This window comes from Clostridium sp. AWRP, assembly GCF_004006395.2.
Taxonomy (GTDB): domain Bacteria; phylum Bacillota; class Clostridia; order Clostridiales; family Clostridiaceae; genus Clostridium_B.
This window is the reverse complement of the sequence record NZ_CP029758.2, coordinates 403,701-461,371: the sequence shown is the minus strand read 5'-3', so window position 1 is coordinate 461,371 and position 57,671 is coordinate 403,701. Positions and strand designations below refer to the sequence as shown.

The window sequence follows — 57,671 nt, the reverse complement described above, 5'->3', positions numbered from 1 at the left end:
AACAGACAAATTCTTTTCTATCTTCTATTATTTCTGACTTTCCAGCTTCCAATTTTAAAAATCTATCTCTATTTTTTTCGTGAAGGTCATGATAAAAATCTTCTTTTATTTTTTCCATAAACAACCCACCTTTTTTTAATTGAGAATTGAGAGTGAAAAGTGGAGAGTTAATGTGGATTTTTTTCCGTTACACTTCACAAAATCTTTAATTAAATTTTGACAACTCGTTTCGCTAAGGCGAAACATCGCTGGTTCTTATAAATTTAAAGATTTTTTTGCGCTAGCTAAAAATCAACCTTCACTCTCAACTCTCAATTCTCAACTTAGAATTCTTACCTTACTGTTTCAAAATCCTCTTCCGCACATTCTCTTTCTTCTTTATCAAGCATGGCGTTTAACATTGATTCTACTAATTTTATTGCACCGTAATATCCAACTTTTGGAGTGTATTGATGTCCATATCTGTCCATTACAGGGAATCCAAATCTAACAAACGGAATATCTTCTGCCCTGGCAATAAACTTACCATACGTATTTGAAATAAGAAGATCTACTCCTTCATTTTTTATAAGCTGGTGCATTTCAAAGAAATCGCTGTTGGCTTTCACAATTCCTTCTAATCCTGCTTCGCCCATCATAGCTTTAATTTCCTTCTCAAATAATGATCCTGGAGTACCGGTTATTACGTATTTAGGAATCATACCTAAAGTTATGACAAATTGGGTAAGGGAAATAACCTCATCTGGATCGCCAACTATAGCTACTTTTTTACCATTAAAGTACTGGGCACTGTCAATCATCATGTCAAGAAGCTGTCCTCTTTCCTCCTCAAGTTCTGCCGATACTTTCTTACCTGTCATTCTAACTAAATTCATAAGTAAATCATCCATGGCATCTATTCCAATAGGTGTCCTTAAAGTTTTATATGGAACTTTACACTTATTTTCAAGAGATTTTGCCGCAAGTTCTGAAGCATAATTTCCAAAGGCTACAGTAAAATCCGAATTTCCAGCATCAACTATGTCTTCAATTTTTGTTCCACCTTTAGGATACATCTTATACTCCCCTGTATTTGGAGTATCAAACACTCCATTTGTATCAGGAAAAATTATATATGGAATGTCCATAAGTTTAAAAATTCTCTTCATCTCTTTCATATCTGCGGGACCTACAAATCCCGGTATTATATTAAATTTGCCATTTTTATCTCCGCTGTTTTTTGAAAGATACTGAACCATACCATTTACCATATTGGAAAATCCAGTAACATGGGAGCCAACATAACTTGGTGTATTGGCATGAATAACAAGTTTACCTTCAGGTATTTCCATCTCACTTATATAAGTAGTCAAATCATCTCCTATGGTTTCTGATAAACAGGTCGTATGAATAGCTATAATATCTGGATTATACATGGCAAATACATTTTTAACGGCTTTTTTTACATTAGCTCCTCCCCCAAATACACTGGTACCTTCAGTAAATGAGCTTGTAGAAGCCGCAGCAGGTTCTTTGAAATGTCTTGAAAGTACAGTCCTGTGATAAGAGCAACATCCTTGTGACCCATGGCTGTGTGGAAGACAATTATGAATTCCAAGAGCTGCATACATAGCGCCAACAGGCTGACAGGTTTTAGCGGGATTTATTCGCAGTTGTTTTCTTTCTACTAATTCTTTTGGTGTTGCATCTAACATTCCTGTTCACCTCCTACAACTTTTCCTTCCAATAAGGATTCCTTTTTCCAGGGTGGAGTTAAATACTTCCATGCCGGAGTATATATACCCCCTGCAAGTTCCCTTGCAAATATTATTGCACCTTTAAATCCTGCATAAGGCCCTGTATAATCATAAGAATGAAGCTGTCTTGACAAAACTCCCATTTTTTCAATAGTATATTTCTCTTTTATTCCTGTGAGGAACATATCAGGGTGAAGTTCTTTTATGAATTTTTCCATTTCATGTTCGTTCATGTCATCTATTATTACCGTGTTTTCATCCATTTCTTTTTCCATTCCACCATAGTAAGCAAGAGGTACTCCTTCTGCCTTGAGGGCTTCTGCCCTTTCTTTAGGCAAAACCACATGATATTTTCCCTTGTCAGGATGTACAGTTAATTGAGGAATATTTTTGCTATCAGCATCAATCTTTATTGTAGGGATGACCTCCCTGCCTTCATAATCATCACGGTGGGCAAATTCATATCCTGCAAGAATTGTTTTTACCCCAAAATCTTTTAAAAGCACTTGATAAGTATGTGACCTTGATCCACCAACAAATAAACAAGCAAGTCTGCCTTCAAGTTTTTCTCTATAATACTGCATATCTACCTGAATATCTGCAAGTTCTTCTTCGATGACTTCTTCAGTTTTTTTATACAAGTATGGATCATCAAAAACTTTAGCTAAATCTCTTAAAGTATCAACAGTACCCTGTATGCCTATAAAGTTGCATTTAATCCAAGGTATCCCATACTTGGTTTCCATCATCTCTGCTATATAGTTTATGGATCTATGACACTGCACTAAGTTTACATCTGCAGTGTGGGCATTTTGAATACGTTCGTAACTCCCATCACCAGTAAGAGTTGCCACTACGTTATACCCTATTTTGTTTAAAATTCTTTCAATCTCCCATGCATCTCCGCCGATGTTGTATTCACCTAATATATTTATGGAATACTTTTTATGATCACCCTTTCCAGTACCAATGATCTCACTCATAACAGTATTGTTTGCTATATGATGTCCTGCAGATTGGGTTACTCCTTTATATCCCTCACAGCTAAAGGCAAGTACATTAATTCCATAAAGTTTTTTAGCTTCCTGTGCCACTGCATTTATATCATCACCTATAAGGCCAACGGGACATGTAGCATATATACCTATAGCTTTAGGATGAAAAATCTCAACTGCTTCCTTTATTGCCTGCTTAAGCTTTCCAACTCCACCAAAAACTATATCTTTTTCTTCCATATCTGTACCAAAAACATATTCCATAAAATTTTGGTTACCTTCTTCATTTTTAGCTTTATTTCTCCTTCCACCCCAGCTATAAAAAGAACATCCTACAGGTCCGTGGGTTATATGAACCATATCTTTAATGGGTCCCATGACAACACCCTTGCAGCCTGCATAACAGCACCCTCTAGATGTAATTACTCCCGGCACTGTCCTTATATTTGCTTCAATGACCGGGCTTGGATCTTCCTTTGTCTTTACAACTATATGCTTTTTTCGATTCTTATAGGTTTTAGCTGGGTATGGCTCCAAAACTTCATCTACTATTTTATTTAGTTCTTTTCTCATAAAATCACATCCTTCCATAAAGATTAAACAGCTTCATCTCCAGTTTCTTCTGTCCTTATTCTCACAACATCAGTTACATTTATTACAAATATTTTCCCATCTCCAGGGTTTCCTGTTCTATTTATCTCTATTAAAGTATCAACAACCTTTTTTACTTCTTCATCCTTAGCCAGTACAATAATTAACCTTTTTGAAATTAATCTGTGCACTTCAGATATCTGCTCTGCAACTTTTTTATCTGAAAAGTCAACTATATCGCTTCCAGATATATAATCTTCAATTATAGAAAAATCCACCTTTTTCTTACCACGTCCAACAACTTTTTTGCATGTAATAGATGGAAATCCAGCTGCAGCAAGGGCATCTTTTGTCTTGCCCACCATATCCATTCTAATAATAGCCATAACTTCTTTCACCTTACATGCCTCCTTATAATTCATTTGTGCCGGAACTTATTGTATATACTTCCTCCACAGGAGTTACAAATATTTTTCCGTCTCCAAAAGCTCCTTTATTACCGGTTTTTGCACTTTTAGTAATGATTTTTATAATATCATCCTTATCTTCATCTTTTACTACTATGAGCAGCATTTGTTTTGGTATTTCGTCGTAAAATATTTCTCCTACTTTCACTCCTCTTTGTTTACCTCTACCTACTACATCAAATTTAGTAACTGCCGGAAATCCCGCATCGCATAATTCTGATAGAACTTCTGATGCTTTTTCAGGTCTTATAATAGCTTTTATCAATAACATATTGAATACCCTCCCCTTTTGTGTTACACTATAAAAAGTTAGAATTTGACCGATTCTGACTTATTTTTTGGGTATATCTCTTGGCGTTTCCATTCACAAACTAAGAGGTATACTCTAGTGTTTTTTGCTTTATTTTTAATATTCATTTTAATCCATCAACCCATGTTCCATAAGTATAGCTTCCAAATCATCTTGTGCCATTGGCTTTGGTATTACAAACATATCATTTCCATCTATAGCTTTTGCAAGCGCCCTATATTCATCTGCTTGTTCAACTTCAGGACTAAACTCTATAACAGTCTTCTTATTTATTTCTGCTTTTTGAACATCGTGACTTCTTGGTACAAAATAGATAAGTTGAGTTCCAAGCTTTTTTGCAAAAGCTTCAAGTAATTCCCTCTCATTTTCAACTTTTCTACTGTTGCATATAATACCTCCTAATCTAACTCCACCACTGTTTGCAAATTTACTTATGCCTTTTGATATGTTATTTGCCGCATACATGGCCATCATCTCACCACTAGCTACTATATATATTTCCTGTGCCTTGCCTTCACGTATTGGCATTGCAAAACCACCACATACAACATCACCTAGTACATCATAAAAAACATAATCCAAATCATCATCATAAGCGCCGAGTTGTTCAAGCATGTTAATTGAAGTTATAATACCTCTGCCAGCACATCCAACACCAGGTTCAGGTCCACCTGATTCAACACATTTTATTCCACCATATCCTTTTTTTAATATTTCATCTAAGTCTACATCTTCTCCTTCTTCTCTCAAAGTATCAAGGACTGTCTTTTGTGCAAGCCCTCCTAGAAGTAATCTAGTTGAATCTGCTTTAGGGTCACATCCTACTACCATTATTTTTTTTCCGATTTCTGCTAATCCTGCAGTTAAGTTTTGTGTAGTAGTAGATTTTCCAATACCACCTTTTCCATAAATAGCTACTTGTCTCATTTTACACTCACTCCTCACTTATAGTTTTTTTATGACAATTATTGTTTAATAATTTATAAAAAATATATCATACCTTTTTAGAAAAATCAACATTTAAATTATTAATTTATTAAAAAATATGTGCTATAACTGATGTGATTTTAAAATATAGACGCAAAAATTGTTATTTTAATAATTGCCCACTGATTATTGTTAATAACTTATCATTTATGCTATATTGGTTTATACTATGTTATATAACTTCTACTAATTAATTTTACTTCTTTAATATGTAGTTATATTATATAATGTTTGTATAAGGTGACAGGCACCAAATAGGGGCAAAAATATCCCACTACGGTGACAGGCACCATTGAAAGGAAGGATAATTTATGTTAGAAAATACAACATTAACTCCCCAGGAAGTTGCCGATATGCTAAAAATAGCTAAAAATACAGTATATGAATTGATTAAAAGAGGAGAATTGAACGGCTATAAAGTTGGCAAGAAAATTAGAGTTGATTTAAAAGATGTAGAAAATTATAAAAATAAGACAAAACACACTACACAAAATGAATCCATTGATGTTAAAGAAAATGATCTATCTTCTCCTGATATTTTTTATCCTACAAGAGATAATAATAATGGAGGCTTTATAATATGCGGACAGGATGTACTTCTCGATATTTTATCCAGATACATAGAGATTCGCTGCCCTGGTACTAGAACTTTCCGTTCCTACGTAGGAAGCTACAGTGGACTTTTATCACTTTACATGGGAAAAATACAGGTAGCCACAGCTCATCTCTGGGATGGTGATTCAAATGAATATAACATACCATTTGTAAGAAGATTACTTCCTGGAATTCCAACTGTAATAATTCATCTTGCCTGCAGGATGCAGGGTTTTTATGTAGCTAAAGGTAATCCTAAAAAAATTAAAGGTTTTGAGGATTTAAAAAGACCTGATATTACCATGATAAATAGGGAAAAAGGCTGCGGTACAAGAATCCTCTTAGATGAACATCTTAGATTATTAAATATAAGTGGTAGTGATATAAAAGGCTATACAAAAGAACATTTTTCTCACCTAGAAATAGCTAGTACTGTGGCTAGAGGTGATGCTGATGTAGGACTTGGAAATGAAAAAACAGCCCTTCAAGTTAATAATGTGGATTTTATTCCTATTCAAAAAGAAAGATATGATTTGGTCATGAAGAAGGAGGACATAAATAAACCTCCCTTTAACTCAATACTTGAAATACTCCGTTCAAATCAATTTAAATCAGAACTCCTAGGAATAGGCGGATATGATCTTACTGAAATGGGAAATATAATAGCAGAACTTTAAAGTTTACCGGCTGCAAGTTATGCTTGTTCCCCTTAATTTTAAAATGGCACTGCTTCATTTGTTCATTATAATTGTGAACAAATTATAAATAATTTATAAAATTAATAAATTTTCATTAAAAGAATATATAATAGCATTAACACTATAGGAAATAACTGGTGAATGATCTATAGCGCAGACATAAACAGAATTCTTGGCATCAGATGGAGCTTTGTTCCAACTAATGCTTAGAAATCGTTATCCAGGGACATAGCTGCTCGCAACGTAAACTTGGAAAAGTTGGAGTATTAGAGCAAGTAGTCATCGGATAAAAATAAATAGGGGGACATATATAATGAAAATATCTTTGAAAAAAGCAACGACTGTTATTGTAGCATTTTTCATGCTGTTTTCTTCTTGTAATGTGGCATTTTCTAATGAAACTGCCTATGCAGCAGATACAAATGTTACAAGCTGTAACGAGATTGGAAAGACCTATTATGGATTCCAACTTACTTCAGTGAAGGATATACCAAAAGTTAATTCTACTGTTATGCAATTTACTCATGTAAAAACAGGTGCAAAACTAATGTATCTTAAAAACGATGATACTCAGAGAGTTTTTGATATCAGTTTTCGCACCCCTACTTCAGACAACAGTGGTGTAAATCATATTATTGAACACTCAGTTCTTGATGGTTCCAAGAATTATCCTGTAAAATCTCCATTTCAGCAAATGCTTAAGAGCTCCCTGGGTTCTTTCATCAATGCTATGACAGGTGCTGATTATACTACATTTCCTGCAGCAAGTACAAATGAGCAGGATCTTAAAAACCTTATGGGAGTATATTTGGATGCAGTGTTTTTCCCAAATGTTATTACTGACCCTAATATATTTAAGCAGGAAGGTTGGCGCTATGATCTAACATCTAAGGATTCACCTCTTTCAGTTAACGGTGTTGTGTACAATGAAATGAAGGGCGACTATTCAAATCCTCAGTGGCTTTTACGTAATGCAGTAAATCAATCACTGTTTCCTGATACTTCTTATAAATGGGATTCAGGTGGAAATCCAGAGAATATTCCTTCTCTTACAAGAGATCAGTTAATTTCAACTTACAAGAAAAACTATACACCGTCAAACAGCTACATATATTTATATGGTAAATTAGATATAGGACAATATCTTCAATATATTGATCAAAATTACTTAAGCAAATTTGACAAAGTTAATGTAGATACTTCCGTTAAAACCCAAAAATCACTGTCTAATATACCTGATAAAATAGCTTCTTATCCTGTTCCTAAGGATGGAGACACAAAAAAGAAGACTTATCTTTCTTTAAATTTTGTTACGGGTAATATAGGCGATAAGGAAACAAATGCAGCATTAACGTTTTTGAATTATTTACTTATGGGAACAGACAATGCTCCTCTTAAAAAAGCACTTACAGAAAAGGGTATTGCAGAAAATGTAAGTTCTTCATTTAGTATGAATGGTATTCAGCCAGTATTTTCAATTAGTGCAGCTAATTCTGATGAATCTTCAAAAGAAATTTTTGAAAAAACTATTTTTGATACTCTAAAGAATATTTCAAAAAATGGATTTGATAAAGATTTTCTTAAATCTGCCCTTGAGTCCTATGACATAAGCGATCGATCTGAAAAGCTTGTAACACCTATGCTTGGTGGAAACGGTCTTGTATTATCCCAAACTGCATTGTCCACATGGGTATATGATAAAGATCCTACCATGTATTTTGATACAAGTGACATAATGGAAAAGATAAAGAAATCAGATTCCAATAAATATTTTACAAATTTAATTGACAAATACCTGATTTCAAACAACTATCACTCAATGGTTGTATTAAAACCTGAAGCCGGTCTTGAAAGTAAGAATGCTGAAGCTACAGCTAAAAAACTTGCAGATTATAAAAATCAAATAGGAGAAGCAGGTGTTAATTCACTTTTAAAAGCTACTGAGGATTTTAATACATGGCAAAAAAGTGGAGATTCAAAGGAAGCACTGGAAACTTTACCAAAGCTTTCACTTAAGGATATCAAACCTGAATTACCAAATTTAAGCTATAAGGTGGAAAGTCAATCAGGTATGAAAGTTCTTACCCATAATGCAGATTTAAATGGGCTTTCAAATATAAGTCTTTACTTTGATACATCAAAGGTTCCACAGGATAAATTACATTATTTAAGCCTGCTTTCGTCTTTGCTTGGAAATGTAGATACTAAGGAACATAATTATGATCAGATTTCAAATGAAATGCTGCAGTATGTAGGAAGTACTGTTGGTTTTACACCTTCGGCAGTAGCAAGCAATAAAGATCCTAATACCTATAAGCCTAAATTAACAGTATCACTTTTAGCACCTGACGAAAATATCTCAAAGTCTCTTAATTTAACTGAAGAAATTATAAATGACAGCCAGTTTACAAATAAGCAGAGAATAAAACAAATTATTGAGCAAAATAAATCAGCCCTACAGGCAGCTTTAACTTCAGGATCAGGCGCGGCTGCAATTATGCGAATGAGTTCCTACATGAGTGAAAGTGGGAGATACAGTGAAGAGCTTACAGGACTTTCCTATTATAAGTTCTTACAGGACCTGGACAGCAACTTTGATTCAAAATGGGATGAGATTTCTAAAAATTTAAATGATATACGCAAACTTGCATTTAACAGAAATGACCTTATAGCAACTTACAGCGGAAATAAAACTACTTCTGAAACCTTCAAAAAAGAATTAAACCGTATAAGCCCTAAGATCAACTCTCAGGTACTTCCACAGCAAAAATATACTTTTGCACAACCTGATAAAAATACAGCTTTTTCTTCCACAGCAAAAGTACAAACAATAATACAGGTTGGAGATTTTAAAAAAGCTGGTTATACCTATAGTGGAAAGATGATGGTACTGCAAAACGTATTGGACAACGGATATCTTTGGAATAAGGTAAGGACAACCGGAGGTGCCTATGGAGTCCAATCTGCATTATCACCTAATGGTGAAGTTATACTTGCATCAATGAGAGATCCAAACCTTAAAGAAACCTTAGATGCCTTTCAAGGTACGGTAAACTACCTTAAAAACTTTCAGGCAACAGACAGCGAAATGACAAATTACATTATAGGAGCTATTAAAAGTTTTGTAAATTTAAAATCCAGTGGACCTCTCGAGGAAAGTTCGCTTTGTGATTCAATGTATCTTACAAATTCTTCTGTAAATGATCTTTTGAACTATGAGAAAGATGCACTTTCAACTACACCAGATGATATAAGAAATTATGGAAATATGCTGGATCAAGTTCTAAAACAAAATATATACTTTGCAGAGGGTTCCGCAGATAAGATTGAGCAAAACAAACAATTATTTAATGAGATTATAAATATGCAGAAATAAACTAAGGTGCCTGTCACCGAATGGGATTGTAAATATCCCACTCGGTGACAGGCACCAATTCTATTCTATTCCAGTTTTTATATTTTCTATACAGGCTTTGTGTATGCCTTTTTCCTCCATGGCCTTTACTGTTTTTTCATAGTCATAGGTAAATTCTACAATATTACTTTTTACATCTTCGCCCGATTCCATTATAAGATAAGTTCCATTAGGTCTGCCTATTTTAGGTTTTCCAATACTTCCATCATTTAAGAGAATTTTATCACCGTATTTCTTTCTATAAGGAATATGAGTGTGAGCACATATTAGAACATCTTCTTTTAGCACATCCATTGCTTCTTCCGCTTCTTTTGAATTTTCCTTTAAGTATTCATTTATGGATCTATTGCTTCCATGTACAAAATGAAATTTCTTATTTTTAAAATTAAGTACTATTTCTCCAGGAAGGGACTTTAAGTAATCCCTGTTTTCCTCTGATAGTTCTTCTGCTGCCCAAGGCATACAAAATTTATTGATTTCATTGTCTCTTATGTAATTAAATTTTTCCTCAAGCACTGCTGCATCGTAGTTGCCAAGTATATTTAATATGTGCTTTTCTCTTACAAGCTGAATTACTTCATTAGGATAAGGTCCATATCCTACCAAATCCCCAAGACATATGATAGTGTCAATGCTTTTCTTTTCTATATGGCAAAGTGCTGCTTTAAGTGCTTCCAAATTTCCGTGTATATCGGAAATAACTGCTATCTTCATAGTTTATCGTTCCTTTCTCTTTGGTGCCTATCACCAAATGGGGTTGTAAATGTCCCACTCGGTGACAGGCACCTGGTGGGATAAATTTTTATATGTGTCACAAAATATACTGAGGTGATTTAATTGAAAAAAAGTTTTTTATCAAGCTTTATATTATGTCTTGTATTGTCTACAGGCGCAGTTCACGCACAATCTTCAACTTATACGGTAGTGTCTGGAGATACCATGTGGAAAATTGCAGTAAAAAATCAAGTGGGAATAAGTGAACTTATAGCTTCCAATCCCCAGATTGCAAATCCTGCAATGATAATGCCAGGACAAAAGATATCTATTCCAAATATAGATGTAAAAACAATGGAAAATCAAGTTATAAGTCTGGTAAATAAAGCAAGAGTAAATTCAGGATTACAACCATTTAAAGCAAATTGGGAACTATCAAGAGTGGCCAGATACAAATCTCAAGATATGGCTAGCAAAGGATATTTTAATCATACATCTCCTACCTACGGTTCACCTTTTACCATGATGCAAAACTTCGGCATAAAATTTACTGCTGCTGGTGAAAATATTGCCATGGGACAAAGAACCGCACAGGGGGTAATGAATTCATGGATGAACTCTCCAGGACATAGAGCCAACATTTTAAATACAAGTTTCAATCAAATAGGAGTTGGTCTCGCTAAAAATTCTAATGGAACATGCTATTGGACCCAGCAATTTATCCGATGACTACCTGCTCTAATATTCCCACACACTCCGTGAAAGCGACTATACCACTATTGGGATATCTTGCTTTTCTCCAATCTCCAAGTGAGAGTAAAGAGCAGCTCCGTCTCTGGATAACGATTTCTAAACATCAGATGGAGTTTAAAACTCTATCTGATGCCAAGAACTCTGTTTATAAAGTCCTATTAAGCAATAGATGTCTGTCACCACATTGAAATTTTTTTATCCCGCTTGGTGGCAGGCACTTATTCCTAAATCACTTATTAAATTATAAAGAGCTTCAGATTTATGTTTATTTAAACCTAATTGTTTCGATAAAGTATCTACTATATCCTGTTTTCTAGCTGGATCAAGTAATTCTTTAGGATCTATATGTAAGTACTTCAATACAGCAGCCATTAAATGTTTCCCAATTCCAAAGAAACCTGCCAATCTTTCAACGGCATCATCAACTCTCTTATCTAAATCGCCATTTAAACTTTCATTTAATTCTTCAACAGAGCAAACATTAGATGAGCAAGTAGTATTACACTTAATAGCTTTGTTAAAAATATTAGCAAAAGATTCTCCATTTGATTTTGACACAGTGCCAAATACCTTACTTTTGCTAATTTTATTATTTAAAGATAAAATATCAATGCAATTTTTCATATATCAAAGCCTTCTTTTTTCAAAATAAACATCTAATAATATATATCTAATATCTATTATATCATATATGTTATCAGGAATTGTTATACTATTCCATATAATCGCTTAAATTTATACAGCCATCTTTGGCTTATTCCTGTCACTGTATTGAAGTATTTATGTTTAACTATAGTGACAGACACCAAAACATACAAAAAAGGAGGCTACACCCTCCTAAATTCACATGATCATTTAATTGATCTTCTATTTTCAATTAGTTCTCCAACTCCATTAACTGTCCCTTCTATGTGTGCTACTTTGTGAGTCAAATTATCTATCTCAGCTTTTCTTACATTATTGCTGTGTTCTATTGCTTTTACTACATTATATATCTCATCCTGTCTTTTTTCCACGTTGTCAAATCTTTTTTCTACGTTGTCAAATCTTTTTTCAATGTTATCCAATTTTTGCAAAGCAAGTTGAAATATCTGATTTGTTTCCTTATCCAAATTTTTCACCACCAATAAAGATACTGTTTTTACATTATAGCATCTATAATTTTATATTTCAATCTCTAAAATATGGCAGTTTGTGCAGCCATCTCTGACAGGTGCCTGTCATCCCAGTGGGATATTTATAGTCCATCAAAGTGCCTGTCACCTTATTGCATCTTCCACGTACATTCTATATAGTTCTCTCTTTCTGCTCTGAATGAAATAAGAAAGTATTCTATCCGAATTAATTAGTTTTTCTTTTCTTTTACCTATTAACATAGGATAACTGCTCCATTTATAATCTTCTGGTTTTTTAACTATGTTAGCCCTCACTGGATTTAAACTTATGTATCTGCTTGCTTCTAAAATATAGCTATCGCTGTCTATTATTTGAGAACCATACCGTCCCTGAAAAAGGTGCCCATGATAATCATATTTATTATTAAAATACTTAGCGTAAAAAGTATTTATTTTTCCCATTAATTTTTTTATATGAACACTTTTTGTTTCAATTTGAAGATGAATGTGATTAGTCATCAGACAATAACTTAATATTTCAAATTGGTTGTTATAAAATTTTATAGCATGCTGTAAATTTCTAAGATAAACATAATAGTCTTCTTTACTTTTAAATATATCTTCCTTTCGGTTTCCTCTAACTGTAATATGCAAAATTGAACCTTCACGCCATAATCTATTTTTTCTTGACATTTTTATACCTCACAGATGGATTATTTTTCTGTGATTATAACCAAATAATTGCATTTTTAAACGACAGGTGCCTGTCACTTAGTGGGATATTTATTGTCCCATTAAGTGACAGACACCATATTGGAACATTTTTATCCCACTCGGTGACAGGCACCAAAATAAGAAAAAAGAGAATATCCTCAAAGGATACCCTCCATATTGATTTGATTGTTTAATTTTTTCAGCCAGAGTAGGACCCAGCAATTTTTATGACTTAAAGATATTTTAAGATATGATAATACAATTTCATCCGTTCATGTTTAAATGAAAGAAGGAAAGTATAACTTTCCTTCCTCCTTATTTCAGATTTCATATTTTAACAAACATCTATCATTCTAATATAAATATACTATTTAACTGCACCCACTGTACCTATTGTAATTGTTCTAGGAGCTGTATCATCACTAGATGCTTTATAATAAGCATTTGTATTGTCTGCATCTTTAGGTGTTTTAATTGATGCTGTAGATTTAATTCTAACTTTAACTATTCCCTTAAAGCTACTAATTGGAGTATTAAATTTGAATCTAACAGTATTACCTTCATTACCAACTCCTGTACCATCAGAAATTGATGCTGAAGTAGGTGTTAATGTATTTCCATTTCCATCATTAAATACAAAGTCATCTACATTAATTCCATTGCTATCAATTGGAGTATCAAATACTACATCAACATATGAGTTAGAAGCATCAATAGCTCCTGCATTCCATTCATCAGCTATAGTCTTTGGTGCTGAGCTATAATCATAAGCTTTAATATTGTCACTTGCTTTTATTTCAGTTATTTTACTACCAGATACATCAGTTGTGTGTATATCAGCTTGAGGTACAGTAGTAATTAATGCAGCTTTACCATCAAACTTAACTGCTTCTGCTTTAGTTGGATTATATTTTGCGCTCTGACCTTTAAATCCTGAAGCTAAAACTTCCAATGTTGCAGGTGTTGCAGGTGTTACAGTGTTATTTGCAACTACTCCCAGAGCAGCATCGCCATCATTAAATTTCAATGTAACAACATCTCCATTAAGAGATCCTGTACTTGGCTCTACTCCATTTACTCTAAAATCAGTAAAATCTAAACTGTCTATTGGATTCTTAAACTTAAATTGAACACTTAAATCATCTGTTAAATTACCACTTGCATCTACATAAGTAAATCTAACTGAATTAGGATCAATTACTGCAAGATTTGGATTAGTATTTCCTATAGTTCCTGAATAAGCAACCCCTAAAGTTTTTCCATTAACATCCTTAACGCCAATTACATCTAGGGCTGTAACTAAATTATCGCCTGTTTTTGAAGATACACTTGTACCATAACTAGATGGGAATTTTACTACTGCACTCTTATTGTCATTACTTGGTGTAATAGTAGTTCCACTTGGAAGTTGATTATAATCTCCACTAGCATTTGTAAATTTATAATTTGAAACATCACTAAGAGAACTTGAATCCATTTCCTTATTAAAGTATACAATAACTTTTTGTTGGTAATCTTCTACATTGGATGATAATACATAAGTTCCTGTTACTGTTGGTGTAACATCATTGGAACCATCAAAAGGCATATCTACATCATCCATGGTATTTGGAGTCTTTGCTGTATCTATTATATTTTTAATTGTCAAAGTGTATTTAGCATCAGTCAATTTTTTATTTACATGTAAATCAACTACATCTGTTGAATCTCCATCATTAGGCTTTTTTGATTTACCTGGAATAGTAATAGCCTGATTATCCTGATAACTAGAACTAGCTGGATTTTTTGCTACTATTTCATCGGTTATAACAGTTCCACTATTATCTCTCAACTTATAATTAGATACATTTGTGGCATAAACTGCATCTACATCTTTGCTAAATCTAACACGAATAGTAGTGTCATCAAGGGCACTAACTGAACTTACTGTTGGCTTAGTAGTGTCTTCATCCAAATTAAAAGGCTTTCTTGTATCGTCAGCTACTTTATTTCCATAAGCATCCTTTACATCATTTTTTATATAAATTGTATTTGAATTTTTATTAAGTTTTCCAGATACATTACTTATCTTAACTTGAGTATCACCTTTTTTAAGATCTATATCTCCAGCTGCTGGATGATTGTCATCTCCATTTATTCCATAATAAGTTGCAGTTTTAGCAGTCTTAGTATCCATTGGTCTGTCAAAATTAACATATATCTTTCCATTATCTTCAGCTGATATACCTGTTATCTGTGGAGCACCTGTCATTGTTGATACATCAAAAGTTTGAGAAGTTTCCTTAAATGGAAATTGTCCTGCACTTGATAATTTTCCAGCTGAACCATTAGATTGAGTTTCATCACCATCTGTTATCTTTAAAGTATTGTTTCCATTTGGAAGCTGCGTATTAAAATAGAACTCAATCTTATTTGACCAAACTTCAGGATTAGAAGGAGTATTGTTATTTCCTATAACATAGTCATCAACTGCTGAATAAGAACCTGTATCAAGTCCAAAGCTTGTTATATTCTTATCATTTATTTTAAACTTACTTGCTATGTTACTTACTGTTGTTCCAGCTAAGTTAAGAGGTTCGGAAAATTTAACTGTTAGTTTATTATTTCCTCTAGCTTCTACTGACTGGATTGTAGGTGCTGTAGTATCATTAAAGCTTACAGCTTGAGTTAACTCTGGAACAGTTTGTGATTTATCTGAAGACAATATACCTTTTTTTACTGTTACATCTACACTATCAGACTGTTTTCTTGCCTTTGAAAGAGTAATTAAAACTGTTTTATTATCATCCTGAAGTACTGCTTTAGCACTATTTCCATCTGGAGCAGTTACATTATCTTTAGTACCATTATCATTTAATGTTGTTCCATCAACTTTATAATTAGATATTGTTTCAGCTGTATCTTCATCTACTTCTCCATTAAATACAACTTTGATTTGATTTAATCCATTAGAACTTATTGAGCTAACTGCAGCATCAGTAGGAGTAGGAGTCTTACCTGTAATCTCCTCAATTATTGAATCAGGAACAACTGCTGTTCCACCTATTACTTCTATATCCTTTGCATTTTCGCCCTTAATATAAGTTACAGCGTTATCTGTTGCAGTTGTCTTATCTTTGTCAACTAATACTAATGGTGCAGTATATTTTCCTGCTAATGCGGAAGCAACTAATGCATCTGCATAAAGGTTGTCTGGTGTAGCTGAACTTGCATTTGCTACATATAAGTGGTCAGTCTTTAAATCACTCTTGAATTGATTTAATACAGCAAGGTTAGTTGCAAATCTATCTGTTCCACCATTTACTCTAGTTGCATCTGAACCCAAAGCACCCTTTATTGCATCGCTTATAACACCTGTAGTTCCAACAATTGTAACTTTGGAACTATTGTCTTTTACAAAATTAATTACTGATTGGATTGAATCCTTATTGTTGTTTGCCAATAATAGAATTTGTCCTTTTGCTGCTGCTACTGGTGCTACGGAAAGTGCATCTGAATATCCTTCTCCACCGACTACCATAACATTGCTAGCACTAACTCCTAAACTAACTAATTCTTTAGCTACTGCTACATTAGTTTCATATCTGTTTTGTCCACCTAACTCTTTTAAAGTATATTTGGATTTAAGACCATCTCTTATGCTCTGTGAAATTGAAGCATTTCCTCCAACAACATATACAGTCTTTGGTTTTAATGTGTTCAATGCAGTTTCTGCCTCTGAGCTAAGTGAATTTGATGTAGTTAAAAGTATAGGTGCATTTAATTTCTTAGCTAATGCTGAAGCGCTTACTGCATCTGCATATCCTTCACCTGATACTAAAACGACATTGTCTGAAGTTGTCCAGTTTTTTGTAGCAACTGTTGCAGCTGTTGCATATCTGTCACCGCCACCTACTCTTGTTACTGGTCCTTGTGCTGCTTTAACAGGACCTGCTGATAAAGCTGTTGTTAATACCAAGGACATAAGTGTAGCACTTGCAAGTGCCTTTGTACTTTTCTTACTCATATTGTAATACCCTCCTCGATTAAGTGAATTTTAATTAAAATTCTTTATATATATATATATATTTTAAATATATACTTTCCTAAAATGTATTTCCATGCGGTTAAGTGCTATTTAAGTAATTTTTACAATTATGTATGCATTCTTTTTCAATTCCATCCCTTTACACTTATACTGCTTGGTCAACATTTATGAAACAGACCTTATTATACCACATATAAACTACACATTCTACTAATTTTGTGCAATCTTACGTGATTTTTCATAAAATTTTAATACTTATATAACAATAGTAACAAATTCATCCTCTATTATATCATAATAAATCCATAATTTCTACGGTTTACACATTATGATAAAGGATTTATGAATTACTATTAATAAGATATGATTCAATTATACAACATCATTTCTAGTTTTTCCATACTTTATGTCGTAGTAATTTACGGTTATATGGGAAATATATTCCTAATATATATATGGAAATTAATAATCTCGTTTAATTATACTTCTAGCACTTATATATTATTCTACACAATCTATAAAAATCCTTTTTTTCAATTCACAGTTCACAATTTCCTTATTGGAGCAAAGCTTGTAAAAAAGTTCAAATATAAATAAACATAGTCATTTACTATACAAATGACTATGTTTATAAAGGAATGACTATATTAAAGATTTTTTGTAGTGTAACGAAAAAAATCCACATTAACTATTAATTCTTTATTCTTAACTATTAATTAAAAAAAGAGCCCAAAGGCTCTTTTTTACTCTATTCCTATGATTTGCAAATCATCAGTGCTTTGAAGGGTACTTTGTATATCCTGGGAAACAGATGATGTTCCACCAATTATTACTACATTTGAGTTATCTTTAGCATTTGCAAATATATAACTGTTGGCATTTATTACCTGCTCCTGTCCTGCTCCTGATCCTGTCAGAACAAGTGGTGAACCAGTTTTTGCTGCTGCAGCGGATGCTACAAGAGCATCTGCAAATTGATCTTGTGCTGCCCCACCTGCTGCTACATATATAGTACTGAAATCCAAACCACCATTATTTTTAAAATAATTTAAAACTGCTAAATTTGTAGCAAATCTATTGGCACAATCTGCATCACTTGTAACTTTAGTTCCATTTACAGAAGTTACTACATCTTGTGGCAAGACTCCACTTCCGCCTACTGCTTGTATAGTTAACCCTTTGGAAGTTATTACATCTTTAACTATAGGTGCTACTTGAGTTTTAGATGCAAATAATACAGGATATCCTTTTTGAGCTGCAATTGAAGCTACTGAAAGTGAATCTGCATATCCATCCTGTCCATTTACCAGTATTGCGTTTTTCTGATTGCTCATACTAAGAACTTTTTTGGCAACTTCTGCATTGGTTCCCATTCTAGTGTTGTCCGTAACGCCAGCTATACGTTCTACATCATATTTATCTTTTAAAGTGTTCTCTACATCTGTAGATACAACTCCTGTACCTCCAACTATATATACTTTTGTTGCCCCCAAACTGCTTATAGTTGAAGCAACTTCAGATTCCAAAGTATCTCCATGAGTTAAAAGTATTGGGGCATTAAGCTGCTTTGCCAAAGGCGTAGCACTTACTGCATCTGCATATCCGTATCCATTTACCAATATTACATTTTGAGATTTACTAAACAAATCTAAAGCTACTTGATTGGCTGTGCCTATTCTCCCTCCGGCCCCGCCATCTGTTCTCTTTACTGTAGCAGCTTGTACATTTGCAGCGCCTAAAGTGACTGATAGTACAAGGGCAGTCAATATAGGGCTTAAAAACCTTCTCTTTTTCAACATTAGTTTACCTCTCCTTCAATTAATTATTAACATATATAAATTAATTATATAACAATAACAGCTTTTTTTATAGACAATATAAAATTTTTTGGTAGATATATTACTATTTCTAAATACTGGTTGTAACTTTTTACTACCTTTTTAAATACACTAATATTGTAAGCAAAATATACGAGGTGAAATCATGGCATTTTCATATAGAGAGCTGCTGGCCAGGATTATAAAATGTGAGGCAGGCGGTGAAGGGGAAAATGGCATGAAAGCAGTAGCAACTACCATTATGAATAGAGTTAGAGTACCCTATGGCGAATATCAGAGACTAGGTCAAGGCGACCTTAGGAAAGTACTTTATCAGAAAGGGCAGTTTGACTGTATGCGTACTGAACTAGGGGGCGTTCCCAATCCTCAAAATATCTGGTCAGTTGTTCCTGAACAAATACACTATGACATAGCAGATTGGGCACTTGCAGGCAACCGGTTATTTACTGTAGGATACTCTCTCTGGTACTTCAATCCCTTTGCCCCATGTCCGTGGCTTTTTCCCTACACTGGCACAGGAAGTTTCCAAGTAAAAGTAGCAAAGCACTGCTTTTACAATCCAACAGAACTATATGCTAAAACTTGATTATTAATAAATATGGAGGTATTTTAATGATTTCAAATTATCCCAATTACTTTAGGACTATGCCCATGACTCCTGAACCTGAACCTGAAATGCCTGAATTTGACTCCAGTGATGAAATCCGACAAACGCCAATGCCATCTCCTCCACCAACACCATCCCCTAATCCTTTTGAAATGGCTCCAGGTTCTCCAGTACAACAAGACACGAATTATACTCAAGGTTACTTAAGAACCCAAATAGGTAAAAAAGTAAGAGTAACTTTCCTTTTGGGTACAGGAACACTCCAGGACCGTACCGGAATATTGGACAGTGTGGGAATTAGCTATATAATAATAAAAAACACAGAAACAAATACAAGAGAACTAGCAGACATATATTCTGTAAAATTTGTGACCATTTTTGACTAAATTTATTCAATGCACAGTTCACAGTTCACAATTAGTGTAAAAAATAAAGAGTTCCTTTTCATAGGATCTCTTTATTTTTCATCGTGAATTTCTTCTATTTCAAATTTATCAAATTCAAATTCATCTATAAAATTATCGGAATTAAAAGATGTCTTACTTCTCCTGTTATATTCTTCTAAATTAATAGGAAGCCAATAGGGTTTTTCAATGTCAAATTTTCTGCATAATTCTAGAATACAACTTTTCAAATTTTCCTGATAATTTTCTCCGCCCTCTAATACAACTACTTCATCTTTTACTATTTTATTTTGCTTAACTAATTTTCCCCATATTTTCAGCATTTGACACACCCTTTATCAATTCACAATTCACAATGCACGGTTCACAATTGACAACTTTTTCAATGCACAGTTCACAATTTATTAAATTTTGGTTTTTCAATTATTAACTATTTCTTTCATAAGACTCTATAAATGAATGCTTTTCTCCATCCTTTTCCCAGCCTAATATAGAATCCATATTTACATTTTCAACCGCGTGGAAAATTAATTTATCTATATCCTTATTAAAATTCTTCTTCAACTTCTTTATCATGTCCTTAATTTCATAACGCTTGTTCCCTATTCTTTTTGCTGCAACCATACAGGCGCAGTTGAGAGGCCATATGCCACTTGATTGTATGAAACGCTCAATGTAAGATTCTTCTACATAATAAAGAGGTCTTATAAGTTCTATTCCTTCATAATTTTGAGACCTTAATTTTGGCATCATGGTTTTAAAGCTTCCCGAATAAAATATATTTAAAAGAGTTGTTTCTATAACGTCATTAAAGTGATGCCCAAGTGCAAGCTTATTGCAGCCAAGTTCTTTTGCTTTAGAATACAGTGCACCTCTGCGCATTTTTGCACACATATAACAAGGATAATCCTTTGCAATATTATCTACCACATTAAATATACCGGACTCAAAAATGTGCACTGGAATGTTTAAATATTCACAATTACTGACTAAAAGTTTTTTTATATCTTCATGATATCCCGGGTCCATAGCAATAAATTCCAATTCAAAATTTACTTTCCAATGCTTTTGAAGTTCCTGAAACAATTTGGCCATAGTCAAGCTGTCTTTTCCACCAGACACTGCTACCGCAACTTTATCTCCTTCTTCTACCAGTTTAAACTCACTTATTGCCCTTACAAATTTAGACCATATATGCTTTCTATATCTTTTTGTAATACTATGTTCTATGTCTTTTAAGGGTTTTCTTTCATTAAAAGGGACTAATATATCACATCCAGTTCCCGCAATTTCATCCATACTATCACCGCCTTTTTTACCACAACAATTATAACATTTATAATTTGTAAAATAAACGTAGTATGGACATTAATTTTTAGGACATATATCCGAAAATTCTATATTGAGCTGTTCATCCACATCATCACTGTAAATTATATCATTTAATTTTTCTTCTACAACTTTAACAGGAAGCTTTACAGTAAATGTACTTCCCTGTCCTAAAATACTCTTTACGCTAACTTTGCCTCCATGCATTTCAGTAAAACATTTTACAAGATAAAGTCCTATGCCGTTTCCAATTTTCCCATTTATAGGTGATTTATCACACTGCTTGAATTTCTCAAATACAAATTTAAACTTATCCTTAGGTATTCCTACACCTGTATCTTTTACACTTATATATACATTATCGTCTTCGTCTTCAACCCCTATGCATATAGTACCTTTTTCAGGCGTAAATTTAATTGCATTTGAAAGTAAATTTAAAATAATTCTCTCTATCTTATTATAATCTAAAGCCATAATCTTCTCTTCTACATTGGTATCAAAAATCAAATTTATACCTTTGCCTTTAGCATAAGGAATTAAAGATAAAGTAATATCTTCAACAAAACTTACAATATTTCTGTTGTGCAACTCCAATTTGGCAAATCCTGAATCCAATTTACTTAAATCCTGTAAGTTATTTATAAGACGCATAAGTCTATAACAATTTTGCTTTATTATTTTAAGATACTGACTCTGTTTCTCTAAAGTTCCTCCATTTTCATATTCCGTACATAATGACATTACCTGTACTGCAGAAAAGATAACATTTAAAGGTGTCTTAAGTTCATGAAATAAGCCATATATAAACTGCAAAATTTTTTTATTGAGTTCCTGGCTTTCATTTAATTTCTCACTATTTTTTTCGGCATCATTTTTAAGTTTCTCTATTTCTCTTTCCAGACTTAGAGTATAATTCATCATAATTAAATTTTTTAGCTTATTTTCATTAATTTCATCGTCTTCATTAAAATTCTTCATAAATTTCCACCCATTTCCATATCATTAATAATTACATTTTACTACACTAACTTTGTTAAATGTATATATAAATTATATTAACAATTATTGTACTATATGAACGTTTATGAGAAACTATTCTTAATTATAGTAGAAAAAATACCATTTATGCTAATTATATCACCTATAAAATTAAAAGGAAATATCTTAAGTGGAAATTTTATGTAATCTATTAATTTTTATTTATTAATTTTACATAAAAATTAATAAATCCACAATGCACAACTCACCATTAGAAACGATTTTCTGATGTCACATAAAATCTAAGAATTTAGATTATTTAACAACAAAAATAAGTCAGTTCTACTTTTTTCTAAGTAAAACTGACTTTCTTTTACATTTAAATTTTAAATTTCTGAACTAATTCGTTTAAGTTCTGAGCTATCTCTGCTTGATTTTGTGCTGTAATAGCTATCTGATTTACAGCTTTTACATTTTCCTCAATACTCTGCTGTATTGAATTTGAACTTTCTGAAGATTTTTGTGCACTAGATGCTACACTTTGGGTTGTTTCATTTACCTGCCCTATAATAGCAGTAAGTTGCTCTGACATAGCAGCTATTTCTTCCGACATTTTACTTACAAATTCTGAATCATCATAATATTGCTTTCCCATGTCACCAAATGCTTTAAATTCTGGATTCACTTTTTCATTGATAAATGTCAATACATGCTGGCCACTTGCAGAAAGATTTTTAAATGCATCCTGTACTTTTACAATAGTCTCTTGAATTCCTGCAACTGATTCCGCAGATTGTTCTGCAAGTTCTCTTACTTCTTCTGCCACTACTGCAAAACCTTTACCATGCTCACCTGCGCTGGCTGCCTCTATAGCTGCATTAAGTGCAAGTAAATTGGTTTGATCTGCTATTCCTGCAATAGTTTCTGCCATTTCTCTTATTTCTTCTACTACTTTTCCGTCCTCAATAGCTTTTACCATGTTCTCTCTTTTTTGCTCATATAATTCCTGTGTTTTTTCTATAGCTGTTTTTCCTTTACTTTGTACAGCAACAGCATTTTTTTTGGATTCATTGGCTTTACTATTTCCATCTACAGCTTTTGCAGACAATTCATTTACACTGGAATCCACTTCTTCTACAGATGCAGTTATTTCTTCAAATGCTGCACTTGTTTCCTGTATATTACCCACCACAACTTTTACTGAATTATCCATATCTTCAGACTTTGCTGAAAGTTCTTCTGCCGTTGCAGATAATTCTTCACTAGAACTGCTCATTTCGTCAGAGCTTGCCATAATCGTTCTAATTAAGTCAGTTACATTCTTTTGTCCTTTGTTAAGTTCTAAAGCAACTTCTCCCAATTCATCTTTTCTGCCCATTTCTATAGGTGAAGAAAAATCAAATTCAGCAAATTCATTTGCAAATTTTCTAATTTTTAAAATTGGACCGTTAATATCTCTTGCAACAATAAATCCAAGTAAAACAGAACAAACTATACTTATAATCATTCCAATAACTACCATAATAAAGGAAGACTTATACTGACTTATGCTGTCTTTATAATCAGCTTGGGCCAATCCCATATTTAAATTTATATCCTTATCAAGCACTGTAAACATTTTTACTCTATAGCCTTCCGACTTAAGAAATTGTACCTTTGCAGCTTCATAATTTCCCTGCTGAGCCAAACTAATAGCATTTTTACGAGAAGTTCTCCAATCCACTAAGTATTGCTCAAATTCACCAAACAGCTGCTTATCTTCTGCAGTTACAATTGTAGATTTATAATCCGATTGAAGTTTAGCATCTTGGTTTGTAATATTATTAATTTCGCTTATTACATTTTTTAAATTATCCCTACTTGCAGGATCAATAACAATAAGCATATCTCCTCTAACTGCCATTAAATTTGCCTTTAATTCCTGAAGAATGTTTGTCCCCTTTAAATCTACATTATATATATTGTTCAAATTTTGGTTTATCTTTCCCATTTTTGAAATAGAGATCATTCCAACTATTCCTGTAAATACTGATACGATAATAAATGATGTCAGCAATTTTCTCAAAATTCTTATGTTTGAAAACCATTTCATATAATAACCCTCCCATATGTATGAATAATATTATTCACCCGATTATATTATAGTATATCGACGTTTTTTACAATAAATTTATATTAAAATAAAGGAATAGCACTACCTACCTTCCTCTATTTCATATTAATCGTAACCTTGTTAATTTTAACCATTTAACTTAAAAATAAAAGATCCTACAGTGCCTTTTTACAGCAGCCGCAGGATCTTTTATTTGTTAACTCAACTTTCAATTAATTCACAATGCACGATGCACAGTTCACAATTAAGGATGATTTTCTTCCATTAAAACTTCAGAAAATCTAAAATATAACACCATTGAAGCAAAGCTTCAATAAGCTTTAAATTTAAAATTTTTCACAGCACAGCGGAGAAAAATCTACAGAAATTATGCATCGTGAACTGTGAACTGTGAATTCATTTAGATCGCAATATTTTTATATTAAGCAAAAATTTTATATGTGCAAAAGTTGTTACTTAGTATTTAATTGACGAAAAACTTATGGTTTCTCTTTTTGAACAACGCTGTGAAATCTTCCATAAGTAAAGTACACCACTATACCTATAACAAGCCATACGCAAAATCCTATCCAGGTTATTGCACGCATAGATACCAAAAGGACCAGACAACACAATATAGTGACTATAGGTGTAAAGGGTACTCCCGGACATTTAAATCTTCTTTCAATTTCTGGCATAGCTTTTCTAAGATATATAACTCCAGCAGACACAACCATAAAGCTCAATAATGTACCTATACTTACAAATTCCATAATAATATCAAGAGGTAAGAATCCTGCTATAGCAGCAGCTATACTACCTGCTATTATTGTAGCAATGTATGGAGTTTTATGGGTTTTGTGTATCTTGCAAAAATTCTCAGGAATTAATCCATCTCTAGACATAGCCATAAACACCCTAACTTGTCCATATAAAACAGCAATCATGGTGGAGATCATTCCAAGGATAGCTCCAACTCCTACAAGAGCCGAGCCCCAGTTTATTCCGATTCTTTGGAGTGCAGCAGGCAGAGCATTTTCTGAAATTATCTCTTTATAAGGTACAATTCCCGTAAGCACTGCTGCTACTGAAACATAAAGGAAACAAACAACCATAAGACATAGTATAATTCCCCTTGATACACCTTTTTTAGGATCTTCTGCTTCTTCTGCAGATGTAGCAATTGCATCAAATCCTAAAAAAGAGAAAAATACTGTACTTGCTCCTGTAAAAACACCCTTCCAGCTATAAGGCATGAAAGGTTTATAATTAGCTATATGTATGTGTGATAATCCTAAAACTATAAAAAGAAGTATTATAAATATTTTCACACCAACAATAATATCATTTACTTTTGCACTTTCACTCATTCCATAACATAGAAGCCCTGTTAAAATTAATATTATAAGAACAGCCGGCAGATCTATTATCCCACCTTTAGATGGAGATGCACTAATTGCCTGGGGAAGTGTAATTCCCACAGATTGCAAAATGCCTCTAAAGGTTCCAGACCATCCAGATGCAACTGCACTAGCTGCAACTGAATATTCAGCAGTCAAGCACCATCCAATAATCATTGCCACAAATTCTCCAAATGCTATATAAGCATAGGAATATGTACTTCCTGCTACCGGAAACATAGTTACAAGTTCACAGTAACACAGGCCGCATAGGCAAGCCACTATACCAGCTAAAATAAATGAAAGTATAATTGCAGGGCCAGCTGCATGGGCTCCTTCTCCAGTTGCTACAAAAATTCCAACTCCAACAACAGCTCCAATTCCGAGTGCTGCTATATCTCTTGCTTTAAGATTTCTCTTTAAATCTGTTTTTTTTACACTATCCATCAATTGATCAATAGGTTTCTTTTTGAAAATATTCATAAATTTCCACATCCTTGTTGACTTAAACTGCAATGTAAATAGGTATTAAAATCTAATTATGCGCTGTGAGAACTCTCGTCCAAATTTTCGTTCTGAACAACACTATGGGTTCTTCCATAAATAAAGTAAAATACTATACCTATAGAAAGCCATACACAAAATCCTATCCAGGTTATTGCACGCATTGATGCCAAAAGTACAACACAGCACAATACAGTTATTACTGGTGTAAAAGGCACTCCCGGACATTTAAACTTTCTTTCTATATCAGGCATTGCCTTTCTCAAATAAATAACACCTATAGATACCACTGCAAAACTCAGTAATGTACCTATACTCAAAAACTCTACAATAATATCAAGAGGTAAGAGCCCAGCTATTATAGCAGCTATAACACCTGTTAGTATAGTAGAAACATACGGGGTTTTATGTACGCTGTGAATTTTTGAAAATGCTTTAGGAAGTAATCCATCTCTAGACATAACCATAAATATTCTAATCTGACCATAAAGCATAGCTATCATAGTAGAAATCATTCCAAGAATAGCTCCAACACCTACAAGTGCTGATCCCCAATTAATGCCAACCCTTGCAAGTGCAGCAGGCACAGCATTTTCTGAAACTATTTCCTTAAACGGAACCATTCCAGTAAGTACAACTGCAACGGAAATATACAATATACTAACTACTATAAGACACATTATAATTCCACGTGATACATCTTTTTTAGGGTTTCTAGCTTCCTCTGCTGCAGTTGAAATAGAATCAAATCCTATATATGAGAAGAACACCGTACTTGCCCCCGTAAAAACCCCTTTCCAGCCAAAAGGCATAAAAGGTACGTAATTAGATAGCTTTATATGAGATACTCCAAGAAAAATAAATAAGAGTATTACAAATAATTTCACAGCAACAATAATATTATTAACTTTTGCACTTTCCTGCATTCCATAGTATAAAAGAGAAGCTAATACTAGTATTATAAAAACAGCTGGTAAATCTATTATTCCACCTTTCGCTGGAGATGCACTAATTGCATGAGGCAGCGTAATCCCTGCATTTTGCAAAATCCCCCTAAAAGTTCCAGACCATCCAGATGCAACTGCACTAACTGCAACCAAATATTCAGCAGTTAAACACCATCCAATAACCATTGCCACAAATTCTCCAAATGCTATATAAGCATAGGAATATGTACTTCCTGCTACTGGAAACATGGTAGCAAGCTCACAATAACATAAGCCACAAAGACAAGCTACTATTCCACATAAGAAAAATGAAAGTATTATTCCTGGACCAGCTGCATGAGCTCCTTCACCAGTTGCTACAAAAATTCCAACTCCAACAACAGCCCCAATTCCCAAAGCCGCTATATCTGTTGCTTTAAGGTTTTTCTTCAAGCCTGTCTTTTTTACACTGTCTTTAAGTTGTTCAAGCGACTTTTTTTTAAAAATGTTCATAAAATGCCCCCTTTATTAATGTTTAAAATATCAATAAATCTTACTTAGTTGGAGGTTGTTTCTCCCACTAAGTTTAGATGAATTATCTAGGGGCGTAGCTACTGTTATCTCCCACTTTGATAGAAGTTTGAGCGTTACAGTAGGTAGCCGTCAGATAAATTTCATATATTTTTATAAAATGCATAAAAATATACCATATTGCAAAAGGGCATGCAGTTGGTGTAATTACTCAAACCTACATGCCCTTATATAATTTATACATTATTCATTATACCTTATAAAATGTTTAATTTCAATATAAAATGCATATTATTACAATAAAGTATTCATTTTTAGAACAATGCATTTCAAATAAATACATTGTTTTATTCATATTTATTAAGAATGTATGCTAAAAAATCATTTTAAACAATTCATAGTTGAAAATTGAAAGTTAAAAAAGGGACTGCTCAAAGCAATTTAAAAAATTGCTATTACAACAGTCCCTGTCTGTAACTTTCTACTTATCTTTAATATATTCTACCCATTTCAAACCTTTTCTTTCCTCTTCCAATATTTGTATAAACTTATCTAGAAGTCCCATCTTTTTAAGTTTCCTAAAAAAGGACTTAGGATAAGGTATATATTCTTCATAACTTTTTCTCGGATCTATCAACATGAGCGTACCATTTTCTTGAACAAATAGGTGTGGAAATCTAACTTCTAATTTCGTAAATCCTAATTTTTTCATATGAGTAACTAACTCTACTACTTTTAATGCAAAGGATCTGCTCAATCCATATTTTTTTATATAATCATACACATTCATTCCACCTACATATTCTCTTATCATATAATGATCTCCCAATTCATAAGCCTTGGGAAAATGGGGACTTCCTTCTACAGATTTCAATATATCAAATTCAGCTTTGCAGCTAGTTGAGCTTTTAAATATTTTAAGGACTTTTCCATTTGGCATGAGATAAACTCTGCCGCTGTGGCCTTCTCCTAAATATTTACAATCTTTTAATTCAATATCATGGAATTTAGAATGAGAATATTCTTTTTTCAAAATAACACCTCCTTTGTTTTTATGTAGCATAAAAACAAAGGGCTTCAACTACGAATTAAAAGCTTGTATACTATATAGTATTAAAAATATTTAATTCTGCTACATCATTTCCATCATGCTTTCTCAAGATTTTTTGGTGTCTCAGGTTCATAAGCTTCCGGAACTGCCTTTATCATAAAAATTGCAGTTACAATAGAAAATATTAGTACTATAGTAAGAAGTATATAATAGTAAGGAAATCTGTCTAGAACAAAACCATATATAATTGCCCCTAAAGGAATAGATCCCTGACAAACTATACCTAGTATTGCGAAAAACCTTGAGCGCATCTCATTTGGAACTATCTTTTGTAAATTTACACTCATAGGAGTATTGATTCCTGAATTGGATAACCCTATTAAAAATATTACAATACCCAAAATTACAAATAATTTCAAGTCGTGTCCTCCAAAATATTTTACTAAAACTGGATGCAAGGAAAATGCAAATATAAGAAATACACCTGCTTCAAATACAAGTGCCCTCTTTATAATTGTCTTTGTACTAAACTTATTCAAACAAGTTCCAAGAGCTATATTTCCCAAAAGTATACCTAAAGTAAAGAATGAAATTAAATACCCATACTGCTGTGAACCAAACCCAATACATTTTTTCAATACAAAGGGAAGTACTATATCTGCAAAAGGAGCTACAAGTAAATTGGCTACCATAAAAAATACGGTTAACTGCATTAAAGCCCTACTTTTTCTTATAAAACCTATTGCCTCACCATTTTCTGTAAAAAAGGATTTTACCGTTATTTTTCCTTTTTGTATATCTACGTTTTTATAAATTATGATCATAGAACATACTGCTGACATTATAAAAGACATGCCATTTATACAAAATACTACCTTCATACCAGCAAGTCCATATATTATACCCCCAAGAGCAGGTCCTATAATCATAGAAATTGCATCACTTCCTCCTCTTAAGGAAGTTGCTTTCATAAGCTCATCTTCACAAACAAGTTCTGGAAGAATTGCCGTAGATGAAGCCAAAAATATTCCATCCATAATTGAAATAAATGCCTGTAGTAAAAATAACATATAAATGCTTAAATTTTTCTCAGCAACCAAAAACGCTAAACCTAATACTAAAATTCCTCTTCCAAAGTCTGATAGTACCATAATATTTTTTCTATTTTTCCTATCTCCTAAGATACCTGCAAAAGGTAAAGTTATAACATTGGGAATAAAATTAACTGCTGAAAATATACCCATCATAATTCCAGAATGAGTTATGTCCAATATATATAGCGGTATTGCCACCTGTTGTATTCCCGTACCAATATAAGATATAAACCTTCCCAGCATATAAAATAGTAAATTTTTATTATTTTTCATTTCTATCGCCTACTTAATTAATATAATATTTGAAATATTGTGAACTTTATCTACACAATTATAGTAACCTGGCTGCCATCCCTGACTTTCACCTCAACAAGTTTTAATCCTCTGTATTCTTTTAAAATATCCATACATTTTGAAAGTTTCTTAAAATCAATTATATTTACATATCTTTTATCCTTCTCAGGAATATACTTTTGTATGAAGGAAGATCCTGCAATAGAAAGCCCAAACTTTAGAAAAACTATAGGGCAAGGTATTACAAATCTAATTTTACCTGACTTGATGTGAACTCTCATAAGTTTTCTCCTTTACTCTATGCTAACTTCCACTATGTCACCATTTGCACTTTTTACGTCTACTATCTTTCCTGAAAGTCCATTGTTTATTGCATCTGCAATAACACTCAAGTCCAAATTTTCCATACATTTTGCACTTTCTGGTATAGGAATTTTTCCTATAGTTTTAAGCATAGTCTTTACAAATCTAATAGGCAAATTCACATTTACATTATCTCCATCATGAGAAATAACTTTTATTTTAAGCATTTTATTTATAATGTCAGCATCATTTGAAACATTGCTGCAAACGTCCAGAGAAGTATTTTTATCGTTTAGTGCCTCAATAAGTTCCTGGGCTTTGTCAGAAGTAATTTTTCCTTCTTCCACCATTTTCAAAATCTTTGATATTTCCTCATTCATTTTTTATTTCTCCTTTTCAATATATTTATTCATTCAACATTTTAATAGCCTGATCTGCAGTTATTTCACCTTTATCAAGCATATCTACTACTTTCTTTTTATCAACAGTATTGGTTTTTGCCACATTATATCCAAGTGCTGTTATGACCTCATCTAGTTTTGCCCTTACAGTAGGGTAAGATATTCCAAGTTCTTTTTCCACATCCTTTATGTTTCCTCTGTTTTTTAGGAAAACTTCTATAAATTTCAGTTGGCTGTCTGTAAGATATTCAAACTTTGACATTTCAAAATCATTTTCAATTACAGTATTACATTTAGGACACTTTATCTTTGAAATTAGAAGTTTAGAAGAACAAACAGGGCATTTGCTAATAATTTTATATGTCAAATTACCACTCTCCTTTTCCATGTCTATAATATACCACCACAAATTAAATAAATCAATATTAATATTAAATATTTTAATATTAATTTATTTTCATATTAATATTATTAAGTTTTATATTTGTAAAATTAAATTATCTGCTTTTTAACTTAAAAATCAGATTATATGCACATATATTTTTACATTTAATAACATTTTAACTTTTTACAAATACCTAGAGTTAAAATTTGCTTGACATTTTTAATAGTCTAGCATATTATTAGTATGCTAACTATATGTAAATTAATTATATCTACATCATATATTTTAGGAGGCAAAAACTATGAGTTCTCTTGATAAGTCCATTGGTATGTATATAAACTCTGTTAATAGAAAAATTTTAAGATTTTTATCTTTAAATCTTAAAAAATATAATATAACAACAGAACAGTGGTCAGTATTATTGTCTTTAACAGAAGAAGACGGCGTTAACCAAAAACAGCTAGCTAAAAAGGTTGACAAAGATCAGGCAACTTTAGTTCGAATACTAGACATTCTTGAAAGGAAAAAACTAGTAATACGCAAAAAAAGTACTGAAGACAGGCGCTCATTTTTAATTTACGTTACACCTGAAGGTAAAAAATTAAAACAGGAAGTATATCCATTCATTGAACACTTATTTACAAACATTACAAATGAAATTTCAAAAGATCAATTAGATTTATTTATAGACACTCTAAATAAATTTGAAAAAAACATATCTGTAGAAGAGAAGAAAATTAGCAAAAAATAATAAGCTATTTACCTTTATAAAAACATGGTTAACCCTCCTCTATTATGATTTTTATTTTGTATTGTAACAATGTATTTTTCATAGTGGAGGATTTTTATATATTCTAATATCTGCACAACTGTGCAAATGACTAATTTAATTACTAACTAGGAGGAAATTTTATGGAAGAACGTTTAGAAGAATCAATTTATGAAGAAAGGAATTATAATGTAGTACCAATAACTGTCGCACTAATCATGGCAGGATTTTTGTGTATGTTAAATGAAACCTTACTAAATATGGCATTAAAAAATTTAATGGTTCAATTTAGTATATCTGCAAATACTGTACAATGGCTTAGTACAGGATATATGCTTATTATGGGAATAGCAATTCCTGTTTCTGCATTACTTATTCAAAGTTTTACAACAAAACAGCTATTTCTAACCTCTGTAACGATATTTTTGCTTGGAACAATTATAAGTGGCTTCTCTACAGCTTTTTCAATTTTACTAGTAGGCCGATTAATTCAGGCTATTGGAACTGGTATTTTAATACCAAATATAGTAAATACTTTATTGATTATAAACCCTATAGAAAAACGTGGAAAAGCTCTTGGTATATTTAATCTTGTAATGTTTTGTGCACCAGCTATTGGGCCAACTCTTTCTGGCTTAATTATTCAAGCTCTCAACTGGAGATGGTTATTCTTTATAATACTACCTTTTTCAGTTATATCTTTAGCTTTAGGTTACAAATATGTCGAAAATGTAACAGAACTTACAAAACCACCTATAGATCTTTTATCAATTATACTTTCTACTATAGGATTCGGCGGATTTATATACGGTGTTAGTAATATTGGAAGCTCTTATACATATTTAATAGCAGCTCCTATAATTATTTCTTGTATAGCATTAGCCATATTTGTACTGCGTCAATTACACATGAGTGAACCTGTGTTGGACATGCATCCATTTAAAGAATCTATGTTTAGCCTTGGCTGTATACTTATGATAATTATGCACATGATTAACTTTGCTACTATGCTTATTTTGCCAATGTTTCTTGAAGGCGCTCTGGGTTTAACCGCATTTACTGCTGGTCTTTTAATGTTACCAGGTGGATTTATAAACGGAATTATATCACCAATTTCAGGTCATTTATATGACAAATTTGGTCCTAAAGCACTAATTATACCTGGATATGCAATATCAACTATTACATTCTTTTTACTTTCACGTTTTGTATCTATGAGTATAACTATTCCTGTTATTATTGTGCTCCATTGTTTATCTCTAATAGCTGTTGGACTTATAAATACTCCTATACAAACTAATAGTTTAAATCAATTATCTCCAAAATACTATCCTCATGGAACTGCTATAATGAACACCTTACAGCAAATAGCAGGAGCATTCGGAACTTCTTTATTTGTTGCCATAATGAGTGCATCCCAAAAAAAATACTTATTTGCTGCAGGCAATCCATCTAATACAAAGAGTCAAGCTTTAAGTTTAGTATTCGGAGTAAAGCACGCTTTTACAATTGAAACTTTCGTTCTTGTTATTGCTTTAATTTTATCTTTATTTATAGCAAATAATGCTATTAATAAAAAATCTAAAAGTACCAGAGCCTAATAGCTTTATATAAAGAACATCACATGTTTTCATCAACTCGCAAAATTTCAAATAACTTTTTGCAGTTGATATCCGTCTGTATTCCATTGTTATCCCAATGACTTTTGCATCCGCAATAATCAAGGATAACACATTGTGGGACAAGGTTTAAGTTCCTAGCCTTTAGCCCACCTTCTATTAGGTTGAGTACACAAGCCACGCCTACAACGCCCACATCTCCATATCTAATATTTTTTGCATTTGAAAAGGCATCGGTTTCGTGGGGAACAATTAGAACTTGAAAGTTATGGGATTTTCCAAGTTTCGTAAGCTCATTTACCCTGCAGCTTTTAGAACAATTTCCACACAAGAAACCATCTTTGACCTTTTTTCTCTTGCATACCCCTTCTGGTTTTAAGCAAATGCAAGCAGGCAGGAGTACTTTTCTTTCCTTTGTCTTAACAAATAACTTTCTAAATGCATTACTTAATATCTCTGCTCCCACCATATTTAGATGGTACTCAACTTCCTTCCTACCACATAAAATATTATCCTCTCTTATTCCATAAAACCTATAGTTGGTGTTTAAAAATTTCTGTACATTTGGAGTATACAAGCCGAGTACCTCCCTGGATCTTTTTTCAAACCACAGTGATATTTTAAAGGCACACTTGTTTACTTTTATAATATATTCTTCACTGCTATTTTTTAAAAATAGCAGCCATGTGTTCATTCTCTTACATTCATATTTGAATTCCCCTGAAGCAGTTAACCAAAGTAGTAATTTTTCAAAGTCGCTTTCACCATAAGACACAGAAGAAGGCTTTACTTCTTTCTTTAAAAGATATTTACAGGCAAGCCTTCCCCTTAAATTATCGGCACTTTTTCTTAAAAATTTTGATTTTGTCCTTAAATTAAATAGAAGTTTTAAAACATTCAAAGACAGTCTATCTGCCTTTAAAGCTTTTGTTATATAAGTTCTCCATAAAACTCCAATGATTAAGAATTCAAGTTCATACTCTTCTCTACTTCTAAGTTCTTCTATACTATTATTCTTAATAAAATTTATAAAGTCTTCTATTATATTATCTGCTTCTATTTGAATTTTTTCCACGACTTCATTTGAAAAGTTGGATATACACTTGTAGTATTCATTTGAATTTTTAGATTCATCTCTAAGAAAATAGGTTATACAATTTTCCATAATATTCTCCTATTTAATCACATTTGAATTTTTATTATATAACTATATTATCACTTTTAATAACGAGAAGTTATATTATTAATTTTCACACATATATAAAATTTTTACTTAATATAAAAAAATTGTGAAGCAATTAATTCACAATGCACGATGCACAGTTCACAATTAAGGATGATTTTCTTCCGTTAAAACTTCAGAAAATCTAAAATATAGCACCATTGAAGCAAAGCTTCAATAAGCTTTGAATTTAAAATTTTTCGCAACACAGCGGAGAAAAATCTACCGAAATTGTGCATTGTGAACTGTGAATTGTGAATTCATTTAGGTCGTAAAGTTTTTAAACTGTGAAAGTTGAGTTAGGTTTCAATGCAGTTGACAATTCGCAGTGAAAAATTACTATTACAACAATTACTTCTATAAGAGTATTAAATTTATGTTGAAGTTTTTTTATGTCAATAGTTCCATCTATTTAATATGGATATACTCTGGGAATGCTGTTAGAATAGCAAACATAGACAAGCCTAAATCTCAGGAATGAGATGCGGGGGATAATTATTTTTTGGGGTGAATCTTTTTTACTAAAAAGTAGGGGTATCCCAATCCCGAACCCGTCAACTAACCTCGCAGGCAAAATTAAGGGGGATCTATATTTATGAATTTTAAAAAAATCAGGACAATGTTATTTGCCGCATTGTTGTGCACATTATCTTTTACTCAAGTACATGCAGCCAGTTACACTGTAAAACCTGGTGACTCTCTATTTAAAATAGGAGTATTATTTAAAACAAATGCAACTACAATCATTAATAACAATGGCTTAAGTGGAACTAGTATATATCCAGGTCAAGCTCTATATATTAATTCAAAGACCTATACTGTACAAGCCTCTGATACGCTTTACTTGATATCAAAAAAATTTGGCATATCTCTTGATACTTTAATTGCTGCCAATAGTAATGTAAGCAGTTATATCTACCCTGGACAAGTATTAAACATTCCTTCAGGTTACGTTTTTAAAGAGACAGCCTCTCCAAAATATATAATTTCCTGTACTGACAACGAGGTAGATTTGCTTGCAAGACTTGTAACTGCTGAAGCAGAAAGTGAACCTTATACAGCTAAAGTAGCCGTAGCTGCTGCAGTTATAAATAGAGTTCAAAGTTCTCAGTTTCCATCTACATTAAAAGACGTAATATACCAGGTATCCTATGGATATTATCAATTTACTCCAGTATTAAATGGATGGATAAACAAACCTGCTTCTGATAGTTCTAGGAAAGCTGCTTTAGAAGCATTATATGGTTCTGATCCAACAAAAGGAGCTATTTATTATTTTGATGATTCAACTACAAATACTTGGCTCTGGTCAAAACCCATTGCTTTAAGAGTTGGGAAACTAATATTCACATACTAGACCTTGTAGGGATCTTAAGCAAAAAAATCAACTTATACTTCGGATATTTTTTACAATCACAAGTACGTTAAATATTTTGATAAGTCTAAGCAGAAAATTTATAAAAACTTAAGGACTTTTGAAAACTCGTACCTCAAACAATTCAAAAGTCCTTAGTTTTTTTTATAAATTTTCCACTAAGACTTATATACAAAATATTTAAATGTTCTTGTTTATTGTAAAAATATCTTTACGTATAAGTTGATTTTTTAGTTAGAAAGCCTACAGTAATAAATACTGCAGCCAATATTAAACATTCAAGTTCTAATTGGTGCTATATTTTAGATTTTCTGAAGTACTAACGGAAGAAAATCATCCATAACTATTAATTCTTAACTCTTAATTTTTAATTATTAAAAAATATCCGCAGCATAAGTTTATTTTTATTTAGGAGCTATATTTAAAGATATTTCTTTGCAAGTTTATCAAAACTGTCTAAAGATTTCTCTATTTTATCATAAGAAATACAATAGGAAAGTCTAAAGTGACCAGGACATTTAAAGGATGAGCCTGGAACTATGAGCAGGTTAAATTTTTTTGCTTCCTTTGCAAATTCAACATCATCAGCAATTAATGACTTAGGGAATAAATAAAAGGCACCTTCAGGCTTAACACAGGAAAATCCTATTTTAACAAGATGATTGTATAGTAAATCTCTGTTCTTCTTATATATATTCATATCTACGCTTGAATCCAGACATTTTGCAATTACCCTTTGAAATAAAGATGGTGCATTTACAAAACCTAAAATTCTATTTGCCACATTAAGGGCAGGCATTACATCTTTAAAATCATCCATATCACTACTGCAAACTACATATCCTATTCTCTCACCTGGAAGCGAAAGGGATTTGCTATAAGAATAGCCTACCATAGAATTTCTATAATAATTCAATATGTATGGAACCTTTACTCCATCATAAGCTATTTCCCTGTAGGGTTCATCTGAAATTAAGTATATACTGGTACCAAGTTGTTCCTGTTTCTTGTCTAAAAGCTGTGATAAATCTTTAATAAGCTTTTCCGAATAAATTATTCCTGTAGGATTGTTTGGTGAATTTATGATTATTGCTTTTGTTTTAGCATTTATGGATTGCTCCAATGCATTTAAATCTGGCTCAAAAGTTTCTGTATTTGAAGGTACTATTACAAGTTTACCACCAAAATTATCTACATAATTCTCATACTCTCCAAAGAAGGGTGAAAATGTAATAACTTCATCTCCTGGATTCAAAAGAGTTTTGAAAATTATATTAAGTCCTCCTGCTGCACCGCAGGTCATTACCAAATTATTTTCAGTAAGCTTCAAATTGTATTTGTTATTTATGTGTTCTGCGATTTTAGCCCTTACATCTTCATAACCTGAATTGCTCATGTACCCATGAACCATATTTGGAGATTCCTCGGACATGATTTCATTTACAGCCTTTTTTATAGCCTCAGGTGGTTCTACATTTGGATTCCCCAAACTAAAGTCAAATACATTTTCTTCCCCATAAATTGAAGCTAGTCTCTTTCCTTCTTCAAACATAGCTCTTATTATAGAACTTTTAGATACATGTTCTTTCATTTTATTGGATATCATAAAAATTGCCCCCTTTTTTCAATTCACATTTCACAGTGCACAATTCACAATTATAGATTTTCTAGATTAAAAGTTACCTTATACAAATCGTGTAATCACAAATTTCAGCACCATAAAAACTTTTGACAAGTATAAAGATGTTCTCAATTTTGTCATTACATTTTATGTATAAGTTTAAACTTTAATTAAGATCTCTATAAACATAAAGTTAAGAGTTAAAAATAAATGTCGATTTTCCAAAATGTTAACAGAGAAAAATCATCCATAGCCCTCAACTTTCAATTTTTAACTATATTTTATCATTATATAAAATATTTTAACACATCAACTTGTAAATGTGAAACTTTAACTAATTCACAGTTCACAGTTCACAATGCACAATTTCGGTAGATTTTTCTCCGCTAATGCTATGAAAAGTCTAAAAACTAAGTGGTATGAACATTAAATTTTTAGATTTTCTGTGACAACAGAAAATCATCCTTAATTGTGAATTGTGCATCGTGCATTGTGAATTAATTACTTCATGTTACTTTCCACTAAAAACAGAAATTACTATAGTTACAATTATAATCACAATAATGCCTATATATATAGCCATTCCAAGTGGCCTGCCTGCATTTATAGTCCAGCCTATGCCAAATCTTTTTTCCACAAATAAGGATGGATCATTCTTGTTATAATATATACTATTTCCTAGTACCCAGCACTTATCATCATCTTTATCTCCAAAATTAGATTTGATTTTTTCATCATCATTCTTAAATTTTATATTGCTTCCACCCTGACCAATTTTAAAAGCTAGAACTATACTACTTAAAATTGTAACTAGTAGAAAACCCACTATTATGATGATTGAAAAGGTATTACTTACATTAAATACTCTAAATATCTGAACAGTAGCAACAGTTAGTAAAAGATTAGTTACTACAGCAAAGGTAACCATATATATGGACCAGCTTCTTCTAAATATACTATTTTTCTTTACAGATGCTTCTGGGTCTATAGAACTAATCTGCTGTTTTGACCATCCAATTCCCTTGTAGACTATAAAAAATATAAAAGTAGTAAAAATCTGAGTAATTGGCATCTCCCAAATTAGAAACCTGGATTTAAATTGATATCCTGTTACATTACCGGAAAAATCCCAGTGTGTAGGAACTTTATAAGGTAGAGAGCCATAATTCATATATCCTAAAATTATATTTACTATAATGATAGCTGCAGGTATCAAGAAAAACCAAGCTGATACAAGCATATTACTTTTGCTTCTAGAAAAGCTAGTGTCTACAGTTACAACCTGTTTTTTGCCTTGAAACCACAACTTTTGTGACTTAAGATTTTTCATAGCTCTGTTTGATATAAGATATATTAGAAAAATTATGAATACAAAGGCAAAAGTAGTAAACAAAATCATACCTACATTTAAAACACTATAATTTAAAACACTAAATAAAATAATAAAAGGAATTCCTATAATTAAATTATTCTTTACAAATTGTGCTTTTATATGCTTAATTTCATCTGAATCAATCTTATCTTCAGGGATTCTTACTCCAAATACAATTTCTTTTCTTGTAAATTTAGGAGTCAACATATTGATTACGAGTATTATCACAAAAATAAAAAATAAATATATACACATAAACAAATTATCTTTCATTTAATTTCACCCACCTTAGTAGTTATTTATCTTTTTTAATATATTGCTTAAATATATCGGAACACAGACTTAAAATATCTTCCATCTTTTTTCCCCTTAAATGAGCTTCACATATCAAGTAAATAAATTCCTCCTTAAGTTTTTTGTCAAACTCCTCTGTACTTTCAGGGAATGTTCCACTTACTACAGCTCCTGTTCTCCTATCTACATTCAAGTAGCCATCTGACTTTAACGCATTATATGCTTTGTTTACTGTATGAAGATTTATTCCAATATCTTCTGCCAGTTGTCTTACAGAAGGAAGGCTCTCTCCTAGTTTTAGATTACCAGAGGCTATTCCTTCTATTATTTGCCTCCTAAGCTGTTCATATATAGGCATTTCTGATTCAAAATCTATTTGCACTAACATGGCGTCCCTCCTTTTCTATTTGTTATATATAATATATAACAAATAGAAAACATGTTCAATAGTTTTTTACATTTTTTTGCGGAAAATTATGTAAAAAGGCTACTGTATAATGTATTTTTCCTCATTATACAATAACCTTTTTAATTTATTACTAAAGAACAAATAACAAAGAATAAATAACAGGTAATGATACTTTTCCTCCTAACGTCGGAAATATTAAAATTATAGATTTTCTGAGGTACGAAAGAAATCATCATTATTTCAACTTTGATATTTGAACTTTGAACTTTTTAAAAACATTTTAGTCTACAATTACCCCAAGTCCATCTGGTATAACCACAACTTTAGCATCTTTCCCCACAATATCATATGCCCTTTCTAGAGCTTCTTCAAAAGTATCTGCCTGCTGCATGTGCATATTCTTTATTATTTTAGAATCACACATATCTGTTACAACAATTACTGTATGTTTGGAAAGTATACTCGCAAGCATCTGAGATGCCCACTGATCAGGCACAGTTTTATTTCTGGAAACTTCTGAAACTTTTTTTAAGAATTCTTCTGGGGTATTCAAATTAGCTAAATTATTATAAAAGGTTTCACCACCATGACCTTGACTGCAAGCAGACACCATTATTATTACGCCGCCATCCCTACAATTGGCCTCAGCTGCTGCCATCCCCTTAACGGATTGATATATATTTTGGTCAAGCGGATACCCTCCGTTAGTAGAAATGGAAACATCACCTACTAATTTACTCACTTTTGATAAATTATACACAAATTCACAGCCTTTTACATGGGCATCATTCGTATCACCTGCAAAAGCATTTATTATCTTTTTATCTTCATCTAGTGCTACATTTATTATAAAAGCCAATCCTGCCTTTTTAGCTGCATATAGCATGTCCTTATGAACAGGATTACCTTTTAAATTGCCAACTCTTGCAGAAGGATGTGCTACAAATTCTGCACAGTGATTTGCCAGGATGGTCTTGGCAGAGGCTATTCCAGGCAGCACACTCTTTCTACCTCCTGAAAAGCCAGCAAAACAATGAGATTCTATAAATCCTTCTGCAATCAAAAGATCTGCTTCAACTGCAAGTTTATTTACTATAAGTTCTCCACCAGATGGTAATGTACCTATCTTTACCAGATTATCTTCATTCTGTGCATCATGTATTACTATCTTTTCGTTTTTTACTATATCTTCTCCATATTTATCTACAAGTTCCTGCCTAGTAGTCGCCCTATGAAGGCCTGTAGCAACTAGTATAGTAATATTAGCATCAGAATTTGTGCTCCTTATTCTTCTTAAAAGTTCAGGCATAATAATTTTACTAGGAACAGGTCTTGTATGATCGCTGCTTATTATAACTATATTTTTCTTATTCTCAGCCAATTGTTCAAGTTTAGATGAATTTACAGGATTGTCAAGAGCTTTTTCTACTATTTCCAATTGGCCAATCTCTGCTTTATATTCGCTTGCTTTTGATTCAAGTATACCAAGTAAGTTGTTGTCATCTATTTCAGCTTCTATTATTTTTTTATGGTATGGTAATTCTATTTTAGCCATTCTAATTTCCTCCCATAAATATATTTTTAAAGTGATTCTACAATAATTACTTTATCAAACAAATAATTATTTGTTAAGCTTTTTATATATAAGATTTCCTATAGTTTGAAGTACCTGGACAAAAATTATGAGTATTATTACAGTGTATACCATTATGTCAGTCTGAAATCTATAATATCCATACTTTACTGCCACATCTCCAAGTCCACCTCCACCTACTGTACCTGCCATAGCTGAACATCCAACTACGCTTATTACAGTAAGTGTTATACCAAGCACTATAGATGGAAGTGCTTCTTTAATCATAACTTTAAATATTATCTGCATATTACTTGCGCCAAAAGACTTTGCAGCTTCTATTATTCCCGGGTCTATCTCTTTAAGTGAAGATTCAATTACTCTCGATGCAAAAGGTGCTGCTGCTATTGTAATAGGAACTATTGCTGCTGTTGTACCTATGGTTTTTCCAACAATAAGTTTTGTAAAAGGAAAAATTGCTATCATAAGTATTATAAAAGGAAATGATCTCAATAAATTTACTATTGCATCCAGTATCTTGTATACCACTTTATTAGGCTTTAATCCACCAGGTTCAGTTACAACTAGCAAAATAGCAGGTATAAATCCTATAATTACTGCAAGTATTGTAGAAACTATAACCATATAAAATGTTTGTCCAATAGCAGGAAGTAGTATTTCTTGAAATGTTTCACTAAATCCCATGTTTACTCTACCTCCCAATTAACATTTTTTGAAGAAAGATAATCGCATATACTTTCCTTATCTTTATCATTTACATTTATAACCAGACTTCCTAAAACATCACTGCGAAATCTTTCAAGTTTTCCCCATACTATAGAAAATTTTATGTTCAAATCTATAGCCATAGAGGTTATCAAATTATCCTGGCTTATTTCCTTAGGAAAGAATATTCTTATGTTTATACCTTCATCCGGAAGTAAACTATCATTTCCAAGCAGCTTCTTTAGATTTTTCCCTGGTTTTAAAAATATTTCTTCTACATTTCCCGAAGTTTTTATTTCACCTTCATCAATAATGGCAATTTTACTGCATATTTCTTTTATAACCTCCATCTGATGAGTTACTACTACTATAGTTATTTTAAATTCATTGTTTATTTTTCTTAAAAGCTCAAGTATTGACTTTGTAGTATTTGGATCAAGGGCAGATGTAGCTTCGTCACAAAGAAGTATACTTGGATTTAGTGCCAAAGCTCTTGCAATAGCTACTCTTTGTTTTTGTCCGCCGCTTAATTCAGAGGGCATGCTCTTTGCTTTATCACTAAGGCCTACTAAATTTAGCAATTCCTTTACCCTTGTTTTTATTTTACTTTTTTCTAATCCCCAGACTTCAAGCGGAAGTGAGATATTATCATATACATTTTTTCTGTTTAACAAATTAAAATTTTGAAATATCATTCCCAGGTTTTTTCTAAAAGTCCTTATTTCTTTACCTTTTAAGTCTTTTACTTCTTTATCCATTACCTTTATGCTTCCTGTGTCATAGCTTTCAAGACCATTCAAGCACCTTAAAAGCGTAGATTTTCCAGCACCACTGTGACCAACTATTCCAAATATTTCACCTTCTTGTATATGAAGATTTATACTTTTCAGCACACTTTTATTGTTAAAACTTTTGCCTACATTATTAATATCTATCAATCTTCTTTAACCTCCCATATCAATTTTAAGAAAAAATAAAAGCCCGAGAAAAATCTCAGACTTGGTTAACTCAAAATTTCTCTCATCTTTCAGCTCTCGCTGCAGGATTTAGCACCATTATACACTGTACTGGTTGCTGGATTTCATAGGGCCCGTTCCCTCAATCACTCTTGATAAGTTCAAGATTTATATTCAATTATGATTTTAATTATAGACGTGACCATTTATTATGTCAATACATCCTATCTAAAAATGTTATAATTGTCTTAACTCAAAAACTCTGGAGGAATACCTATGAACAAAAATATAAACATTTTAATAGTAGAAGATGATACAGATATAAATAAGTTATTATGCAGAATACTAGAAAAAAACAATTACAATGTCCGTAGGGCATTTTCAGGTACCGAAGCTGAAATGTGTATTGAAAAATATGACTTTCAGCTAGTCTTACTTGATTTGATGCTACCTGGCATTACAGGAGAAAAGCTTATAGAAAAAATACGAAAGATTAAAACTATGCCTGTCATTGTAATATCTGCAAAAACAGCTCAAGAAACAAAAATTGAAGTCTTAAAACTAGGAGCAGATGATTTCATATCAAAACCTTTCGATGTAGAAGAAGTACTGGCAAGAGTTTGTGCCCAACTTAGAAGGTATATGATATTTTCAAACTCAAATGAAAAACAAAACATATTAACCTATAAAAATATGACCTTAGACCGGGAAAATCACAAAATTTTTATAAATTCTCAGGAAGTAGTATTAACTATAAGGGAATTTTGTATACTAGAACTTCTAATGTCTTACCCCAAAAAAGTATTTACAAAAGCTAATTTATTTGAACATGTATGGAAAGACAAATTTATAAGTGATGATAACACCATAAATGTGCATATGAGCAACCTTCGCTCCAAAATAGCTAAAATTGACCCGGACACAGAATACATACATACTGTTTGGGGAATAGGTTTTAAGATGAAAGATTAAACTTAATGATTTCTTAAGTTTTTCTTTAATGTATCTTGCTGATTTTGTTCTAATATAAAATCAACAAGAAAACGGAGGTTGATATCATGAATAATTTAGTGCTTCATACAAAAAATCTTACTAAAAAATACAAAAATCACAAGGCACTTGATAATGTAAATATTAAAATAAGTAAAGGTGACATATACGGTCTTGTCGGCAAAAATGGCGCTGGCAAGACAACCCTTATGAGAATAATAACAGGTCTTTCTTTGAAAGATAACGGTGAAATAGAATTATTTTCAAGAACCAGCAAAGACGAATTAAACAAAGAGCGAATGAGAACAGGCTGCATAATAGAAACACCCAGCTTTTTTCCTTACCTCTCAGGCAAAAAAAATCTTGAATACTATAGAATTCAAAAAGGAATTCCTGAAAAAGACTGTGTGGATAAAGTGCTTAATATAGTGGGTCTTTCAGATACAGGTAATAAAAAATTCAAACATTATTCTCTTGGCATGAAGCAGCGTCTTGGCCTGGCCCTAGCTTTAATTGCAAGTCCAGATTTTTTAATTTTAGATGAACCTATAAATGGTCTTGATCCTGTTGGAATAGTAATGTTTAGAGATATATTAAAAAAATTAAACAGAGAAAAAAATACAACTATATTAATTTCAAGCCACATTTTGGGAGAACTTTCTCAGCTTGCTACTACTTATGGCTTTATAGATAATGGGAAACTCATAGAACAGATTTCTGCAAAGGATTTAGAGGAAAAGTGCAGAGAATATTTGTCGGTAAAAGTAGACGATGCAGCTCATGCTTCTCTTATACTTGAAAAGAATTTAAACTGCACTTCCTATCAAGTGCTTCCTGAGAACGAAATTAAGATTTTTAAATACCTAGATAAGCCTGAAATGATAAGTGAAGCTTTTATAAAAAATGGTATTAAAGTATATTCCATAAGTAAGACATGTGGAAATCTAGAAAATTACTTCATGGATTTAATTGGAGGTGACATCAATGCTTAATTATATAAAAGCTGAACTTTACAAAGGTTTAAATAGACTTTCTTATAAAGTTACTCTATTAGTCCTAGTTTTACTATCAGTGAGCGCAAATGCACTATTTACAGGTCCTAAAGTCACAGTTTTTGAATCTCTGGATATGGCTATGAGCTGCCTTCCTGCAGTAGTTTTTCTAGTTATGATGTATATTGATGTCACAGAAGAATTAAAGGATAAAACCTTAAGAAATGTAATGGTTTCAGGCTTATCAAGAGAAAAACTATATATTTCAAAAGTAATTATTCCTATAATTTTATCTTTTATAACCTGCTTATTAGTATTAATTTTTTTTGTAGGAAGCACCTTTTTATTTCTTAAACCCGGAAATTTAAGTCCTGCATTTTTAATAAACTTATCATTAAGGATTTTATGCGCCATACCACTTTATATAGCTGCAATTAGTTTTGGTGTATTCCTCAGCTTTATATTAAAAAATCAATATGCATATGCCTATACTTATGCAGCTATATTTGCTTTAATGGGCAATTTTATAAAATTGCTTTGTGCACTTGTATCCAATAAATTTTATGGAATTTACAACATTTTAATTACTACTAACATAAATGCGCTAACTCCAATAAAAAATCCAAACTTAACTTTGCTGCAAATGCTCCCTTCTGCAGGACTGGGATTTGCATATACTATTATTTTTACTATAATAGGTATTATAATATTTAGAAAAATGGAAATCAAATAACTTGAAAGGGTGATATATATGTACTTGTTTATTATAATTTTATTAGGAATTTTGGCAGGTATAAGTATCACCCTGCTTTTTCTTACAAGAAGTGAAATCAAACATATAACTGTCAACTTGAAGAAAATAAACGACATAGATACAAACCAAAAAGTGACATTGTCCTTTCAAAACCGCAGTCTTCAAAATTTAGCCATAGAAATAAACAAAAATATAGATAAAAAACAGCAGACAGAAGTAAAGTACAAACATATGGATATGGAACTCAGGCAGGCTATAGCAAACATTTCCCATGACCTGCGTACTCCCCTTACCTCCATTATAGGATATATTCAACTTATAAAAAGTGATGACCTATCAAAAGATGAAAAAAATGAATATATGGACATCATACTAAATCGTGCAAAATCTTTAAAAATGCTTATATCAGGTTTTTTTGACCTATCAAGGCTTGAAGCTAATGAATATGCTTTTGAATTAGAGTCTATCTCACTTTCAAATATACTCTGCGAACTAATAGCATCTTTTTACAACGATTTTACAAATAAAGAAATTGAACCTTTAATTGAAATTGATGAAAGTGTATCTGAAATTATAGGAGATGAAAATGCAATAAGACGTGTATTTTCAAATCTCATTCAAAATGCTTTAAAACACGGTAATAAGTTTATTTCCGTATCTCTAAAAAAAGATGGAAATTACATTGTAACTACATTTGCGAATAATGCCGATAACTTAAAACCAGACGATATAGATCACCTATTTGAACGATTTTTTACAGGAGATCGTACGAGAACAGGTAAAAACACTGGATTAGGTCTTGCCATAACAAAAGCTTTGGTTGAACAGATGGGACACAGCATTACTGCTAATTTAAAAGACAACAAACTAAGTATCATTATAAAGTGGAAAATTTCTTAATTTTATACAAATGCAAGGTCTGGTGACTATCCACCTTTATATATGTATGTACTATTTTCATTTTATAAGTTCCTATCAAAATTAAAATTGTGATATAATTTGCATATACAAATTTATGAAATAAACTAATAAAAGCCCTAAGGTGGTAAGAAAAATGACAATACAAGTATATTTAGTTTTTATCCTAACTTTTATTATTTATGTTATAGGAACATTAGCATATTCTACTAGAACTGTGGGAATAAAAACTGGTAGAATTGCAGTATCTTTTGCTGTATTTAATATTTTTGTACTTATACAAAGAACAGCTAATACTATTCAAGCTCCATTGTTAGCAAAAACTATTGAAAATGGCATAAATACAGGTCATTCTAGTAACTTACTGTATATTTTTAGATGGATAGTTTTTTCTATTACTTTAGCCACAATAGTTGGTGCAATTTTAATGCCAACTTTTATAAAAATATTTAGCAAATTGGTTATATCATTTAGTATTTATAGATCTTTACCTAAATTGATGATTCATGCATTTTCAAAATCAGGAATTGAGCAGTTTAAAAATAGTATTTCAATTCCCAAAAAAGAAAATTTATCTGAATTAAGGAACTTTAGAAAAACTCCTAAAAAGATAATTTTATTAAACATTATTGCATTTTCTATATCTAGTATAAGTATTTTATCATCATTATATGCTGGATGCTTAGATCCTAGTTTAAGAACCACTTGCAGCACTTTAGCATCTGTAATTAACAGTATTTCAACAATATTCATGTTTATATTTATTGATCCATATTTATCTATGATGACAGATGATGTGATAAGAGGAGAACGTACAGAATTGGAATTTAACCGCTGCATAATTTTTATTGTGGGTGGATTGATTATCGGAAGTATATTAGCACAATTAATATTAGTGCCTGCTTCACATCTGATAGTACTTATAGCAAGATTAATTTAGTTGATTTGAAAATTTGTTTTAATTTTTAAACTGTAAGGTTTAGTTTCTAACTTAAAAATCAACTTATACGCAGGCATATTTTTACAATAATGATGCTCTTTTAAATATTTTGTACATAAGCCTTAGGAAAAAATTCGTAAAAACTTAGAACTTTTGAATTGTCTGAGGTACGAGTTTTCAAAAGTTCTTAGCTTTTTTAGAATTTTTTACTTAGGCTTATTAAAATATTTAACGTGTTTGTGTTTGTAAAAATATTCGGAGCATAAATTTATTTTTTGTTTAGTAATCTACACTTTAGGCTTCAAACGTACTAAATGCCTCTAAGAATTTATCAATATTCCCTTCAGTATGCTTTACATTTAAAAATACAGCTTCAAATTGAGAAGGAGCAATATAAATGCCTTTGCTTATCATATGTTGAAAATACTTCGCAAAAAGAGCAGTATCACATTTTTTAGCATCTTCATAATTTCTAACTTCTGAATCTTTAGTAAAGAATATAGCAAACATTGCTCCGCACCTATTTACTACAACATTTATGTCCTTCTTTTTTGCTACATCTTTTATTCCCTGTTCCAATTTTGCACCTAATTTTTCAAGATGTTCATAGTAATCAGGATTGTCATGTAATTTCTTTAAAGTTGCAATTCCTGCAGCCATTACAAGAGGATTTCCGGACATCGTTCCTGCCTGATAAACAGGTCCCATTGGTGAAAGTTTCTCCATAATTTCTTTTCTACCGCCGTAGGCACCACAAGGAAGACCTCCTCCTATAATTTTTGCAAAAGTAGTTATATCTGGTTTTATTCCATAAATGCTCTGAGCACCTTTATAGGCCACTCTAAATCCACTCATTACTTCATCAAAAATAAGCAAGCTTCCATTTTTATCACAAATACTGCGAAGCCCCTTTAAGAAACTGGCATCTCCAGGAATTACCCCCATATTTCCTGCTACTGGTTCCACTATAATTGCTGCAATATCTTTGCCATGTTTCTCAAAAATTTTCTCCACACTAGAAAGATCATTATATTTAGCTATTAGAGTATTTTTTACACTGTCTTCAGGAACTCCAGCACTTCCCGGAATTCCTTCTGTCATGACTCCAGAACCTGCTTCTACTAAAAAATCATCAAAATGGCCGTGATAACAGCCTGCAAATTTTATTATCTTATTTTTTCCAGTACATCCCCTAGCAAGCTTTACTGCACTCATAGTTGCTTCTGTTCCTGAATTTACCATTCTAAGCATTTCTACATTATCCAAAGTAGTACATACATATTTTGCGAGCTCCAATTCAAGCTCTGTAGTAGCACCAAAAGATATAGCATTTTCACTCGTGTCCTTTATAGCCTTTACCACATCATCATCACAGTGTCCCAAAATCATAGGGCCCCAGGAACATACAAAATCTATGTATTTATTATCATCTTCATCATAGATATAAGCTCCTTTTCCCCTCTTTATAACAGGTGGATTCAATGGCACATCTTTAAATGCTCTAACAGGACTATTTACTCCTCCTGGCATGTATAATTTAGATTCATTAAATATATCATCATTTCTCATTAAGTTTTACATCTCCATTTCTTCATCATTAACAGAATATTTTATTTATAAGCTTTAAATATTCATCTTCTTTTCCTTGAAGTTTTGCTTCTTTTAATACATCTATAGCCCTGTTTATATAAACTTTGGCTGTACTCTGTATCATAGTTTGTACGAGTACTTCATTATCCTTTGTATACCTTTTATTTTTAAAAGTCTCTATTCTCTTTTCACATATTTCACTTCCGAAATTTTTCATCTTCTGTATTTCCGGTGAAAGCTCATCTAAGGACTGCCATTTTATGAATTCATCTATATATTCCTTGATGATATACCTGTACTTTTCCATCTTTTCTTTTCGCATAATCTTATTATTTTCATCAATGCTACTTATATTATCTATGTCATATACTTTTACATCCGGAAGAGTTAATACATCTGCATCTACATCTTTAGGTACTGCAAGATCAAATATGAGAAATTTCTTTTTAGGAAGTTCTTCTTTGTAGACTACAGCATGAGGTGCAGAAGTACAGCTTATAATACAATCCACATTGCTATAATAAGCTTTTCTTTCTTTAAAAGTTATAAACTTAATCCAATTACAATTTTCATATAAGTCTTTAACTTTATTCAAATCACGCACTACGATATATACAATTTCAGTATTCAAACCAGCTAAATATTTGAGTACAAGCTTTCCTATTTCTCCAAACCCAATTACCATATACCTTTTTACTTTGCTCTTTTCTGCCTCTTTAACAGCTATTGATGGTACAGATACAGGTATTTTATACATTTCACAGTCATTCTTAAACTTCTTACCACAAGTTATTGCATTCTGAAATAGCCTCTGAAGCTGTCCTTTTATAGTCTTAGCTTTTAATGCCATATTATATGCAGTCTTAATTTGTCCTAAAATTTGATCTTCTCCCAAAATTTTAGAATGGAAACCACAACTTACTTCCATTAAATGCTTAATAGCATCTTTATTCTTTGCATAGAAGGTATATGTAGTAAGTTCTATACTCCAACCTAAAGCATTAAATACAGCATTTATTATTTCTTCCCCTTGTGTATTAGAATCCACATATATTTCTGTTCTGTTACAAGTACTCAAAATTAAAACGTTTCCCGTAATTTTATAAACATTCTTTAACTTATTTTCTAATTTTGACGATACAATAGAGAACCTTTGCCTTATTTCAATATCACATTCACTTTTTACCCCTATAAGTTGTATCATTTTATCAACTCCAATATTACAACTATATTATTATAATTAAAATATAACTTTACTATATACCTAAAAAACCTTTTAACTAAGTGTTAAAAGGTATTCACACATAAAACATAAGTAATAAATGCTTTATTTATTACAATGCCCCCTATCACTTGTAGAGTTAATGGCCTATTATATAGGCAGGTCTTCTGACTTAAGCTTCATCATCTAAGTACGCCTTCCCTATTTACAAGTGGCTTGTCCTACTTAAATTCACCTAATACAGCTACAAGATAGTTCAGGATTTTTACCTGATTCCCTTTTAATTAAATATAATTAAACCTATACTATTATTTATTAAATTTTATTTTACAACATTAATTTTCATTTTAATTATAACATTATCATAAAAAGAATCAACTTATACACAATCATATTTTTAAGTTAAGAATTGATAATTAAGAATGAATAGTAAAGGTGAATTTTTCTCCTCTACGCTGCGAAAAATTTTAAATTTGAAACTTATTGAATCTTTGGATAAGTGATGCTATGTTTCATATTTTCTGAAGTACTAACGGAAGAAAATCATCCATAACTATTAATTCTTAACTCTTAATTTTTAATTATTAAAAATATCCGGAGTATAAGTTTATTTTTTTGTTTAGAAACTCTACCTCTATTTTACAGTGCCTTTTAAATCATACAGTGTTTCATTGTCCATGCGGCCCATTCCTTGAAAATGTAAGTTGCTGTTTCTTGTTGAGTTACTATCTATTTCACTATTAGCAGTATTATTAGTAGAACTTTCACTTTTTTGAGCTTGAGAATTAGTAGTATCTTTCCATTCAGTAGTTGAAACAGCTTTGCCATTTTTCTGAATCCAATTCATTATATCCTGAGAATCTCTTCCTCCCATACCTCCTGTAAGTACATATCTCACCTCACCTTTTTTAACCATTTGTTTAAATTGATCAAGAGAAAGTATCTTGTCAGATCCTGAGAAACCTCCAAGAGCCATTACGCTTTTGCCGCTTTCAATTATTATATCTTCAGCAGAAGCAGAACTTGAAACTACAAGAGCATATTTTTCATTTGAAGTATGACTTTCAAGGAATTTTATAAGCTTTGAATTCCTACTGCTATTCTGTCCATCCATCATCATGAAATTGTTCGATTTTCCATTTGATAAAAGCTCCAATCCTGCAGCAGGCAAAGAACTCAAGCTGTGAGTTATAGCAGCAGCAGAGCCGATAGCAGGTGTTACTAAAATTCCTACAAGTGCAAGTGCTCCAAATATTTTAGCAAACCCTTCATTATTACCTTGTTCCAAATTTCCTTTCTTGACTAATCTGTATATTATAAGCAGTGCAGAAGATGCAAAACACAATATGATAGCTGCTATAATTATAGATTTTATAATAGTGGATATAGTAGTAAAATAAGATAACATCAAAAGATGTACCAATCCTTCTACAATAAATGCTACAGGCATTATCCATGATTTTATACTGCCTTCCTTATATAGCTTCCACATTGAAGTAAGTCCTATTCCACATAAAGCTGCAATTGGAGGGGCCATCATACTTAAATAATATGGATGAAACAATCCTTTAGTACAGCTGAAATATATGAATTCAGGTATCAGCCATAATGCCCATAATGTTACCCCTAATTTTTTCTTATTATCAAATGGAAATTTAAGCTTTTCTACTATTACAGCTGCAGCAAGTCCAAATATAGCTAAAGGTAAAAACCAAACTATCTGGTCTGACAAAACATTTTTAGAAAATAATCTAGTAACACCTGCTGTTGTCTGTCCTCCAAAGCTTCCTGAAAGTCCATTTGATCCGCCAGGTCCACCACCTTGATTTTGGGAATTGCCTTGTGTATTCTGACCTCCCGGACCTCCTTGTGGACCTTTGGAAGAATTTTCCGAATTTTGTAGAGGTATCATTGCACCAGGAACATTACTGTTTCCACTTTGTGAATTTGCTTGATTTTTGCTGAAACCACTTCTAAATTCTTTAGATTGAGGATTTCTTCCCTTTCCTGATGCTCCTCTACCCATACCACCATTAGTACTGCTAAGTCTCTCCAGTCCATTATGTCCAAATATAAGTTCAGTAACAGTGTTATTTGTGCTGCTTCCTACAAAAGGTCTGTTTTGTGATGGAATCAAGTCAACTGCTATTGCCCATGATAAAGATATTACTCCAAGAATAAGTGTACTTATAATCAAGTGTTTTATTCTTTGTTTTACAGGTACAGCTGAAGAAATCAAATAAGTTATATATAGAGCAGGAGCTATCATATACGCCTGAAGCATTTTTATATTAAACCCTAATCCTACAAGAACCAAACTTATTATTAGATATTTAAGCTTGCCTTTTTCAGCAGCTTTGGATAAAAATAGGCAGGCAAAAAGTAATGTCACAATTAATAGATTGTCTATAGTATTATTCCTGCTGGTTGATACAAAAACTGGTGTTATTGCAAGACATAGAGCTGATATAAGTCCTGCTATCTCCCCAAAAGATCTTTTTACTATATAATATAAGATTCCAACTGAAATTACTCCGGCAAGAGCCTCGGGAAATAATATACTCCATCCGCTAAATCCAAATATTTTCGCTGATATAGTTTGTATCCAGAAACCTAAAGGCGGCTTGTCAATAGATACAAATCCAGCGGGGTCAAATGATACGAAAAAGAAATTTTTAAAATTCATAAGCATACTCTTTACACCTGCAGCATAATATCCATTTCCGTATCCTTCTATAGTTAAATTCGCAAAATTTAATATTGCAGATATGGCCAGAATTATACATAGTGCAAATCTTTCTTTTGTAAATTTTAATCTTTTCATAAGTTTTCCTCCCTAATTAAATACCCATATTTTATATAATAAAAAATTTATTACCTGAGCTATGAGTGTTACAACTATTTTTGATAAATAGACGTTTAAATTAAAATCATTTATTAAGAGTCTCATAAACACGAGTGTTGCAATAAGTGAAATGAGATTTACTATTGCAAATTGAGATAACTCTCGAATCACCTTTTTTCCAGAACTTTTGTATTCAAAAGTCCACTTTTTGTTGAATATGAAGCTATTTACAACTCCAAAACTATATCCTATAACCTGGCTTATTGTATAATGCAATCCAAATACACTTTGGCAAATAGTAAATACAGCAAAATCTATTATTGTATTTATTACACCAGTGGCAGAAAAACGACTTAGTAGTTTTAGTTTACCATTGAAAATAAAATTCATAGTTTTAATTAATTGATCCACATTTATCTACTCCTTTCTATTAAGCATTTTAAAAGAAATATCCGCCACATCTTTGACTTGTTATTTTCTTTCAAATGCCTTATTTACTATATTTTCAATAACATAATTAGGTCTTCCCTTACTTTCGTCAAAAATTCTTCCGATGTACTGGCCTATTATACCCATGCAACTTAATATTATCCCAAACATTATCAAATCAATTGATATTATGAGCCCAAAATTTACTATACTTATTTTCTGTAATATACATTTTATAAACTCAACTATGATTGAAACAAATCCAATAAAAAGTGATAGTCCTCCCAAATATCCAGCAAGCATAAGCGGCTTATAAGAAAATGAAGTTATACCATCAAAGGCCAATTTCAACATTTTTTTAAGTGGATATTTACTATCCCCTGCAAACCTTTCATGCCTTACAAATTCTACAAAAGTCTGTTTGTATCCAACCCAACTTACAAGTCCCCTCACATATCTGTTTTTTTCCGGCAGCGAATTTAATGCATTGCATACTTTCCTATCTATAAGTCTAAAATCTCCAGTGTCTACAGGAATATCAATGCTAGTCATACTCTTTAATAATCTATAAAATGACCTTGCTGTGAATCTCTTGAAAAATGATTCTCCTTCCCTCTTAGCCCTTTTTCCGTAGACAACATCATAGCCTTCCTTCCACTTCTTAATCATATCTAAAATAACTTCTGGAGGATCTTGAAGATCTGCATCTATTACAACTACAGCCTGCCCTATGGAGTTTTCCATTCCTGCAGTTATAGCACATTGATGGCCAAAATTTCTCGAAAAATTGATAAGTCTTATGTTCTTATCCTCATTACATATCTTTTCTGTCTTTTCCCTGGTCTTATCGATACTTCCATCATTTATAAATATAATTTCATAACTCTCTAAAGTAGAGTCCATAACTTTTTTAAGTCTTCTATAACTTTCATCTATTACTAGTTCCTCATTATACAGTGGTACTACTATAGAATACATTAGATTTTCATTCATGCTATTCACCTCAATTTAAAGCATTTTCAAAGAAATAACTAGTCAGTACACTAGCCTATTTTCTTTCAAGTGCATAATATTAGAAACTTTATCGATCTAGCTTAGTTATTATTTTGAGGTTTCAACCTTAAAAGAAACTTAAAAGAATAATAATAAACGTAAATTAAATTTAAAATCAATAATTTATAGTATAATAATTAAATATAAGGAGGGAATTTTTATTATGAGATTACTTTTAGTTGAAGATGAAGTCATGCTTTCGGATGCTTTAGTCTATATCTTAAAGAAAAACAATTATGTTGTAGATGCAGCTTATGACGGAATTACCGGGGAAGAAATGGCAGAATCCGAAATATATGATTTGATAATACTTGACAGAATGCTTCCCGAAAAAAACGGACTTGATATTTTAAAATTCATAAGGGAAAAAGGTATTGAAACCCCAGTACTTATGCTTACAGCCATGGATTCCATCGAAAATAGAGTCGAAGGACTTGACAATGGAGCAGATGACTATCTTATAAAGCCATTTTCTAAAGAAGAGTTACTAGCTAGAATAAGGGCTCTCAGCAGAAGGCATACAGACTTTATCCAGCATGGAACTATTAAACTGTCCTCACTAATTTTCGATCCACTGAGGGGAGAAATTGAATGCAATGGTAAGAAAACTAAACTTACTACAAAAGAATCCCAACTTCTAGAACTTTTAGCCCGTAATAAAAATCAAGTTCTAACTAAAGATCAGATACTAGATAGAGTATGGGGCCTTGATTCCGACGTAGAAATGAATAACAATATTGAAGTTTACTTTTCCTATTTGAGAAAAAAGCTAAGAGAATTAAAATGTAATGTAGTCATTGAAACTATAAGAGGCATAGGCTACTGCTTAAAAGAGGTTTAAATTATGTTCCGTAAATTAAAAATACAACTTATTCTAATCAATTTAATACTTACAAGCTTAGTATTGATAACCATATTTTCAGGCATATATATACTTATGAGTACAAGTTTTGAACATTCTGCCTATATTCATATGGATAAAACGGCTGAAATGGAAAATATTCCTCCCTCCAGGCCTCATGACAAAAACATGACTTCTTCTGAAAGTTTTTTTATAAAAATAAATTTTAAAAACCAAATTGAAGAAATATCTCCTAATTCTCCATTGTCTGAAAAAAGCCATAAAGAACTACTAGAACAAATATTAAAGGAAACTAAACCAAAGGGTACTACAACATATGAAAATTACATTTTAAGGTACATTAAAGTTCCTAAAAGTTACGGATTTATTGTGGTTTTTCAGGATAAGTCCTTCGACGATGAAGTATTGCATCGATTAATTACTATATCTGTAATAATTTACATAATAAGTCTTGTTTTTGTATTTATAATAAGCTTATTCCTTGCCAATATATCTCTAAAACCTATTATAAGTGCGTGGAAAAAACAAAAAGCTTTTACTGCAGATGCATCCCATGAACTTCGGACTCCACTTGCAGTTATAACCACTAATTTAGATATAGTACTAGACAATAAAGATGAAACCGTAGAAAGCCAGGGTAAATGGCTTAAAAACATTAAGATTGAAACTACACGAATGACTAAACTCATAGAGGATCTTTTATTTCTTGCCAGATCAGATTCCCATAAAAATAGATTTGATAGTTCTTCCTTTGATATAAGCAGTGCTGTAACTAAATCTGTAGTTCCTCTTGAATCAATTGCCACAAAACATAAAATAAGCATTTTATCAGATATTCACCCAGGTATAATTTTTTTAGGGAATGAGGGGAGGATTAACCAGCTTATAACTATCTTAGTTGACAATGCAATAAAACATACCCCTGAAGGCGGCTCTATCAAAGTAACTTTAGAAAAAGTAAAAAATAAAATTGAAATAACAGTGTCTGACACAGGGGAAGGAATAGCTCCAGAGCATCTAAATAAAATCTTTGAGAGATTTTACAAAGTTGATAAATCTAGATCAAATAGACAGGGTAATTTCGGACTTGGGCTTTCCATCGCAAAATGCATAGTAGAAGAACATAATGGAACTATAGATGTATCAAGTACTGTAAATAAAGGAACTACTTTTAAAGTTGTATTATAGGTGACAGGCACCACAGTGGGACATTTATGTTCCATCATGGTGCCTGTCACCGTAGTGTACCTAATTTAGTAATTTCAATGCAGCATTGCTCATGACTTCTACTCCATAGGCCATGGCTCTCTCGTCTATGTCATATTTAGGATGATGCTGAGGGTATATGATACCTTTTTCAGGATTACCCACACCTACAAAGATGAAGCATCCTGGAATCTTTTGCAAATAATAAGAAAAATCTTCGCTGCTCATAAAAGGCTCTATAGCATGGGCTTTATGTCCAACCATCTCTTTACCAGCTTCTAGAACAATACTGGTAACTTTAGGATCATTTGCCAGTACATAAGTACACCTATCTCGCTCAATTTCACATTTAGCACCTGCCATATCACATACATCTTCTACAATCTTTTTTATATGGCCAAACACTTTCTCTCTTACATTTTCATCAAGAGTCCTTATGGTTCCCTTTAGTTCAGCTCTTCCTGCTATAGAATTATAAACACGCCCTGAGTTAAATACTCCAACGGATACAACAGCTTGCTTCATTGGATCTACATCTCTTCCAACAATTGTATTCAATGCCACAACTATTTGAGATGCTGTTAATATAGAATCTATAGTCTGATGTGGCATGGATGCATGCCCTGCTTTTCCTTCAATAATTATTGTAAATTCATCACTTGCTGCCATCATGGGACCAGC

51 protein-coding genes and 3 riboswitches (2 of these 54 cut by a window edge) are annotated in these 57,671 nt (G+C 32.0%); of the genes, 15 read left to right on the top strand and 36 right to left on the bottom strand.

Going from position 1 to position 57,671, the window contains the following annotated elements:
* From nifE to nifH, 6 genes are all read right to left on the bottom strand, one after another.
* Positions 1 to 118: the beginning of a nitrogenase iron-molybdenum cofactor biosynthesis protein NifE gene (gene nifE / locus DMR38_RS02120; protein ID WP_243124412.1), read on the bottom strand. 1,301 nt of this gene lie to the left of the window's left edge; 118 of the gene's 1,419 nt are visible here — the first part of the coding sequence; its start codon is at positions 116 to 118; its stop codon lies off the left edge, out of view.
* Between the two features lie 214 nt (positions 119 to 332).
* Positions 333 to 1,694, bottom strand: coding sequence for a nitrogenase molybdenum-iron protein subunit beta (gene nifK / locus DMR38_RS02115; RefSeq protein WP_127719783.1), 1,362 nt, complete (start codon positions 1,692 to 1,694; stop codon positions 333 to 335).
* A complete protein-coding gene (gene nifD, locus DMR38_RS02110) occupies positions 1,688 to 3,304 on the bottom strand; it encodes a nitrogenase molybdenum-iron protein alpha chain (RefSeq protein WP_127719782.1) in 1,617 nt (538 codons plus the stop codon). The genes nifK and nifD overlap by 7 nt, the downstream gene beginning before the upstream one ends.
* A 23-nt stretch (positions 3,305 to 3,327) precedes the next feature.
* Positions 3,328 to 3,720, bottom strand: coding sequence for a P-II family nitrogen regulator (locus tag DMR38_RS02105; RefSeq protein ID WP_127719781.1), 393 nt, complete (start codon positions 3,718 to 3,720; stop codon positions 3,328 to 3,330).
* Between the two features lie 13 nt (positions 3,721 to 3,733).
* The gene (locus DMR38_RS02100) at positions 3,734 to 4,060 is read right to left on the bottom strand and encodes a P-II family nitrogen regulator (protein ID WP_063555728.1); all 327 of its coding nucleotides are present in this window, start codon (positions 4,058 to 4,060) and stop codon (positions 3,734 to 3,736) included.
* Between the two features lie 147 nt (positions 4,061 to 4,207).
* A complete protein-coding gene (nifH, locus tag DMR38_RS02095) occupies positions 4,208 to 5,026 on the bottom strand; it encodes a nitrogenase iron protein (protein WP_127719780.1) in 819 nt (272 codons plus the stop codon).
* A 371-nt stretch (positions 5,027 to 5,397) separates the two neighbouring features.
* On the opposite strand from nifH, the gene DMR38_RS02090 reads away from it, so the two are divergent.
* Together DMR38_RS02090 and DMR38_RS02080 are read left to right on the top strand one after the other, a co-directional pair.
* Complete coding sequence (locus DMR38_RS02090) at positions 5,398 to 6,357, top strand: helix-turn-helix transcriptional regulator (RefSeq protein ID WP_127719779.1); 960 nt, start codon at positions 5,398 to 5,400, stop codon at positions 6,355 to 6,357.
* Between the two features lie 334 nt (positions 6,358 to 6,691).
* Positions 6,692 to 9,754: an insulinase family protein gene (locus DMR38_RS02080; RefSeq protein ID WP_127719778.1), complete on the top strand. Its 3,063-nt coding sequence runs from the start codon at positions 6,692 to 6,694 to the stop codon at positions 9,752 to 9,754.
* A 60-nt stretch (positions 9,755 to 9,814) separates the two neighbouring features.
* Here DMR38_RS02080 and DMR38_RS02075 read toward each other — a convergent pair whose 3' ends face one another.
* Entirely contained in the window at positions 9,815 to 10,507 is a 693-nt protein-coding gene (locus DMR38_RS02075) for a metallophosphoesterase family protein (protein WP_127719777.1), read from the bottom strand.
* A 123-nt stretch (positions 10,508 to 10,630) separates the two neighbouring features.
* Between DMR38_RS02075 and safA the strand changes: the two genes are divergently transcribed.
* On the top strand, positions 10,631 to 11,236 hold the full coding sequence (safA, locus tag DMR38_RS02070; protein ID WP_207670771.1) for a SafA/ExsA family spore coat assembly protein: 606 nt from the start codon (positions 10,631 to 10,633) through the stop codon (positions 11,234 to 11,236).
* 219 nt (positions 11,237 to 11,455) lie between these two features.
* Here the strand turns inward: safA and DMR38_RS02060 are convergent, their stop codons facing one another.
* The 5 genes from DMR38_RS02060 to DMR38_RS02040 form a co-directional block, all read right to left on the bottom strand.
* Positions 11,456 to 11,884 (bottom strand): hypothetical protein, encoded by a 429-nt coding sequence (locus DMR38_RS02060; protein ID WP_127719775.1) that lies wholly within the window; start codon positions 11,882 to 11,884, stop codon positions 11,456 to 11,458.
* A gap of 227 nt (positions 11,885 to 12,111) precedes the next feature.
* Positions 12,112 to 12,372 (bottom strand): M domain protein, encoded by a 261-nt coding sequence (locus DMR38_RS02055; RefSeq protein WP_127719774.1) that lies wholly within the window; start codon positions 12,370 to 12,372, stop codon positions 12,112 to 12,114.
* Positions 12,373 to 12,519: 147 nt separating this feature from the next.
* A complete protein-coding gene (locus tag DMR38_RS02050; RefSeq protein ID WP_127719773.1) occupies positions 12,520 to 13,068 on the bottom strand; it encodes a transposase in 549 nt (182 codons plus the stop codon).
* A 388-nt stretch (positions 13,069 to 13,456) separates the two neighbouring features.
* Positions 13,457 to 17,095, bottom strand: a complete 3,639-nt coding sequence (locus DMR38_RS02045) for a cell wall-binding repeat-containing protein (RefSeq protein WP_127719772.1) — start codon at positions 17,093 to 17,095, stop codon at positions 13,457 to 13,459.
* 764 nt (positions 17,096 to 17,859) lie between these two features.
* Positions 17,860 to 18,915, bottom strand: coding sequence for a cell wall-binding repeat-containing protein (locus tag DMR38_RS02040; protein WP_127719771.1), 1,056 nt, complete (start codon positions 18,913 to 18,915; stop codon positions 17,860 to 17,862).
* A 184-nt stretch (positions 18,916 to 19,099) separates the two neighbouring features.
* Between DMR38_RS02040 and DMR38_RS02035 the strand changes: the two genes are divergently transcribed.
* Both DMR38_RS02035 and DMR38_RS02030 read left to right on the top strand, forming a co-directional pair.
* Positions 19,100 to 19,540: a cell wall hydrolase gene (locus DMR38_RS02035; RefSeq protein WP_127719770.1), complete on the top strand. Its 441-nt coding sequence runs from the start codon at positions 19,100 to 19,102 to the stop codon at positions 19,538 to 19,540.
* Positions 19,541 to 19,566: 26 nt separating this feature from the next.
* Positions 19,567 to 19,947 carry a hypothetical protein gene (locus DMR38_RS02030; protein WP_127719769.1) on the top strand — a complete coding sequence of 127 codons (381 nt, stop codon included), beginning with the start codon at positions 19,567 to 19,569 and terminating at the stop codon, positions 19,945 to 19,947.
* 71 nt (positions 19,948 to 20,018) lie between these two features.
* Here the strand turns inward: DMR38_RS02030 and DMR38_RS02025 are convergent, their stop codons facing one another.
* The 11 genes from DMR38_RS02025 to DMR38_RS01975 form a co-directional block, all read right to left on the bottom strand.
* Positions 20,019 to 20,288: a hypothetical protein gene (locus tag DMR38_RS02025; protein ID WP_127719768.1), complete on the bottom strand. Its 270-nt coding sequence runs from the start codon at positions 20,286 to 20,288 to the stop codon at positions 20,019 to 20,021.
* Positions 20,289 to 20,391: 103 nt separating this feature from the next.
* The gene (locus DMR38_RS02020) at positions 20,392 to 21,264 is read right to left on the bottom strand and encodes an ATP-binding protein (RefSeq protein WP_127719767.1); all 873 of its coding nucleotides are present in this window, start codon (positions 21,262 to 21,264) and stop codon (positions 20,392 to 20,394) included.
* Positions 21,265 to 21,333: 69 nt separating this feature from the next.
* On the bottom strand, positions 21,334 to 22,272 hold the full coding sequence (locus tag DMR38_RS02015) for a HAMP domain-containing sensor histidine kinase (protein ID WP_127719766.1): 939 nt from the start codon (positions 22,270 to 22,272) through the stop codon (positions 21,334 to 21,336).
* A 379-nt stretch (positions 22,273 to 22,651) separates the two neighbouring features.
* Positions 22,652 to 24,364: a methyl-accepting chemotaxis protein gene (locus tag DMR38_RS02010; RefSeq protein WP_127719765.1), complete on the bottom strand. Its 1,713-nt coding sequence runs from the start codon at positions 24,362 to 24,364 to the stop codon at positions 22,652 to 22,654.
* 500 nt (positions 24,365 to 24,864) lie between these two features.
* Complete coding sequence (locus DMR38_RS02005) at positions 24,865 to 26,247, bottom strand: amino acid permease (protein ID WP_127719764.1); 1,383 nt, start codon at positions 26,245 to 26,247, stop codon at positions 24,865 to 24,867.
* 56 nt (positions 26,248 to 26,303) lie between these two features.
* Positions 26,304 to 27,707, bottom strand: coding sequence for an amino acid permease (locus tag DMR38_RS02000; protein ID WP_127719763.1), 1,404 nt, complete (start codon positions 27,705 to 27,707; stop codon positions 26,304 to 26,306).
* Positions 27,708 to 28,206: 499 nt separating this feature from the next.
* Complete coding sequence (locus DMR38_RS01995) at positions 28,207 to 28,758, bottom strand: protein kinase (RefSeq protein ID WP_127719762.1); 552 nt, start codon at positions 28,756 to 28,758, stop codon at positions 28,207 to 28,209.
* Between the two features lie 113 nt (positions 28,759 to 28,871).
* Positions 28,872 to 30,143: an MFS transporter gene (locus DMR38_RS01990; RefSeq protein ID WP_127719761.1), complete on the bottom strand. Its 1,272-nt coding sequence runs from the start codon at positions 30,141 to 30,143 to the stop codon at positions 28,872 to 28,874.
* A gap of 50 nt (positions 30,144 to 30,193) precedes the next feature.
* The gene (locus tag DMR38_RS01985; protein ID WP_127719760.1) at positions 30,194 to 30,445 is read right to left on the bottom strand and encodes a hypothetical protein; all 252 of its coding nucleotides are present in this window, start codon (positions 30,443 to 30,445) and stop codon (positions 30,194 to 30,196) included.
* Between the two features lie 12 nt (positions 30,446 to 30,457).
* A complete protein-coding gene (locus DMR38_RS01980) occupies positions 30,458 to 30,847 on the bottom strand; it encodes a hypothetical protein (RefSeq protein WP_127719759.1) in 390 nt (129 codons plus the stop codon).
* Between the two features lie 25 nt (positions 30,848 to 30,872).
* Positions 30,873 to 31,235 carry a DUF2089 domain-containing protein gene (locus DMR38_RS01975; protein WP_013237152.1) on the bottom strand — a complete coding sequence of 121 codons (363 nt, stop codon included), beginning with the start codon at positions 31,233 to 31,235 and terminating at the stop codon, positions 30,873 to 30,875.
* 319 nt (positions 31,236 to 31,554) lie between these two features.
* Here DMR38_RS01975 and DMR38_RS01970 point away from each other — a divergent pair, with 319 nt between their 5' ends.
* On the top strand, positions 31,555 to 32,004 hold the full coding sequence (locus tag DMR38_RS01970; protein ID WP_127719758.1) for a MarR family transcriptional regulator: 450 nt from the start codon (positions 31,555 to 31,557) through the stop codon (positions 32,002 to 32,004).
* A gap of 161 nt (positions 32,005 to 32,165) precedes the next feature.
* Positions 32,166 to 33,623: an MDR family MFS transporter gene (locus DMR38_RS01965; protein WP_127719757.1), complete on the top strand. Its 1,458-nt coding sequence runs from the start codon at positions 32,166 to 32,168 to the stop codon at positions 33,621 to 33,623.
* 19 nt (positions 33,624 to 33,642) lie between these two features.
* Here the strand turns inward: DMR38_RS01965 and DMR38_RS01960 are convergent, their stop codons facing one another.
* A complete protein-coding gene (locus tag DMR38_RS01960; protein WP_127719756.1) occupies positions 33,643 to 34,806 on the bottom strand; it encodes a DUF116 domain-containing protein in 1,164 nt (387 codons plus the stop codon).
* A 508-nt stretch (positions 34,807 to 35,314) separates the two neighbouring features.
* Positions 35,315 to 35,451, top strand: a riboswitch (cyclic di-AMP (ydaO/yuaA leader).
* Between the two features lie 7 nt (positions 35,452 to 35,458).
* On the opposite strand from DMR38_RS01960, the gene DMR38_RS01955 reads away from it, so the two are divergent.
* Positions 35,459 to 36,220 (top strand): LysM peptidoglycan-binding domain-containing protein, encoded by a 762-nt coding sequence (locus DMR38_RS01955; RefSeq protein ID WP_127719755.1) that lies wholly within the window; start codon positions 35,459 to 35,461, stop codon positions 36,218 to 36,220.
* Positions 36,221 to 36,659: 439 nt separating this feature from the next.
* Here DMR38_RS01955 and DMR38_RS01950 read toward each other — a convergent pair whose 3' ends face one another.
* The 6 genes from DMR38_RS01950 to DMR38_RS01925 form a co-directional block, all read right to left on the bottom strand.
* A complete protein-coding gene (locus tag DMR38_RS01950; RefSeq protein WP_127719754.1) occupies positions 36,660 to 37,844 on the bottom strand; it encodes a pyridoxal phosphate-dependent aminotransferase in 1,185 nt (394 codons plus the stop codon).
* A gap of 526 nt (positions 37,845 to 38,370) precedes the next feature.
* A complete protein-coding gene (locus tag DMR38_RS01945; RefSeq protein WP_127719753.1) occupies positions 38,371 to 39,504 on the bottom strand; it encodes a DUF5808 domain-containing protein in 1,134 nt (377 codons plus the stop codon).
* A gap of 22 nt (positions 39,505 to 39,526) precedes the next feature.
* A complete protein-coding gene (locus tag DMR38_RS01940) occupies positions 39,527 to 39,913 on the bottom strand; it encodes a GntR family transcriptional regulator (RefSeq protein ID WP_127719752.1) in 387 nt (128 codons plus the stop codon).
* Between the two features lie 301 nt (positions 39,914 to 40,214).
* The gene (larA, locus tag DMR38_RS01935; protein WP_127719751.1) at positions 40,215 to 41,489 is read right to left on the bottom strand and encodes a nickel-dependent lactate racemase; all 1,275 of its coding nucleotides are present in this window, start codon (positions 41,487 to 41,489) and stop codon (positions 40,215 to 40,217) included.
* A gap of 66 nt (positions 41,490 to 41,555) precedes the next feature.
* The gene (locus DMR38_RS01930; protein WP_013237143.1) at positions 41,556 to 42,212 is read right to left on the bottom strand and encodes a methionine ABC transporter permease; all 657 of its coding nucleotides are present in this window, start codon (positions 42,210 to 42,212) and stop codon (positions 41,556 to 41,558) included.
* A gap of 2 nt (positions 42,213 to 42,214) precedes the next feature.
* Entirely contained in the window at positions 42,215 to 43,171 is a 957-nt protein-coding gene (locus DMR38_RS01925; RefSeq protein ID WP_127719750.1) for a methionine ABC transporter ATP-binding protein, read from the bottom strand.
* Between the two features lie 79 nt (positions 43,172 to 43,250).
* Positions 43,251 to 43,351, bottom strand: a riboswitch (SAM riboswitch).
* Between the two features lie 114 nt (positions 43,352 to 43,465).
* Between DMR38_RS01925 and DMR38_RS01920 the strand changes: the two genes are divergently transcribed.
* From DMR38_RS01920 to DMR38_RS01900, 5 genes are all read left to right on the top strand, one after another.
* Entirely contained in the window at positions 43,466 to 44,161 is a 696-nt protein-coding gene (locus DMR38_RS01920) for a response regulator transcription factor (protein ID WP_127719749.1), read from the top strand.
* Positions 44,162 to 44,247: 86 nt separating this feature from the next.
* On the top strand, positions 44,248 to 45,171 hold the full coding sequence (locus DMR38_RS01915; RefSeq protein ID WP_127719748.1) for an ATP-binding cassette domain-containing protein: 924 nt from the start codon (positions 44,248 to 44,250) through the stop codon (positions 45,169 to 45,171).
* Positions 45,164 to 45,904, top strand: a complete 741-nt coding sequence (locus DMR38_RS01910; protein WP_127719747.1) for an ABC transporter permease subunit — start codon at positions 45,164 to 45,166, stop codon at positions 45,902 to 45,904. The genes DMR38_RS01915 and DMR38_RS01910 overlap by 8 nt, the downstream gene beginning before the upstream one ends.
* A gap of 18 nt (positions 45,905 to 45,922) precedes the next feature.
* On the top strand, positions 45,923 to 46,825 hold the full coding sequence (locus DMR38_RS01905; RefSeq protein WP_127719746.1) for a HAMP domain-containing sensor histidine kinase: 903 nt from the start codon (positions 45,923 to 45,925) through the stop codon (positions 46,823 to 46,825).
* Between the two features lie 154 nt (positions 46,826 to 46,979).
* Positions 46,980 to 47,783 (top strand): lipid II flippase Amj family protein, encoded by an 804-nt coding sequence (locus DMR38_RS01900; protein ID WP_127719745.1) that lies wholly within the window; start codon positions 46,980 to 46,982, stop codon positions 47,781 to 47,783.
* Positions 47,784 to 48,077: 294 nt separating this feature from the next.
* Here DMR38_RS01900 and hemL read toward each other — a convergent pair whose 3' ends face one another.
* The 5 genes from hemL to DMR38_RS01875 all read right to left on the bottom strand — a co-directional run bounded on the left by hemL (position 48,078) and on the right by DMR38_RS01875 (position 54,862).
* A complete protein-coding gene (gene hemL, locus DMR38_RS01895) occupies positions 48,078 to 49,352 on the bottom strand; it encodes a glutamate-1-semialdehyde 2,1-aminomutase (RefSeq protein ID WP_127719744.1) in 1,275 nt (424 codons plus the stop codon).
* A gap of 28 nt (positions 49,353 to 49,380) precedes the next feature.
* Entirely contained in the window at positions 49,381 to 50,577 is a 1,197-nt protein-coding gene (gene hemA / locus DMR38_RS01890; RefSeq protein ID WP_127719743.1) for a glutamyl-tRNA reductase, read from the bottom strand.
* 157 nt (positions 50,578 to 50,734) lie between these two features.
* Positions 50,735 to 50,914, bottom strand: a riboswitch (cobalamin riboswitch).
* A gap of 315 nt (positions 50,915 to 51,229) precedes the next feature.
* The gene (locus DMR38_RS01885; RefSeq protein WP_127719742.1) at positions 51,230 to 53,419 is read right to left on the bottom strand and encodes a glycosyltransferase family 39 protein; all 2,190 of its coding nucleotides are present in this window, start codon (positions 53,417 to 53,419) and stop codon (positions 51,230 to 51,232) included.
* A 12-nt stretch (positions 53,420 to 53,431) separates the two neighbouring features.
* Positions 53,432 to 53,830, bottom strand: coding sequence for a GtrA family protein (locus DMR38_RS01880; RefSeq protein WP_175413099.1), 399 nt, complete (start codon positions 53,828 to 53,830; stop codon positions 53,432 to 53,434).
* 81 nt (positions 53,831 to 53,911) lie between these two features.
* Entirely contained in the window at positions 53,912 to 54,862 is a 951-nt protein-coding gene (locus DMR38_RS01875) for a glycosyltransferase family 2 protein (protein WP_127719740.1), read from the bottom strand.
* A gap of 223 nt (positions 54,863 to 55,085) precedes the next feature.
* Between DMR38_RS01875 and DMR38_RS01870 the strand changes: the two genes are divergently transcribed.
* Positions 55,086 to 55,763, top strand: coding sequence for a response regulator transcription factor (locus DMR38_RS01870; protein ID WP_127719739.1), 678 nt, complete (start codon positions 55,086 to 55,088; stop codon positions 55,761 to 55,763).
* Between the two features lie 3 nt (positions 55,764 to 55,766).
* On the top strand, positions 55,767 to 56,972 hold the full coding sequence (locus DMR38_RS01865) for an ATP-binding protein (protein ID WP_127719738.1): 1,206 nt from the start codon (positions 55,767 to 55,769) through the stop codon (positions 56,970 to 56,972).
* A gap of 60 nt (positions 56,973 to 57,032) precedes the next feature.
* Here the strand turns inward: DMR38_RS01865 and DMR38_RS01860 are convergent, their stop codons facing one another.
* Positions 57,033 to 57,671: the 3' portion of an amidohydrolase gene (locus DMR38_RS01860; protein ID WP_127719737.1), read on the bottom strand. The gene runs 531 nt beyond the window's last position; the window shows 639 of its 1,170 coding nt (coding positions 532-1,170); the start codon falls outside the window, past its right edge; it ends in the stop codon at positions 57,033 to 57,035.

Bases quoted from the DNA above. Each gene is read 5' to 3' on its own strand.
- nifK (WP_127719783.1), bottom strand. From the start codon at position 1,694: ATGTTAGATGCAACACCAAAAGAATTAGTAGAAAGAAAACAACTGCGA.
- nifD (WP_127719782.1), bottom strand. From the start codon at position 3,304: ATGAGAAAAGAACTAAATAAAATAGTAGATGAAGTTTTGGAGCCATAC.
- DMR38_RS02100 (WP_063555728.1), bottom strand. From the start codon at position 4,060: ATGTTATTGATAAAAGCTATTATAAGACCTGAAAAAGCATCAGAAGTT.
- nifH (WP_127719780.1), bottom strand. From the start codon at position 5,026: ATGAGACAAGTAGCTATTTATGGAAAAGGTGGTATTGGAAAATCTACT.
- DMR38_RS02090 (WP_127719779.1), top strand. From the start codon at position 5,398: ATGTTAGAAAATACAACATTAACTCCCCAGGAAGTTGCCGATATGCTA.
- DMR38_RS02080 (WP_127719778.1), top strand. From the start codon at position 6,692: ATGAAAATATCTTTGAAAAAAGCAACGACTGTTATTGTAGCATTTTTC.
- DMR38_RS02075 (WP_127719777.1), bottom strand. From the start codon at position 10,507: ATGAAGATAGCAGTTATTTCCGATATACACGGAAATTTGGAAGCACTT.
- DMR38_RS02060 (WP_127719775.1), bottom strand. From the start codon at position 11,884: ATGAAAAATTGCATTGATATTTTATCTTTAAATAATAAAATTAGCAAA.
- DMR38_RS02050 (WP_127719773.1), bottom strand. From the start codon at position 13,068: ATGTCAAGAAAAAATAGATTATGGCGTGAAGGTTCAATTTTGCATATT.
- DMR38_RS02045 (WP_127719772.1), bottom strand. From the start codon at position 17,095: ATGAGTAAGAAAAGTACAAAGGCACTTGCAAGTGCTACACTTATGTCC.
- DMR38_RS02040 (WP_127719771.1), bottom strand. From the start codon at position 18,915: ATGTTGAAAAAGAGAAGGTTTTTAAGCCCTATATTGACTGCCCTTGTA.
- DMR38_RS02035 (WP_127719770.1), top strand. From the start codon at position 19,100: ATGGCATTTTCATATAGAGAGCTGCTGGCCAGGATTATAAAATGTGAG.
- DMR38_RS02030 (WP_127719769.1), top strand. From the start codon at position 19,567: ATGATTTCAAATTATCCCAATTACTTTAGGACTATGCCCATGACTCCT.
- DMR38_RS02025 (WP_127719768.1), bottom strand. From the start codon at position 20,288: ATGCTGAAAATATGGGGAAAATTAGTTAAGCAAAATAAAATAGTAAAA.
- DMR38_RS02020 (WP_127719767.1), bottom strand. From the start codon at position 21,264: ATGGATGAAATTGCGGGAACTGGATGTGATATATTAGTCCCTTTTAAT.
- DMR38_RS02015 (WP_127719766.1), bottom strand. From the start codon at position 22,272: ATGAAGAATTTTAATGAAGACGATGAAATTAATGAAAATAAGCTAAAA.
- DMR38_RS02010 (WP_127719765.1), bottom strand. From the start codon at position 24,364: ATGAAATGGTTTTCAAACATAAGAATTTTGAGAAAATTGCTGACATCA.
- DMR38_RS02005 (WP_127719764.1), bottom strand. From the start codon at position 26,247: ATGAATATTTTCAAAAAGAAACCTATTGATCAATTGATGGATAGTGTA.
- DMR38_RS02000 (WP_127719763.1), bottom strand. From the start codon at position 27,707: ATGAACATTTTTAAAAAAAAGTCGCTTGAACAACTTAAAGACAGTGTA.
- DMR38_RS01990 (WP_127719761.1), bottom strand. From the start codon at position 30,143: ATGAAAAATAATAAAAATTTACTATTTTATATGCTGGGAAGGTTTATA.
- DMR38_RS01985 (WP_127719760.1), bottom strand. From the start codon at position 30,445: ATGAGAGTTCACATCAAGTCAGGTAAAATTAGATTTGTAATACCTTGC.
- DMR38_RS01980 (WP_127719759.1), bottom strand. From the start codon at position 30,847: ATGAATGAGGAAATATCAAAGATTTTGAAAATGGTGGAAGAAGGAAAA.
- DMR38_RS01970 (WP_127719758.1), top strand. From the start codon at position 31,555: ATGAGTTCTCTTGATAAGTCCATTGGTATGTATATAAACTCTGTTAAT.
- DMR38_RS01965 (WP_127719757.1), top strand. From the start codon at position 32,166: ATGGAAGAACGTTTAGAAGAATCAATTTATGAAGAAAGGAATTATAAT.
- DMR38_RS01960 (WP_127719756.1), bottom strand. From the start codon at position 34,806: ATGGAAAATTGTATAACCTATTTTCTTAGAGATGAATCTAAAAATTCA.
- DMR38_RS01955 (WP_127719755.1), top strand. From the start codon at position 35,459: ATGAATTTTAAAAAAATCAGGACAATGTTATTTGCCGCATTGTTGTGC.
- DMR38_RS01950 (WP_127719754.1), bottom strand. From the start codon at position 37,844: ATGATATCCAATAAAATGAAAGAACATGTATCTAAAAGTTCTATAATA.
- DMR38_RS01945 (WP_127719753.1), bottom strand. From the start codon at position 39,504: ATGAAAGATAATTTGTTTATGTGTATATATTTATTTTTTATTTTTGTG.
- DMR38_RS01940 (WP_127719752.1), bottom strand. From the start codon at position 39,913: ATGTTAGTGCAAATAGATTTTGAATCAGAAATGCCTATATATGAACAG.
- larA (WP_127719751.1), bottom strand. From the start codon at position 41,489: ATGGCTAAAATAGAATTACCATACCATAAAAAAATAATAGAAGCTGAA.
- DMR38_RS01930 (WP_013237143.1), bottom strand. From the start codon at position 42,212: ATGGGATTTAGTGAAACATTTCAAGAAATACTACTTCCTGCTATTGGA.
- DMR38_RS01920 (WP_127719749.1), top strand. From the start codon at position 43,466: ATGAACAAAAATATAAACATTTTAATAGTAGAAGATGATACAGATATA.
- DMR38_RS01915 (WP_127719748.1), top strand. From the start codon at position 44,248: ATGAATAATTTAGTGCTTCATACAAAAAATCTTACTAAAAAATACAAA.
- DMR38_RS01910 (WP_127719747.1), top strand. From the start codon at position 45,164: ATGCTTAATTATATAAAAGCTGAACTTTACAAAGGTTTAAATAGACTT.
- DMR38_RS01905 (WP_127719746.1), top strand. From the start codon at position 45,923: ATGTACTTGTTTATTATAATTTTATTAGGAATTTTGGCAGGTATAAGT.
- DMR38_RS01900 (WP_127719745.1), top strand. From the start codon at position 46,980: ATGACAATACAAGTATATTTAGTTTTTATCCTAACTTTTATTATTTAT.
- hemL (WP_127719744.1), bottom strand. From the start codon at position 49,352: ATGAGAAATGATGATATATTTAATGAATCTAAATTATACATGCCAGGA.
- hemA (WP_127719743.1), bottom strand. From the start codon at position 50,577: ATGATACAACTTATAGGGGTAAAAAGTGAATGTGATATTGAAATAAGG.
- DMR38_RS01885 (WP_127719742.1), bottom strand. From the start codon at position 53,419: ATGAAAAGATTAAAATTTACAAAAGAAAGATTTGCACTATGTATAATT.
- DMR38_RS01880 (WP_175413099.1), bottom strand. From the start codon at position 53,830: ATGAATTTTATTTTCAATGGTAAACTAAAACTACTAAGTCGTTTTTCT.
- DMR38_RS01875 (WP_127719740.1), bottom strand. From the start codon at position 54,862: ATGAATGAAAATCTAATGTATTCTATAGTAGTACCACTGTATAATGAG.
- DMR38_RS01870 (WP_127719739.1), top strand. From the start codon at position 55,086: ATGAGATTACTTTTAGTTGAAGATGAAGTCATGCTTTCGGATGCTTTA.
- DMR38_RS01865 (WP_127719738.1), top strand. From the start codon at position 55,767: ATGTTCCGTAAATTAAAAATACAACTTATTCTAATCAATTTAATACTT.